This is a genomic window from Serratia sp. N21D137, from assembly GCF_047530005.1.
GTDB lineage: Bacteria > Pseudomonadota > Gammaproteobacteria > Enterobacterales > Enterobacteriaceae > Chania > Chania fonticola_B.
Window position 1 is genome coordinate 57,335 of the sequence record NZ_JBLJAJ010000013.1, and the last position, 56,833, is coordinate 114,167.

A 56,833-nucleotide genomic window follows, 5' to 3' on the forward strand; every position below is an offset into this window, starting at 1 on the left:
CTACTCGCGCCAGGACATCAAAACCCCGGTGAAGATTGCCATCATTACGCTGATCCTGACCCAGGTGATGAACCTGATATTTATTGGCCCACTGAAGCATGCCGGGCTTTCGCTGTCGATTGGTCTGGGGGCCTGTCTGAATGCTTCGCTGTTGTATTGGCAACTGCGCAAGCAGGATATTTTCCAACCGCAGCCCGGCTGGGCGATGTTCCTGTTCAAGCTGGTGGTCGCCGTGCTGGTGATGGCTGCGGTACTGCTTGGCGTGATGTGGCTGATGCCGGAATGGGATCAGGGCAATATGCTGGCTCGCTTACTGCGTCTGTTGGTCGTGGTGGCTGCGGGGATTGTTGCCTACTTCGCGGTGTTGGGGATCCTCGGGTTCCGTCCTCGAGACTTCGCTCGGCGGGTAGACTGATACCCCACCGCTAATCATCAGATAAAAAAAGGTCGCTAACGCGACCTTTTTTACGGCTATCGAATGGATTACATACGTTCGACGGTTTCGATCCCGAGCGTATCCAGGCCGGTTTTCAACGTCTTGGCGGTCAGCAGGGCCAGCTTCAGGCGGCTCTGACGGGCCTCTTCGCTTTCGGCGTTGAGGATCTGGCAATGCTCGTAGAAGCCAGAGAACAGCCCCGCCAGGTCGTACAGATAGGTACACATTACGTGCGGTGTACCTTCACGGGCGACTACGGTAAGGGTTTCTTCGAACTGTAGCAGGCGAGTTGCCAGCGCGACTTCACGCTCTTCGGTCATCACCAACGGTAGCGTCAGGTTGCTTTCATCCACGCCAGCACGCTTGAACACCGAGGCAACGCGGGTATAGGCATACTGCATATACGGCGCAGTGTTGCCCTCGAAGGTCAGCATGTTATCCCAATCGAAGATGTAGTCCGTGGTGCGGCTTTTCGACAGATCGGCATATTTCACCGCACCGATGCCGACCGCATTAGCCACGTTCTGCATTTCATCGGCAGGCATGTCCGGGTTCTTCTCGGCAATCAGTTTGCTGGCGCGTTCAACGGCTTCATCCAGCAAATCGGAAAGTTTGATGGTGCCGCCTGAACGGGTTTTGAACGGTTTGCCGTCTTTACCCAGCATCATGCCGAACATGTGGTGTTCCAGCGAGACGGAGTCTGGCACGTAACCTGCTTTGCGCACGATAGTCCAGGCTTGCATCAGATGCTGATGCTGGCGCGAGTCGATGTAATAGAGAACACGATCGGCACCCAGGGTCTCGAAACGGTATTTGGCGCAGGCGATATCGGTAGTGGTATACAGGTAACCGCCATCTTTCTTCTGGATGATGACACCCATCGGATCGCCGTCTTTATTTTTATACTCGTCCAGGAACACCACGGTAGCGCCTTCGCTTTCTACCGCCAGTCCTTTCGCCTTGAGATCGGCAACGATGCCCGGCAGCATGGCGTTGTACAGGCTTTCGCCCATCACGTCATCTTCGGTCAGGGTGACATTCAGACGGTTATAGGTCAGTTGGTTCTGCGCCATGGTGATATCCACCAGCTTGCGCCACATCTTCAGACAGTATTGGTCGCCGCCTTGCAGTTTGACCACGTAACCACGGGCGCGCAGAGCGAAATCTTCGTCTTCGTCGTAGTTTTTCTTGGCTTCGCGGTAAAATTGCTCCAGATCCGACAGCCCCATATCGCTGGCGTGCTCGTTTTGCATCTTTTCCAGGTAGGCGATCAGCATGCCGAACTGGGTACCCCAGTCGCCCACATGGTTGGCGCGTATCACTTTATGGCCCAGGAATTCCTGAGTACGGGCAGCGGCATCGCCAATAATGGTGGAGCGCAGGTGACCCACATGCATTTCTTTCGCCACGTTGGGCGCAGAATAGTCGATCACGATGGTTTGCGGCTTAACGGGGGCAATGCCCAGCTTCTCTGCGCTCAGAGTGGCATCGGCCTGGCGGGCAACCCATTCGCTGTTCAGGAAAATATTGATAAAGCCTGGGCCGGCGATTTCCACTTTGCTGCTGATGTCACCCAGGTCAAGCAGTTGGACTACTTTCTCTGCCAGTTGTCGTGGCGGTATACCAAGAGTTTTGGCAACGGACATCACGCCGTTGGCTTGGTAGTCACCAAACTGTGCTTTCGCGGACTGACGAACCTGAGCTTCGCAATCGGCAGGCGCACCTGCGGCAATCAGCGCCTGGCTGACTTTATCTGATAGAAGAGCCTGAATATTCACCGGGTTACCTTAAATGACAAACGAGGGCCGTGCAGTACGCCCTCCGGATCAAAAGGTGGTTTTACTCTATTGGTTTGCAAAACGCCTTGACGCACAACTTGCAATCCAGCAGGGACGACGCCGCATATCGCAGGCGACGCTCAACCACAAAACAGCCTGCAATTGTACCCGATTGACGGCACCGCGTCAGTAGTTGACGCGGGCTGGCATGGTGAAAGATAGGGAAAAGTGAAGACCAAAAAGGTAAGTAGGTGAATCAAATCGTCCGCTGTCATTGGTTTGATGGGAGCGGATTAATGGACGCTTTAACGCTTTTTATTGCCTCGGCCAGAACGTAACACACTATTCTGGCGAGTTTTGAAATGGCGATAAATCGCGTAGCCAGCAATGGCTATTAAAACAAGGGATATACCTAACAGGGTCATGTTTATTTATCCAAAATCAAATACTCTCCTAACCTAACTTATTAACGCCACCTAATCAATTGTAATGCCTCTGTTTAGGATTTTCTCGCATCATTATTATTTTTTTTTGAATAAAAACATAGTGTTAAATTTTACTCTGGCTGAGGTGTCAGTTTCATTGTCAGCGATTGGCCTTGTGGAAACTAAAACGATTAAACATTAGTCATTCTTAATGGTTTTGATGCGAATTAATGGAGTGCGATATAAGATGATTCTTGATTGTTTCTTTCCTCATGAAGGATAGTTCGGTCTTAAATAGGTCGTTGCGCACCAAATGCAACATTATCTTTATCCTCTAGGTTTTTATTCTCTGATCCATAGCCTCCAGGCGATTCGACGTGTAGATTATTGGCCTGCCAAAGATCCTGGAGAACCTGAGAAACTTATGACTACCTTGTCATCGATCGCCGAACTTAACGACCTGACGCTGGACTTACCTCGCTTTGAACTGGCTCTGGAGCAGTTTGCACAACGGCTTCATCTTGAGCTGGCAACATTCAGCGCAGACCATATCTCGCTGCGTTGCCATCAGAACAGCACCGCCGATCGTTGGCGGCAAGGGTTACTGCATTGCGGATCGCTACTTTCGGAAACGATGATTAACGGCAGGCCGATTTGCCTGTTTGATCTCCATGAGCCGTTGAAGGTTGGCCCTTGGCAGATTGACTGTATCGAGCTGCCATACCCCGGTGAGAAGCGCTATCCGCATGAAGGATGGGAACATGTAGAGCTGGTGTTAAGCGGCGATCCCGCTACCCTGTATGCCCGCGCCCTGGAACATCTGCCTGACGAAGCCTTGCTGCTACCTGGCATCAAACTCAAGCAGAGCTCACCTAAAGGTCAGGGCGAACGCCTGGCCAATCCGACCTTGGCGATCAGCGATGGCAATGTCACCATCAAATTCCATCCGCATCATATTCGTGACATCGTGGCCAGTGAACGGGTGAAACCGTAGCGTGTCGTTTGTTGCCGATTTCGAATGGGGTGTCAGGGAGAAAAATGATGCGTTCGCGTTATTTATCCGACTTAACGCCGCCACTGTGACTGCGATCGATCCATTAATCAAAATTGAGTGCCATAGTTAGCACCTTGTGCCATTAAGACTTTTATCAGATTGTCATCCTGTGGCCTGTAGGGCGGCGGGTAAACGTTTGCTGTAGCATTTTTGACCGTTATCTGGGGGTAACAATAATGAAGCTGGAAGTTTGTTGCTATAGCGTCGACTGTGCCATGACAGCAGAGCATGCGGGCGCTGACCGCATAGAATTGTGTGCCAGCCAGAGTGAGGGCGGGTTGACGCCGAGCTTTGGATCGTTGCGGCTGGCTCGGGAGCGGGTAACGATACCCGTTCATCCAATAGTCCGGCCGCGCGGGGGCGATTTCTGCTACAGCGCCGTCGATTTCGAGATTATGAAGAACGACGTGGCGCAAATCAGCGAGATGGGTTTTGCCGGTGTGGTCATCGGCATGTTGGACGATGAAGGGCATATCGATCTTGCGCGGATGCGCGAGGTGATGAAATTAAGCGGTAATATGGCGGTGACCTTCCATCGCGCGTTCGATATGTGTCAAAACCCGATGGTGGCGCTGGAACAACTGACGCAGCTCGGCGTGGCGCGCATTCTGACCTCTGGGCAGCAGCAGAATGCCGAGTTGGGCTTACCGCTGTTACGCGACTTGGTGCATGCCAGCAACGGTCCGGTGATCATGGCCGGTGCCGGTGTCCGTTTGAGCAATATGCATAAGTTTGTGGATATCGGTATTCAGGAGTTGCATAGCTCGGCTGGGCATACGGTGCCTTCCACCATGCGTTACCGCAAGGCGGGTGTCACCATGTGTGCCGACAATGAGTTTGACGAATTCAGCCACTACTGCGTGGACGGGGAAACGGTAGAGGCGATGAAGAACGCGTTGGCCATGCTGACTCCTGTCGAATGAGATCCTAGGGAGCCGTATGCTGAGAGCGTTTAGCAATGGTCCAACGTTGTGAGCCTGGTTTGAAGCCCCGAATATTCGGGGCTTTTTGCATTTGTGCGCAAAAAAAGCCCTGAACAGGGTAGAGGTGCTCAGGGCAAACAGGTTCATACTTCTCTGGTGTTGGCGCGATACCAACACTTTAACTCTAGTTAACGATGAGCCACTGCCTTAAGTTTAAATGTTGATAAAATGTAACCGGCTGTTGTCGCTTATCGCAGACTCTCCACCCAGTGACAAATGGCCGAGAGTATTTGCACGGTGCCGCCGATATTGAATATGACGGCAATCCCTATGCCGGTCATGATGGTCAGCAATGCCATCAACAGTCTGTCAACACCTCGCATTAATCACCCTTATGAATTTGTTGAGTTTTTCCAGTCTACTAAAAGCGTTCAGTCTTCACGCTGAGCCTCGATAAGATTTCCCCACGATTGTATTGCCAGCGCTGACACACATGACAGGAGGCGACACGTTGGTATGCAGACGATACCGTTTGATGGTGCTGTTACTAAACAAGTTCAACCGCTTTTGGTCAGGAGGATACATGAGAGTTTATGTTGTGTGGTTAATGCTGGTTTGTTGTTCATTATCGGGCTGTGTTGCGGCTTATTATCGTTAACGGAGGAGGGGGAGATGCGTTATTTACTGATTGTCGGCCTTGTCATGTCGTTAACGGCCTGCGCAACGCTGTATTACAGGTGAGTGATGAGACATTTATTTATTTTGCTGGCCTTGGCATTGAGTGGTTGCGTCTCGGTGTATGGGCCAACTAAAACCGGTAACCAGCCCGGCAGTGCGGCTGAAACTGCCGCTGGCGAGCCGACTGCTGGTGCGAAGCCCACCTTGATAGGCAACCGTAAGCCAGATGAGCTGTTAACCCGTACTGAGGAAATTTTTGCGCAGAAAGGGTTAGTGGCCACGGTTGTCGATCCGCATCTGGGGATCGTTGGTGCGACGGGCAATGACGCTGAACTGGCCAGCCTGTATCTGACTTGTTCAGACCAGCCAGGGCCATCTAATCTGAATGTTACCTACCGGATCCTGGTGCAGACTTTTAGCGCTGGAGAAGGGACTAACGTGATGGTGCAAGTCAATGGCGTTGCGGGGCTGGTGGCTGCGGATGGTAACGATAAGGTCAAGCCCTTCGAATGTTCATCCAGCGGGGTGTTTGAAAAGGATCTGCTACAGGCTTTGAGAAAATAACGGTGGCAACTAAAAGGGCGTAGCATTGCTACACCCTTACATAATGAGTTGGTTATGGCTTACGGTTTTTTGGCGATCAGCACGGCGCGGATCGGTGCCGGGTAACCTTCAATCGTTTTGGTTGGATCCTGGGGATCGAGGAACTCGGCCAGTGACTCGCTGGTCATCCAGTCGGTGCGGCGCTGCTCTTCGGTGCTGGTTGGGCAGATATCGGCAATGCTGACGTCGACAAATCCGCATTTTTCCAGCCAGCACTTCAGCGCTTCGGCAGACGGAATAAAGTAGACGTTACGCATCTGCGCGTAGCGGTCGCCCGGCACCAATACCTGATGGCGATCGCCTGGCACGACCAGCGTTTCCAACACTAGCTCGCCCTCGGAAACCAGCTGGTTCTTCAACTGATACAGGTGATCCAGCGGGGAACGGCGGTGATAGAGCACGCCCATCGAGAAAACGGTGTCGAAAGCGGCCAGCTCGGGCAGTTGTTCGATACCCAGCGGCAACACATGGGCGCGTTGATCGCCACCCAGCAGTTTTCGCACCGCTTCGAACTGGCACAGGAACAGCTGCATTGGATCGATACCGACCGCCAGATGTGCTCCAGCACCGACCATGCGCCACAGATGGTAACCGCTGCCGCAACCCACATCCAGGATGGTACGGCCAGCCAGCGGGGAAATATGCGGCAGCACGCGATCCCACTTCCAGTCGGAATGCCATTCGGTATCGATATCAATGCCGTAAAGCGAGAACGGCCCTTTACGCCACGGCATCAGCGTACGCAGCATTTTCTCAATGCCTTCGAGCTGGCCAGGTGACAGCGGTTGTTCCATCTCGGCACGTACGCCATGCAATAAATCCAACTGGGTCGGCGTCAGGGAAGGCAGGTGCTCTACCGAATTGAACCACTGCTTGAACTTGCCATGCAGCGATTCGCGCTGCCAGGCGGTGATTTGGGCCGGCAGCGTATCCAGCCAGTGGCTCAGCGGGCTTTTGGCTATACGCTGGTAGAAGTCTCCAAACTCGATCATGCGGTTTCTCCTGATTTCAGGGCGATCAATGAGCCGAAGTTGAAGCATTGGAACCAGACTTCTGCATGTTCAAAACCGGCTTGCCGAAGGCGCGCTTTATGCGCTTCGACCGAATCGGTCAGCATCACGTTTTCCAGCATGCTACGCTTTTGGCTGATTTCCAATTCGCTGTAGCCGTTGGCGCGTTTGAAATCATGGTGCATGTTGAACAACAGTTCACCGACGTCCGCATCCTCAAAGCTGAATTTCTCTGACAGCACCAAGGCACCACCCGGACGTAGCCCACGATAAACCTGTTCGAGCAGGCGCAGCCGGTCAGCCGGTTCAAGAAACTGTAGGGTGAAGTTCAACACCACCATCGAGGCATTTTCGATGGTAATGTCTAAAATGTCCGCCTCAATGACGTCGACGGGCGTATCGGCGCGAAAAGCATCAAGATGGCGGCGGCAGCGCTCTACCATCGCGGGGGAATTATCGACCGCAATAATCTGACAACCTTCGACGCTGATGTTCCTGCGCATCGATAGCGTGGCCGCGCCGAGCGAGCACCCCAGGTCATACACCCGGCTGTGCGGCTGGACAAAACGTTCGGCCAGCATGCCAATCATCGAAATGATATTGGAGTAGCCCGGAACGGAACGCTGGATCATGTCTGGGAAGACTTCAGCAACGCGCTCGTCGAAGGTCCAGTCGCCCAGTTTGGCGATCGGGGCGGAAAAAAGAGTATCGCGGTTTGGCATAGCGGCAAATCAGGTCAGAATTCGAAGGGGCGTATACTAACAGAAAAGCGGCGCAGGCAGAAGCAGGCGGCGTGGCCGCCTGAACAGAGGGGATATTAGTGTAAACTAAAGATAATGTCCCACGGCAGATAAACGATATTGGCTATCACCATCAGTATCAATGAAAGATAGGTAGCCGCCATACCCGAACGGCGCCAGCGGACTTCACGGTTACGTAAACCGTAGTAGTGAACCAGCCGGCCTGCCATCAGCAGCAAACCACACAGATGCACCATCCAGACTTCAGCACCGTTCATCTCCATGATCACCAACAGGATGGCGGCGATCGGGATGTACTCCACGGCGTTACCGTGTACGCGGATCGCGGTTTGCAGCTCGTAGAACCCACCGTCACCGTAGGCAACCCGGTACTGCATTCTCAACCTGACCACGTCAAAAGAGAGTTTGATCAACAACAATGCGCCAAGCACCACATAGAGCGCGCTTACCATTCTTAACTCCATTCGTAACCAAATCTGGCAACGAGCATCATAACTGCCATCCTCGCGGCTGTCGCGAGGAAATATCCGATAGGACCCATCAGATTAATAGGTTAAAACAAGGCTTCTTGCTCAGGCCAGTCCGGAGGCATCGCTAAATTCGGAATTATGCCGTGTAGCCCTTGCCAGATTTTCTGTGCCTGCTGAGGAGAATCGCTGTTATCTGGCGTGTGAATAAACAGATAAGGCTGATGTTGTTGCGCCCAGTCAGGCAGCCTCTGTTGCCATGAATCAAACCAGCGCTGATTGTCCGCCAGCACGTCACCGCCGATAAAGCGGATCAACGGGTTGTCAGCCGTTATCACTGCATGTACCGGCAGCTTGGGCTTTTTCTGCTGCGCATCGCGGATCGCTGGGCTGTGCGGTTTGGCATGGTGCAGCGGGCGGCTATCGAGGATGGTCCGGTTAATGCCGCGTTGGTGCAAACCCTGATTCAGTTGGCGCTCTGCGTCACCCTTGGCGAAAAATTCCAGATGACGGACCTCTACTCCGTAGGTGAACTCCGGCGGTAAGGCATCAAGAAATGCCCACAGAACACCCAGATGCTCGGGTGCAAAGGCGGCGGGCAACTGCAGCCACAGTTGTCCGATACGCCCTTCGAGGGGGCGCAGGCAGTCATAAAATGCCTTGATATCGGCCTCACAGCCACGCAGTGCTGCTTTATGGCTGATCGCTGACGGGAATTTAAAGCAAAAACGGAAATCATCGCCGGTCATATCGCGCCAGCGATGCACAATTTCCGCCTTTGGCAGGGCATAGAAGGTGGTGTTACCTTCCACGCAGTTGAAGTAGCGGCTGTAGTCTGCCAGATCGCGCAGGCCGATACGGTTCCAGGCTGGATGTTGCCATTGCGGTAGTCCGATATACATCAAACGCTCATCTTCCCTGTTTTACATTTTGGCAACAACGGTAGCGTCATCCTGCCTTGCTTTCAAGTGCCTAAAACTGCGTTCACCATCGCAACACCTGAGCTTGAGGCGGGTGGAGGTCAATGCAGGTTAGCCGACCGTTGAGCGCAGGGATGCGCGATACGAGCCTCCATGGACGGATTTACGGCGTGTCGGCGTCCTGCATGACTTCCACCTGTTACTCTTTATCAACAGCTAGATGAGATTTTACAGCGCAGCAAGGATCTCACTGGTGCTACGCACACGGGCAATACGCGGGAAGATATTATCGAAGGCGAATTGGTGCATCTCGGCGCTGTAGGTGCTGCACATGTCTTCGGCGATCACCAACTCGTAGCCATGTTCCCAGGCCGCGCGCGCGGTAGACTCCACGCCAATATTGGTGGCGATACCGCCCAATACCACCGATTTGATACCCCGACGGCGCAGTTGCAGGTCCAGGTCGGTGCCATAGAATGCTCCCCATTGACGCTTGGTGATCAGCACATCGCTGTCTTGTACCGCCAGCGCTTCGGGGAATTCCCACCAGGAGGCTGGCAGCCCACCGACCGGAGACGGTGAAGGCTTATCTACCGGTTGCTTGAGCGCTTCGGCAAAGGAATCAGACCAGCCGACGCGCACCAGAAACACGGGGGCATTCAGCGCGCGGAAACGCCCTGCCAGATGGGCGGCATGGGTGATGACTTGGTTGGCACTGTGCGGGCCAGCGGCGTAAGGTAAAATGCCGTTTTGCAGATCGATCAGGACCAGGGCGGTGGTTTGGGCTTCAAGTTTCAACATTGGGAGCGTCTCTGGGTTAAAGTGGATTTAAGGTTGTGCTACTGGCATTTGAAAGACGACGGAGACATAGGCTACGTGATAAAACTGCTGCCAGTTAATGGGAAATTTGTTAACCGATGTGTTGTTTGCTACCGCTAGGTGCGATTTAGCATTGCAACAATGCCGTGTTCGCTCTTATCTGGCGCATGAATTTCCTTTATAATGACCGCCTTTTTTCACCAATCTTTAATCCAGCGATCTATGCCGATTTATGAATATGCATGTGGCTCATGCCAACATCGATTAGAGAAACTACAAAAATTTTCCGACGCGCCGTTGACCCAATGTCCGGCGTGTGGGCAGCCCGCACTGACCAAGTTGATCTCTGCCAGCGGTTTCCAGTTAAAGGGCACCGGCTGGTATGCAACAGACTTCAAACCGGGTGATAAATAACAATTCGTCAGATAATAGCCGTGCGGAAACAGCAACTGCTGCCAACCTCCGGCCGAATCGGCTTAAGTCAAAAGGATAGCGTATGCGTACTGAATATTGCGGGCAATTGAATCTGGCCCACGTCGGCCAGGAAGTCACTTTGTGTGGTTGGGTCAACCGCCGCCGCGATCTGGGTGGCCTGATCTTTATTGATATGCGTGACCGCGAAGGCATCGTGCAGGTGTTCTTCGATCCGGATCAGAAAGTGGCCTTCGACAAAGCCTTTGAACTGCGTAACGAGTTCTGCATCCAGATCGTCGGTACCGTGCGTGCGCGCCCGGAAAGCCAGGTCAACAAGGATATGGCGACTGGCGAAGTTGAGGTGTTCGCTCATCAGCTTGAGATCATCAACCGCTCCGAACCGCTGCCGTTAGACTCGAATCAGACCAACAGCGAAGAAGCGCGTCTGAAATATCGCTACCTGGATCTGCGTCGCCCGGAAATGGCCGACCGCCTGAAAACCCGTGCCAAGATCACCAGCTTTGTGCGCCGCTTTATGGACAGCCACGGTTTCCTGGATATCGAAACCCCAATGCTGACCAAAGCCACGCCGGAAGGTGCCCGTGACTATCTGGTACCAAGCCGCGTACATAAAGGTAAATTCTACGCGTTGCCACAGTCCCCACAGTTGTTCAAACAGCTGCTGATGATGTCTGGCTTCGACCGTTACTACCAGATCGTCAAGTGTTTCCGTGACGAAGACCTGCGCGCCGATCGCCAGCCGGAATTCACCCAGATCGACGTGGAAACCTCTTTCATGAGCGCCGAGCAGGTGCGTGAAGTGATGGAGCAACTGGTGCATGAACTGTGGCTGGACGTGAAGGGCGTCGATCTGGGTAAATTCCCAATCATGACCTTTGCCGAAGCGATGCGCCGTTACGGTTCCGATAAGCCAGACCTGCGTAACCCGCTGGAACTGGTGGACGTTGCCGACCTGGTTAAAGACGTTGAGTTTAAAGTGTTTTCTGGCCCGGCGAACGATGCCAAAGGCCGCGTGGCCGCGATTTGTGTTCCGGGTGGCGCGCAGCTGACCCGTAAGCAGATCGACGAATACGGCGCTTTCGTGAATATCTACGGTGCCAAAGGTTTGGCATGGCTGAAGGTTAACGATCGTGCTGCGGGTATGGAAGGCGTGCAAAGCCCGATTGCCAAATTCCTCAGTGCCGAAGTGCTGGAAGCGATCCTGGCGCGCACCAATGCGCAAACCGGCGACATTCTGTTCTTCGGTGCCGACAGCTTTAAAATCGTTACCGACGCCATGGGCGCGCTGCGCTTGAAAATCGGCCGCGATCTGGGCCTGACCAAGCTCGACAGCTGGGCACCGCTGTGGGTGGTCGATTTCCCAATGTTCGAAGAGGACGGCGAAGGTGGCCTGGCGGCGATGCACCATCCGTTTACCGCCCCGCGCGATATGAGCCCGGAAGAGCTGCAAAAAGATCCTACCTCAGCTATCGCCAATGCCTACGATATGGTGCTGAACGGCTATGAAGTGGGTGGTGGTTCCGTGCGTATTCACCGCAGTGAAATGCAGCAAACCGTCTTCGGTATTCTTGGCATCAACGAACAAGAACAACGTGAGAAGTTTGGCTTCCTGCTGGATGCGCTGAAGTACGGTACTCCTCCGCACGCCGGTTTGGCCTTCGGTCTGGATCGTCTGGTGATGTTGGTAACCGGTACCGAGAACATCCGTGATGTTATCGCTTTCCCGAAAACTACCGCGGCAGCCTGTCTGATGACCGATGCACCAAGCTTCGCCAACCCGGCTTCGTTGCAGGAACTGGCGATCAGCGTAGTGAAGAAAGCCTCAGCCGAACAAGAGAGCGAGTGATGAATTACAAGCGGCCCGAGTCTATTCTGGTGGTGATTTATGCAAAATCCAGTGGCCGGGTGCTGATGTTACAGCGGCGTGACGATACGGAGTTCTGGCAGTCGGTCACCGGCAGCCTTGAAGACGCCGAATCGCCGCCGCATGCCGCACAGCGCGAAGTCATGGAAGAGATTGGCATCGATATCGCAGCAGAGGGTCTGCCGTTGTTCGATTGCCAGCGCTGTGTGGAATTTGAACTCTTTGTCCATTTGCGACACCGCTATGCGCCGGGAACCACGCGTAATAAAGAGCACTGGTTCTGTCTGGCGTTACCTGATGAGCGCGATCCGGTCTTGACCGAACATCATGCTTACCAATGGCTTGAGGCGTCCGAGGCGGTCAAACTGACCAAGTCTTGGAGTAATCAGCAGGCGATTGAAGAGTTTGTGATCCATTCTGTCCAGTAGTTCTTTTTGGAGATATTTTTTATGGCAGGTCATAGTAAATGGGCCAACACCAAACACCGCAAAGCTGCACAAGATTCCAAACGCGGTAAGATTTTCACTAAAATTATCCGTGAGCTGGTGACTGCCGCCAAATTGGGCGGCGGCGATCCGGGTTCGAACCCGCGTCTGCGTGCGGCTATTGATAAAGCGCTGTCCAACAACATGACGCGCGATACCCTGAACCGTGCTATCGCCCGTGGCGTAGGCGGCGATGATGATACCAATATGGAAACCATCATCTATGAAGGTTACGGCCCTGGCGGCACTGCGGTAATGATCGAATGCCTGAGTGACAACCGTAACCGTACCGTGGCAGAAGTGCGCCATGCCTTCACCAAGTGTGGTGGCAACCTGGGTACCGACGGTTCCGTGGCCTATCTGTTCACCAAAAAAGGCGTGATCACCTATGCACCGGGTCTGGATGAAGACACGGTGATGGAAGCCGCATTGGAAGCGGGTGCTGAAGATATCCAGACCTATGACGACGGTGCCATTGACGTCTTCACCGCCTGGGAAAATCTGGGTGAAGTGAAAGACGCGTTGACCGCGGCAGGCTTTGAGGCAGACTCGGCCGAGGTTTCCATGATCCCGTCCACCAAAGCGGACATGGATGCTGAAACGGCGCCTAAGTTACTGCGCTTGATCGACATGCTGGAAGACTGTGACGACGTGCAGGAGGTTTACCATAACGGTGAGATCTCCGACGAGATCGCTGCAACGCTGTAATGCAGGTGAATGATGGCGTTGCCAACCGGCAACGCCAGGCAACAATCAATGCAGGGTGGTGGTAGCAATGGCGATCATACTGGGTATCGATCCCGGCTCGCGCGTCACCGGCTATGGCCTGATCCGCCAGCAGGGCCGCCAACTGACCTATGTTGCCAGCGGTTGTATTCGTACCGTGGTGGATGATATGCCAACGCGCCTGAAGCTGATTTATGCTGGCGTGAGCGAAATCATCACCCAGTTTCAACCGGACTTCTTCGCCATCGAACAGGTGTTTATGGCCAAGAACCCGGACTCGGCGCTGAAGTTGGGGCAAGCGAGGGGCGTGGCGATCGTTGCCGCCGTCAATCAAAACCTGGAAGTGTTTGAGTATGCGGCGCGTCAGGTGAAACAGACGGTGGTCGGTACCGGTGCGGCGGAAAAGTCTCAGGTGCAGCATATGGTTCGCTCACTGCTGAAGCTGTCTGCCAATCCTCAGGCGGATGCCGCGGATGCGTTGGCTATCGCCATTACCCACTGCCATCTCAGCCAGAACGTGCTGCGTATGAGTGAAGGGCGGTTGAATCTGGCGCGTGGGCGTTTACGTTAGGGGTCTGTAACGTAGAGGCTGCATGCTGGCTCGCCGAGGCATGGCCATTTTGTTATCGTTCGGAGGCTGGATATTCATCCAGCCTTTTTTATGGTATAAGCTGTATCAATACTGCGTGGCAGTTCGCCACGTACAGGGATCCATTCAGGAGGGGTAATGATAGGTCGTCTCAGAGGAATTATTCTGGAAAAGCAGCCACCGCTGGTGTTACTTGAAACCAATGGCGTCGGGTATGAAGTGCATATGCCGATGACCTGCTTTTACGAGCTGCCGGAACTGGGGCAAGAGGCTATCGTGTTTACCCAATTCGTGGTGCGTGAAGATGCACAGCTGCTGTATGGGTTCAATGATAAACAAGAGCGTGCGCTGTTCCGTGAGCTGATTAAAGTGAACGGCGTGGGGCCAAAACTGGCACTAGCGATCCTCTCCGGCATGTCTGCCCAGCAGTTTGTCAGCGCGGTGGAACGTGAAGAGATCACTACGTTGATCAAATTGCCAGGCGTGGGTAAGAAAACCGCCGAGCGTCTGGTCGTCGAAATGAAAGACCGCTTCAAAGGCCTGAACGGCGATCTGTTCAACAACAGCAGTGAAATCCCTCTACCGGCCAGTGCGGCCAAAGCGGCGGAGATGGATATTGAAGCCGAAGCGGCCTCCGCACTGGTGGCCTTGGGCTATAAGCCGCAGGAAGCCAGCCGCATGGTCAGCAAGGTTGCCAAGCCGGGTGCGGATTGCGAGGCATTAATCCGCGAAGCATTACGTGCCGCACTGTAGGCCGGAAAGGGGTAGACCATGATTGAAGCCGACCGCCTGATCTCTGCCGAGCCGTTCAATGAAGAAGAGGTGCTGGATCGTGCGATCCGCCCTAAGCTGCTGACGGAGTACGTTGGCCAGCCGCACGTGCGTGAGCAGATGGAAATCTTTATTCAGGCTGCCAAACAGCGCGGCGATGCATTGGACCACCTGTTGATCTTCGGGCCGCCTGGGTTGGGTAAAACCACCTTGGCCAACATCGTGGCTAATGAGATGGGCGTTAACCTGCGTACCACTTCTGGTCCGGTGCTGGAAAAGGCGGGGGATCTGGCGGCTATGCTCACCAACCTGGAACCCCATGACGTGCTGTTTATCGACGAAATCCACCGTCTTTCGCCGGTAGTGGAAGAGATCCTGTATCCAGCGATGGAAGACTATCAGTTGGATATCATGATCGGTGAAGGTCCGGCGGCGCGCTCAATCAAGCTCGACCTGCCACCGTTCACCCTGGTTGGAGCCACCACGCGGGCCGGTTCCTTGACCTCTCCATTACGCGATCGCTTCGGCATCGTGCAGCGTCTGGAGTTTTATCAGGTGGCCGATCTGGAGCATATCGTTTCCCGCAGTGCCAACTGCCTGGGGTTGGATCTGTCTCCCGATGGGGCGCATGAAGTGGCACGTCGCGCCCGCGGTACGCCGCGTATTGCCAACCGTCTGCTGCGCCGCGTGCGCGACTTTGCCGAAGTCCGTGCCAACGGAGTGATCAATGGTGAAGTGGCCATGCAGGCATTGGATATGCTGAACGTCGATGCGGAAGGTTTCGACTATATGGACCGCAAGCTGTTGCTGGCGATCATCGACAAGTTTACCGGTGGCCCGGTGGGGTTGGATAACCTGGCGGCGGCAATCGGTGAAGAGCGTGAAACTATAGAAGACGTGATCGAACCCTTCCTGATCCAACAAGGGTTTATTCAGCGTACTCCGCGTGGCCGAATGGCGACCAATCATGCCTATAAGCACTTTGGTATCGAGCGAGAAGAGAAGTAGCAATCCAGGAGTTACGCCAGGGGAGACCCTGGCGTAATGAGATCAAGCCTGCTGCTTTTTCGACAGGCTCAGTACAAACAGCACCGCAGCGCTTAACACTACCGAGGGCCCAGCTGGCGTATCGTAGAATGCCGAGAAGGTTAGCCCGCCGGTGACCGCAATTATCCCTATCAATACCGCATAACCGGCCATTTGTTCAGGAGTGCGGGCAAAACGCCGTGCGGTTGCGGCTGGGATAATCAGTAGCGACGTAATAATCAGCGCACCGACAAATTTCATGGCCAGCCCGATGGTCAAGGCGGTGACCAGCGTTAAAATGGTGCGTGCGCGTGGCAGGTTAACGCCGTCGACATGAGCCATCTCCGGGCTGATGGTCATCGACAGCAGATCGCGCCATTGCCACCAGAGCACCAACAGCACAATCACCACGCCAGTACCGATCATCCAGATATCGCCGATCGTCACCGACAGCAAATCCCCAAACAGATAAGCCATCAGATCTACGCGCACGTTGGACATCAGTGCGACCACCACTAAACCCAGCGATAGCGCACTATGCGCCATAATGCCGAGCAGCGTATCGATCGACAACTGCGGGCGGCGCTCCAGCCAAACCAGCACCAGGGCTAACAGTAGCGTGACGGCAATCACGGCGTAAAACGGGTTGACGTCCAGCAATAAGCCGAAGGCAACGCCAAGCAGCGATGCATGTGCCAGCGTATCGCCAAAGTATGACATTCGGCGCCAGACCACAAAGGAACCCAACGGGCCCGCCGCCGCAGCCAGCAGCACACCGGCCAGCCAGCCGGGCAATAACAGTTCAATCATGCCTCACGGCCCCCGGTTTTTTTCAGCACAATTCTGCCTTGCAGGTCGTGACGGTGATTATGGTGATGGCGATAGATCGCCAACTGCTCAGCGCCCCGGTTACCGAACATGGCGATAAACTCCGGGTGCATTGACACCACTTCCGGTGTGCCAGAGCAGCAGATATGTTGGTTCAGGCACAGGACGTCGTCGGTTTTGGCCATCACCAGGTGCAGGTCATGGGAAACCATTAGCACCGCGCAGCCCAGCTCTTTGCGCAATTGGTCGATCAGGTCGTATAACGCCAACTGGCCGTTAACGTCCACCCCTTGCGTGGGCTCATCCAGCACCAGCAACTGCGGTTGATTCAACAGCGCTCGTGCCAGCAACACCCGCTGGTTTTCGCCGCCGGACAGCTTTTGCATGGGCTGATCCAACAGGTGCGCGGCATGCACGCGTTTGAGCGCGGGCAAGATATCGGCCTTTTTCACCCCGGGTTTGAGCCGCATAAAGCGGTTGACGGTCAGGGGCAGGGTGGCATCGAGATGCAGCTTTTGCGGCACATAGCCAATGCGCAGCCCAGGCAGACGTTCCAGCGTGCCTTCCGTTGGGGCAATTAAGCCCAGCACTACGCGAACCAGCGTTGACTTGCCGGCCCCGTTAGGCCCGAGGAGCGTCAGAATACGACCCGGTTGCAGGTTAAGAGAGATATTTGTCAGTACCCGCCGGGTACCAAAAGAAACAGAGATATTTTTTAGCGTTGCCAGTGTAGACATATCGTGATTACATTTTGCAGAACTAACCGAATGTTATAATATCACGCTTCTTTACTGAAAACGACGGGATTACTGATGATGGTACAGAAAAATAAATGGCTGCAACGCACTCTGCTGGCAACGGCTTTGGTAATGGCTGGCAATGCGACGGCCGCCGTAGTGACCTCTATCCGCCCGCTGGGCTTTATCGCATCCGCTATCGCAGATGGGGTCACGCCTACCGAGATTTTATTACCGGACGGTGCCTCGCCTCATGACTTCGCCTTGCGCCCGTCGGACATTCAGCGGCTGCGTAGCGCCGACCTGGTGCTGTGGGTAGGACCAGATATGGAGGCTTTTCTGACCAAATCTTTGACGCAGCTGCCCGCCAATAAGCAATTGGCGATCGGTGAACTGCCTGCGGTACAGCCGTTGCTGATGAAAGGCGATGACGATCATGACCATGATCATGCAGACGAAGCGCATAGTCATGCGGATGGCGACGATGGACATGACCATCATCACGGTGACTATAATATGCACGTTTGGCTGTCGCCAGAGGTGGCAAAAGTGACCGCGATCGCGATTCACGACAGATTATTGGAACTTATGCCGCAAAAGAAGGACAAATTAGACGCAAACCTGCGCCAGTTCGAGGATCAGCTAGCGCAAACTGATAAAAATCTTGTTAAGATGCTAACGCCTGTGCAAGGTAAGGGATATTTTGTTTTTCATGACGCTTATGGCTACTTTGAAAAACACTTCGGCTTGAGCCCACTGGGCCATTTTACCGTTAACCCCGAAATTCAACCTGGCGCACAGCGTTTACACCAAATTCGAACACAGTTGGTTGAGCAGAAAGCAGTCTGCGTTTTTGCTGAGCCACAATTCAGACCGGCCGTAATTAATGCCGTTGCCAAGGGGACCAATGTGCGTTCTGGAACGCTGGACCCGCTGGGCACCGGCATCGAACTGGGGAAAGACAGCTACGGGAACTTCCTGACAGCGCTGTCCAACCAGTACGTGAGCTGCCTGAAGTAAAGATTATGAGGATATTATTGAGTGCAGAAGATAGTCCGAACTATCACTCTGGCGTATAACAACCTGCCTCGGCCCCATCGCGTAATGCTAGGGTCGTTGACAGTCGTTACGTTGGCCGTCGCTGTTTGGCGGCCTTCCGTTTATCACCCAGAACATAACCCTATCGTTAAAAGCGTCGAGTTGGAAGCCAACCAGTTAAGGGCATTGCAGCCCGAAGCCAGTGAACCTATTGATGCCGACCAACCCACCCCCGATGATGACATCCCTGAGGATGAGCTGGACCAGAAGGTCGCCGGAGAGGAAGGTGTGCATGAATATGTGGTTTCTACCGGTGACACGCTCGGCAGTATTCTGACTCAGTACGGTATCGAAATGTCGGATGTTTCGCTGCTGGCTTCGCAGAACCGCGATTTGCGTAACCTGAAAATCGGCCAGCAACTCTCCTGGACGCTTACCGAAGATGGCGATCTCAAGCGCCTGACCTGGGAAGTTTCACGCCGTGAAACCCGCACCTATGATCGTGTGGGCAATTCCTTTAAAGAAACCAAGGAAACCCAAAAGGGTGAATGGCGCAACAGCGTGCTGACCGGCAAGCTGAACGGCAGCTTTGTCAGCAGCGCCTCGGCGGCTGGCCTGAGCCGTGCCGAGATCAATGCGGTAATCAAAGCCCTGCAGTGGCAGCTTGATTTTCGCAAGCTGCGCAAAGGCGATCAGTTCGCGGTGTTGATGTCGCGCGAAGAGTTTGACGGCAAGAGCGAGCAAAGCCAACTGTTGGGCGTGCGTATGCGCAGCAGCGGCAAAGACTACTTCGCCATCCGCGCCGATGACGGCAAGTTCTACGATCGTCAGGGTTCCGGGTTGGCGCGTGGCTTTATGCGTTTCCCGACCATGAAGCAGTTCCGTATTTCTTCCAACTTTAACCCACGCCGCGTAAATCCGGTGACCGGGCGCATTGCACCGCATAAAGGCGTCGACTTCGCCATGCCGGTCGGCACGCCAGTGTTGGCGGTGGGTGACGGTGAAGTGGTGATCGCCAAACGCAGTGGCGCGGCAGGTAACTATGTGGCGATCCGTCATGGCCGCCAATACACCACGCGCTATATGCACTTGAAAAAGCTGTTGGTCAAGCCAGGGCAGAAGGTGAAACGTGGCGATCGCATTGCGCTTTCCGGTAACACCGGCCGCTCTACCGGCCCACATTTGCATTATGAAATGTGGACTAACCAGCAAGCGGTTAACCCATTGACGGCTAAGTTGCCTCGCTCGGAAGGGCTGATGGGCAAAGATCGCAGTGATTACCTGGCGCAGGTGAAGGAAGTGGTGCCACAGCTGCAGCTGGATTAACCATCGCTATCCCTTATGATTTCCCATCGGCCTGATTTCGGGCCGATGTTTTTTTATTAATGCCTGCTCGAGATAACGATAGCTGCATTTTGTCAGTGAACGGTGATGGTTTTAACCTGACTCACCCGCCTGACTGCAACTAGGTATATAGTTTATATCTTCCGAGCAGGTGCGTTGAATAAAGAGCAGGTCATGCAAAACGAGAAGAAATCGAACGTAGAGTTCATCCCACAATTTGATAAAGCCTTCTATCATCCGCGCTACTGGGGCGTTTGGTTGGGAACCGGGCTGATGGCCGGTATTTCTCTGGTCCCTGCTCGAATGCGAGACCCATTACTGGGTGCGATTGGTAAACTGGCTGGCAAGGTTGCTAAAGGGGCACGACGCCGCGCCCGTATCAATCTGCTTTATTGCATGCCGGAACTGCCAGAACAGCAACGCGAGCATATTATCGATGAGATGTTTGCTACCGCGCCGCAATCGATGATCCTGATGGCGGAACTGGCCTGTACCAAACCGGAGAAAGTACTCAAGCGCGTGCGTTGGCACGGTGAAGAAGTGCTGGATAAAATCCGTGAGGAAGGCCGCAACGTGATTTTCCTGGTGCCGCACGGCTGGGCCGTTGATGTGCCAGCGATGCTGATGGCTGCGCGCGGGCAACCCATGGCAGCGATGTTCCATAACCAGAGCAACCCATTGGTCGACTATCTGTGGAATAGCGTGCGCCGCAAGTTTGGTGGCCGTATGCATGCCCGCAACGATGGTATCAAGCCTTTTATCAGTTCGGTGCGCCATGGTTATTGGGGCTATTATCTGCCTGACCAGGATCACGGTGCCGAGCACAGTGAATTCGTGGATTTCTTTGCGACCTATAAAGCCACATTGCCTGCAGTCGGCCGCTTGATGAAAGTCTGCAAAGCGGCGATCGTGCCGCTATTCCCGGTTTATGACGGTAAAACCAGCATGCTGGACATTTATATCCGTGAGCCGATGGATGATCTGGCCGAAGCCGACGATGTTCGCATTGCGCGCCGCATGAACGAAGAAGTGGAAAACCTGGTGGGCCCTAATCCAGAGCAATATACCTGGATTTTGAAGCTGCTGAAAACGCGCAAGGAAGGTGAGATTGAACCTTACTCGCGGGACGATTTATATCGTTAATGTCGCTTATCAACTCTCTACCGGGCGTTACACTCTGCTAAATAAGCGCAGTATGCGGCGCCCCTACGCGCTAACCTGTTCGTTTCCTACAATTTCAGCAGCTTTTGGCAAACTGTAACGACGGGCTATAACCTGTCCTTTTGGTTTGTAGGAGAAGGGTGCTCCTAGATCTACACGCCAACAACCAACGGGCGGGAGCAGGCCCCCGCCGTTGGGTTGCCTTACCGTTCGGATTCGTAGGCCAAAATGGCCGCAACCTCCGTGTTGCCCGATCGAATACGCAACTCACAAAGTTTGCTGCGCGTTAGCCATACCAGCAAAATAACGGTGGTACAGATAACGACCAGTTTGACGATGTTTCCTTTATTCAACATTGTGTTTCCTTCTCCTTGCCTCTCGGCAGGTAAGAAGCTAACCTAACGTTGTCTGGCGTTAGAGTTGGCCTCGGGTTGATGTTATCGACTCGGGGCTTTTCTCTTTGTATCCATCACCTTGGCTTTTGGCTCCAGATACAAAGATCCAGAGCACCCACGCGTAGTATATTCATCACACCCGTCTGGCTCGTGTCTGTTTTATTCCCAAATACCAACTCTGCGCAGCGTTACGCAATGCTCTGCAACGGCCTGAAAAACCCACTGTTCACCGTTGCAGATTTTAGTCAGGCAATTAGCAATGAACCATACAGCCCTGCTGGATTAGCGGTTCAAGCACCGCTGGATAATGGTCGAAGTCATTCCAACGCAGGTCCAGTCGCCGTAGGTTTTTCATTTGCGCCATGCTGGTCGGTAATTGACTTAATCGGTTGGCACGCAAGTCTAATGAAACCAGTGAACTCAATGCACCCAAGTCTTCAGGCAGCTGGGATAATTGGTTGAAACGCAGATTGAGCGTAGCTAACTTGGGCAATTGGCAGAATTGATCGGGTAAGTACGCAATGGCGTTGTTTTCCAAATCCATCACCTGTAACTCTGACAGTTGAGCGATCTCGCTGGGCAGGGTAGTGAGACGGTTTTTCATCAGGTGTAATTCACGCAACTGGCCCAATAAACCGATCTCCGAGGGTAATGCGGTGATGGCATTATTGTAGAGACGCAGCTCTTGTAGCGCCGTCAGGCCGCACAGTGCCGTAGGGAATTCCACTAGCTGATTATCCGTCAGATTCAGATAACACAACGCTTGCAGCTGGCGCAGCGAATCGGGTAGCTGGCTGAAACCGTTATCACTCAAATACAGATACTTTAATTCACGCAATTCCCCGATTTCGGCGGGAATTGATGTTGCCTGGTTGTGACCAAAATCGAACATTTGCAACTGGCGGAGCAAACCGATTTCCGTCGGCAGTTCGGCAATCTGGTTGCAGGAAATGTTGAGCACTTTCAGGTCACGATGGTGAAAAATCTGCTCGGGGAAGCGGGTCAGGCAATTATTGTACAGGCTGATTTTTTGCAGGGAGGTGCCGCTGAGATCTTCACTATCCAGATTGGCCAATTGCCGTCCATCAAGATCCAGCGAGCCACGAGTATATTGCTGATGATGTTGATGCAGCATGAAGAGGTTCCCCAAATAGCAATAAAAAAGCCAGTCAGCGTAAACCGACCGGCCTTAACATTAAATGCGCGGTAATCAGTCTACGCGCAGGATGCGGCTGGTATTGGTGGTACCCACGGTGCTCATAACGTCACCTTGGGTAACCAGCACCAGATCGCCAGACACCAGGTAACCTTTATCACGCAGACGGGCGATAGCGTCATTAGCGGCGGCAACGCCATCGCTGTGGCTGCCAAAGTAGACCGGGGTGACACCGCGATACAGCGCCGTCAGGTTCAGCGTGTGCTCATGGCGAGACATGGCGAAGATCGGCAAGCCGGAGCTGATACGTGACATCATCAGCGCGGTGCGGCCAGATTCGGTCATGGCGATGATGGCGGTAACCCCTTTAAGATGGTTAGCGGCATACATGGTCGACATGGCGATGGCTTCTTCGATATTGTCGAACTGCACGTCCAGACGGTGCTTGGATACGTTGATGCTTGGGATTTTTTCTGCACCCAGGCAAACACGCGCCATGGCGGCTACCGTTTCGGCTGGATACTGGCCCGCAGCGGTTTCGGCAGACAGCATGACCGCATCGGTACCATCCAGCACGGCGTTCGCCACGTCCATCACTTCGGCGCGGGTCGGCATCGGATTGGTGATCATCGATTCCATCATCTGCGTGGCGGTGATCACTGCACGGTTCAGCGTACGGGCGCGACGGATCAGTTTCTTCTGGATACCCACCAGCTCCGGGTCGCCGATTTCGACGCCCAGATCGCCACGGGCAACCATGACCACGTCGGAGGCCAGGATGATGTCATCCATCGCTTCGTCGCTGCATACGGCTTCGGCACGTTCAACTTTCGACACGATTTTGGCGTTGCAGCCAGCGTCACGTGCCAAGCGGCGAGCATAGTTCAGGTCTTCGCCGGTACGCGGGAAGGAGACGGCCAGATAGTCGACGCCAATTTTGGCGGCGATCAGGATATCGGCTTTGTCTTTCTCGGTCAGGGCTTCGGCAGAGAGGCCACCACCCAGTTTGTTGATGCCTTTATTGTTCGACAGCGGGCCACCTACGGTGACTTCGGTGAACACTTTCATGCCCTGAACTTCCAGCACTTTCAGCTGTACGCGGCCATCGTCCAGCAGCAGCACATCGCCAGGCACCACGTCCGCAGGCAGGCCTTTATAGTCGATACCGACTTTTTCTTTATCGCCTTCACCCTTGCTCAGGTTGGCATCGAGCAGGAATTTGTCGCCGATGTTAAGGAAAATTTTGCCTTCCTTAAAGGTGGAAACGCGGATTTTTGGCCCCTGAAGATCGCCCAGGATAGCGACATGACGCCCCAGCTTGGCCGCAATCTCACGCACTTTATCTGCCCGTGCCTGATGGTCTTCTGCATTGCCGTGGGAAAAATTAAGCCGAACTACGTTCGCACCAGCAGCAATAATCTTTTCCAGATTATTGTCGCGGTCGGTAGCCGGACCCAGTGTGGTAACGATTTTGGTTCTTCTGAGCCGTCTGGTCATGTATTACTCCGTTGACTTGTGACGCAAGTATTGGTGTTGCTGAACGTCAGATAACGAAACCGGATGAGGGGGCAGACGCTTTTCGCCTACCCAATTTTCATCTGGGTTATCTGTATGAACGAGCTATCAGGGTACAACTATAATCCCGCGGGTCAACTTGTGATCTGACCGGCGGTTTTTAAAACCGTTTTCAGTCGAAACTGTTGGGGACGATCCCTTTATCAAAGCGCGATTCTTTCAACGCTTCCTTGACCCGCTTCAAGTTATCTCTGAATTTAGCCCCTCGACGCAAGGTAAATCCGGTGGCCAGCACGTCAATCAGGGTTAACTGCGCAATTCGGGACACCATTGGCATATAAACATCGGTGTCTTCCGGCACGTCCAGCAGTAGGGGGAGGGTCGCAGCTTGGGCCAGTGGAGTCTCTTTCGAGGTGATGGCGATGACCGTGGCGTCATTCTCTCGTGCCAGATGCGCCATCTCGACCAGATTCTTGGTGCGCCCGGTATGGGAGATCAGTACCACGACATCCCCCTCGACGGAGTTCATGCAGCTCATGCGCTGCATGACGATATCGTCAAAATAGACCACCGGAATATTGAAGCGGAAAAATTTGTTCATGGCATCGTGCGCCACGGCGGCAGAGGCCCCGAGCCCGAAGAACGAGATTTTTTTCGCCTGGGTAAGCAGATCAACCGCACGATTGATTGCGGTAATGTCGAGATTTGCCTTTACTGTATCCAGGCTGGCCATCACCGACTCAAAGATCTTACTGGTGTAAGCGGCAACGGTGTCGTTTTCTTCGACATTGCGGTTTACATAGGGCGTACCGTTAGCCAGGCTTTGTGCCAGATGCAGTTTGAAGTCGGGGAACCCTTTGGTTTCCAGGCGGCGGCAAAAGCGATTAACGGTCGGCTCACTGACATCGGCCAGTTTGGCCAGCCGGGCGATGCTGGAGTGAATAGCGGTTTGTGGGGAGGCCAGGATCACCTCGGCGACTTTCCTTTCCGATTTGCTCAGGAGCTCCAGATGGCTCTGGATTTTTTCCAGCGTATTCATATAACGGGAGTCACTCATGGTTTATACCTGCCGGACACCGGCTTTCACGGGTGATCCATCGGGTATGTCGATTTCAATCAAAGGAGAAATCAATCCGGTTTAATGAAAATATACTACGTGCTGGTAAGCGTTGGCAGTGTCGACAAGGGATAAGCTGGCTTTTTTCACCAGAACATGACCTGTGTCTAACTTTCATAATGGTAAAAGAGTGTCAAAAAAGACAGAAAATTACAGTTTTCCCTGTTGCCAACAGCGTTCGCGCTGCACCAGGGATAACGCCGTAGTTTCTGGGGCTTTTTTTCTGCTTTTGATCCGGGTTTACTGGCCGTAGCGAAAGAGAGTACATTAGTAATGTAAGAAAATTACAAATATCCTGCATCGAGGAGATGAACATGGCGGTAACCTCTACAGCCCAGGCCTGTGACCTGGTTATTTTCGGCGCGAAAGGCGATCTGGCGCGTCGTAAACTGCTGCCTTCCCTGTACCAGTTAGAGAAAGCCGGTCACATCCACCCGGATACCCGTATCATCGGGGTAGGCCGTGCCGAGTGGGATAAAGAAGCTTATACCAAGGTGGTCAAGGAAGCCCTGGGCACCTTTATGAAAGAAAAGCTGGACGATGAGCTTTGGGCCACGCTGAGCGCACGCCTGGACTTCTGCAATCTGGACGTCAACGACAGCAAGCACTTCGCCGAATTGGGCAAGATGCTGGACCAGAAACATCGTACCACCATCAACTATTTCGCCATGCCGCCAAGCACCTTTGGCGCCATCTGCAAGGGCCTGGGCGAGGCCAAGCTGAATAAAGAGCCGGCGCGCGTGGTGATGGAAAAGCCACTTGGTACTGACCTGGCATCCTCACGGGTGATCAACGATCAGGTTGCTGAGTACTTTAACGAATCCCAGGTTTACCGTATCGACCACTATCTGGGCAAAGAAACGGTACTGAACCTGCTGGCGCTGCGCTTTGCCAACTCCCTGTTTGCTTCCAACTGGGATAACCGCACTATCGATCACGTGCAGATCACCGTGGCGGAAGAGGTGGGTATTGAAGGGCGCTGGGGTTACTTCGATCAGGCCGGGCAGATGCGCGACATGATCCAGAATCACCTGTTGCAGATCCTGACCATGATCGCCATGTCGCCACCGGCAGACCTGACCACTGACCGTATCCGTGATGAGAAAGTGAAAGTGCTGCGCTCGCTACGCCGTATCGATCAGACCAATGTCCGGGAAACCACCGTGCGCGGCCAGTACACCGCAGGCTTTGTGCAGGGTAAAAAAGTGCCGGGCTACCTGGAAGAGGAAGGGGCAAACAAGAGCAGCAACACCGAGACTTTTGTGTCCATCCGCGTCGATATCGACAACTGGCAATGGGCCGGGGTGCCGTTCTATCTGCGTACCGGTAAGCGTTTGCCGACCAAATGTTCAGAAGTGGTGGTGTACTTTAAAAACCCACCGCTGAACCTGTTCCGTGACTCCTATCAACAACTGCCACAGAACAAGCTGACCATTCGCCTGCAGCCGGACGAAGGGATCGAAATCCAGGTACTGAACAAGGTGCCGGGGCTGGATCACAAACATCGTTTGCAAACCACCAAGTTGGATCTGAGCTTCTCGGAAACCTTTAACCAGGAACACGTGGCCGATGCCTATGAGCGTCTGCTGCTGGAAACCATGCGTGGCATCCAGGCGCTGTTCGTGCGCCGTGACGAAGTGGAAGAGGCCTGGAAGTGGGTTGACTCAATCATGGATGCCTGGAAAGCGGACAACGAAGCGCCTAAGCCATACCAGTCTGGGACTTGGGGGCCGGTGGCTTCCGTCGCGATGATCACGCGCGATGGCCGTTCGTGGAACGAATTCGAATAAGCAGCAATTAACCAGTTCCCTCTCCCAAAAGGAGAGGGAACCGATCGAGCTCGCCGCTACCCAGGTGTTCTTTCTGTGGCCATAGGTAGATTGAGACCGATTTATTTTCGGAGCGGTAGGGGCTGGTAACACGTCAACATAATTAGCCTAGGTGACCGGCGTCAGCCTGTCCGCTGGCTTTAGCGGTGCGATCGGAATCTGCAGCGATGCGGAGCCCTGTGGCAGGGGCGTGCCATACACCAACCGAAAGTAATGGAGAGAATGACGATGAAAAACTGGAAAACCAGTGCAGAACAGATCCTGACGGCAGGTCCGGTAGTTCCGGTGATTGTGATTAACAAACTGGAACACGCCGTGCCGTTGGCGAAAGCACTGGTTGCGGGTGGCGTGCGCGTGCTGGAAGTGACGCTGCGTACCGCCTGTGCGATGGACGCGATTCGTGCGATCGCCAAAGAAGTTCCTGATGCCATCATTGGTGCGGGCACGGTGATCAATCCACAACAGTTGCAGGAAGTGACCGAGGCTGGCGCTCAGTTTGCCATCAGCCCTGGCTTGACCGCCGATTTGCTGAAAGCCGCCACCGCAGGCAGCATTCCGTTGATCCCGGGTATCAGCACCGTTTCCGAGCTGATGTTGGGGATGGATTATGGCCTGCGCGAGTTTAAATTCTTCCCTGCGGAAGCCAACGGCGGCGTCAAGGCGCTGCAAGCCATTGCTGGGCCGTTCTCACAGGTGCGCTTCTGCCCAACCGGAGGCATCACGCCGAACAACTACCGTGACTATCTGGCACTGAAAAGCGTGCTGTGCATCGGTGGTTCCTGGTTAGTGCCTGCGGATGCGCTGGAAAGCGGCGACTATGCACGTATCACCGAATTGGCGCGTGAAGCCGTCAAGGGTGCTACCGCCTAAACCCGCGTTCGCTCCTGCTGATGCCAATCCTCTGTGATTGGCATTTTTTTTGCCTGTAAATACCACAACTTCACATATTGCGGTGGTTGTTTTCCCTAACCCTGTATTAGGATGACTTTTGGTTAGATTGGCTACCCGCTTGCCAATTACCGTCTATTTCTTCTTTATAACTAATAATAACAACAGGTTAAAATGAAACGTAAAGATGCAGTTCGCCAGGAGCTGGAACGTCTTACCCTTACGCTTAACCGGGAAACGCTTGAACAAAGCGCTGGCGGTTTCGCCGCGGAAACCATCGCTTTTAACCTGGGATTGGCACGTAACTCTGTCAGTAAAGAACTTAACGAGCTACACGCTGAGCGATTGGTCATCAAGATTAAATCCCGTCCGGTGCTGTTTTTGCACCGGGCAGTCTGTGAGCAGTTGATTGAGCAATCGTTGCCAGATGACAGGCTGGAAGCCAAAGATTTACTGGCGCTATTACCCGCCAAAGCCTTGCCGCAGCCAGCCAGTGATGATCCTTTTCATACGGTGATTGGCTATGACCGCAGCCTGCGGTTGTCGGTAGAGAAGGGTAAGGCGGCGGTGCTTTATCCCGGTGGATTGCATGTGTTGCTTACTGGGCCTTCCGGGGTGGGGAAAACCTTCTTTGCCGAGGTGATGCACCAATTCGCCATGGTGCAACAGCCCCAGCGGCAAATCCCGTTGGTGTATTTCAACTGTGCCGAGTATGCCCATAACCCGGAGCTGCTTTCATCCCATCTGTTTGGTCACAAACAGGGCGCGTTTACCGGCGCGATTGAAAGCAAACGTGGCCTGATCGAACAGGCGGACGGTGGCTTTCTGTTACTCGATGAAGTCCACCGCTTGCCCTACGAAGGGCAGGAGAAACTGTTTTCGATCCTGGATAAAGGTGAATATCGGCCACTGGGTTCAAGCGATAAAGCCCGACCCATCAGCGTACGGCTGATCTGCGCTACCACTGAAAGCCCAGACTCAACGCTGCTACGTACTTTCCTGCGGCGTATTCAGGTATCGATTGCCATACCGGCGTTGCGGGAGCGCTCATTGGAGGAACAGGTAGAAATCATTACCGGTTTCTTACAGCTTGAGAGCCGCAAGATTGGCCGCATTATCCGTTTGGATAAGGGGTTGCTGCTCTATCTGCTGGAGAAGCCGCTGAGCGGCAATATCGGCCAACTCAAAAGTGATATCCAGTTTCTCTGTGCCCAGGCCTGGGCCAGCGGTATGGGGCACAGTAGCCCAAGGCTGTTGCTGGATAAGCGGCTGATGGATGTCCCGCACTCTGCCAGCGCCAGCAGCCGCCTGTTGGTGGACGCGATATTTGGTCAGCAGGAGTATCTGGATATCAGCTCACAGCCTCTCGAGCAGCTCAAGCAATATCTGAGCGCCTTGAGCAGCGAGCAGGATAGCGATCTGTTTTATACCTATCTGACACGCGAATATGTCAACCTGCGCAACAGCAACGTGCCGCCGCAGGAAACCCTGTCGATCCTGAAGAACAAGCTACGTACCATTTTTGAATATGGGCTTTACAGCCGCAACGGTGGGGAAAGTGAGGAACGCTATTATGGCGGCCAGGTCGAGCAACGCATTACGTTGTTGATTGGCTGCATTGAACAGGTGTTGGGTTTCCCGCTACCACAGAATATGGCCGGTCATCTGCGTAAACACCTGCTGGCGCTGCTTTCCTATGTGCAAAAAGGCCTGATCCCCAACCTGTATTCCTCCAGTCTGATCCTGGATTACTGCAAGGATGAGTACGATAACGCCAACCAGCTATGCCGCAAAATCAATGAAATCTTCCACATCCAATGTCCGTCGACGGAAATCGTCTACCTGTGCCTGTTTTTGAAGGAGTGCCGCAGTTTCCGCCAGCGCAAGGAGATTAGCCCTGACTGCGGTGCCATGTTGATCGGCCACGGCACCACCACGGCCAGCAGCATGGCGCACTATGTCAATCGGGTACTGGAATGTGAGCTGTTTACCGCCATCGATATGCCGTTCGAGCAGTCGGTGCATGACACATTGGAATTACTGATCGCCACACTACGGGAAAAGCGCTATCAGCGCCTGATCTTGATTGTGGATATCGGCTCGTTGGTGCACTTTGCCAGCACCGTCAGCAAACTGTTCCACATTGATGTGCTGCTGATCCAGAACATCACCATGGGGGCGTTGCTGGAGATTGGGCTGGATCTGACCTATGAAACCAGTGATTTCTCCCCCTTGATGCAACTGATGGCCAGCAAAGGGATTGCCCATCAGCTTTACGACCAGCGTGAAGATGAGATCGGCAAGGTGTTGGCAATCTCCTGTATTACCGGGATGGGCACGGCGGTGAAGATCAAGAAAGTGCTGGAGGAAAGCTTCGGTGAGCTGATGGCGGAAGACACCCGCATGGTATTGGTGGATTACAACGAAGTGCGCAGCCTGGAGCGATTGCGTCAGGCGATAGGCGGTAACGAACGTCTGGTGGGTATCGTGGGGACCTTCCAGCCCGGCTTGCCGGATATCCCGTTTATCGCGTTGGAAGAGCTGTTCTCCGAACAGGGGCCGGAACTGGTTCTCAGCCTGTTGAACCCGGACCTTGGCAGCGCCGAACGCCAGTTGCAGGTGGAGCGCTGTTCAATGCGCTTTATCAGCGCGCTGACGCTGGAGAGCATCATCAACCATATTTCCGTGCTCAATCCTCAACGTATCCTGCAAGAGATCGAAGCGGTGTTGCATCAGATTTGTCGCACGCTGGATTTACAGCCCTCAAGGCAAGTGACACTTCGCTTCCTGATCCACTGCTGTTGCATGGTGGAGCGTATCGTTTTAAGCCACAAACCGTTACAGATTGCCCTGGATGCCCAGCAGGATATCGACCAACAGGCGTTTTCTGTCATCAAAGACGCGTTTTCGCCGATTGAACGTGCCTATTCTATCCGCCTGTCCGATGCGGAATATTTTTATATCTACGAGCTTCTCTACCGCTAGACCCTGCCATAGCGGGCCTTCACGGCCCGCTCACCACTGACCTCCCTCCGGTGTGCCACAAAATTGGCACAGGCATTGCTATATCTCTAGGGAACGGAAATTTTCAATGACTTTCAATAGATTGCCAGGAGGCCATTTTGGCTGCATTACCACAGATTTTACTACTGACCCACGGCGGCTGGGGCCAACAACTGCGTGAAAGCGTCCGCATGGTGATTGGCGAAACCAGCGGGATATTCGATATCGCGCTGATGCCGGTCGACACGCTGGCGGAGTTCCATGAACGCGTTGAACAACAGGTGAAAACTATGCCGGAGGGTTCATTGATCCTCACCGACTTTATCGGCGGCACCACCTCTAACGTGGCGGCTCGCTTGAGCCGTGACTACGCCATCGGTGTGATTTCCGGCCTGAATGCCACCTTGCTGCTGGCTGCCATCGATTTACGTGAGCAGGGCAATTTTCTCAACCATCTCGACGAGTTGGTTGAACTGGGGCGCAACAGCTGCCTCGACGTAGTTAAACAAATTAAATCAATAACATCAGGGGAATAATCATTATGGCCAACATCGTTTTATGCCGCATTGACAGCCGTTTGATCCACGGTCAGGTCGTTACCAAGTGGGTTGGGCAGTCGCAGGCCAACCGTATCGCGGTAGTGAGTGATGAGCTGGAAGCCGATCCGTTTATGAAAAGCATCTATCTGATGGCCGCTCCGCCGAATGTGAAAGTGGATTGCTATGGCAACCAGAGTTTTGCGGCGGCTTGGCGGGAGAATCAACTGGGGGAGGGCAACGTATTGGTCTTGTTCCCGAACCTGGTTACGGTGCAACAGGCGGTGGTCGACGGGTTTGACGTCAAAAATATCCAGGTGGGTGGCCTGGGTGGTGGGCCGAACCGTAAAGCGGTATTCCAGAACATTACGCTGGATGAGGCAGATGTGGCGATCCTGCGTGACTTACAGCAACGCGGTGTGACGGTGTTCTTCCAGACCATCCCGGAAGACAAGCCGCAGGCACTGGCAGATATTTTGAAGAAGTTCTGATATTCGGCATCTGATCGATTAGGAGCAATACCATGGATAACTTGACCGTTGCCATTTGTATGGGGCTGTATTACTGGTTTGCCCGCCTGCGCTTGGGCTACACCCTCTCGGGGATGTTGGTGCAACCCATCGCCATCGCGGTATTCGTCGGCTTCCTGCTGGGGGATATGAAAACGGCGATGATTATCGGCGCCGGGATGCAGTTGGTGTATCTGGGCGTCACCTCTACGCCGGGTGGGAACGTCCCTTCAGATCCGGCACTGGCGGCCTGTATCGCGCTGCCGATCGCCGTGAAAGCGGGGATGGATCCTAACCTGGCGATCGCGTTGGCAATCCCGTTTGGGGTGATTGGCGTGTTCGTTGACCAGTTACGCCGTACCGTGAACGCCGTTTGGGTACATATGGCCGATAAGCACGCGGAAGAGGCCAATATCAGCGGGATCATGCGCTGTGCCTTCCTGTATCCGGCACTGCTTGGCCTGGTGATCCGCTTCCCGGTGGTGTTTGCCGCCAACTATTTCGGCCAGGGCGTGGTCGAGAAGTTCCTGGCGTTGATGCCACATTGGCTGACCCACTCGTTCGAAATCATGGGCGGCATCCTGCCTGCGCTGGGCTTTGCGATCACCATCATGGTTATCGGCAAGAAAAGCCTGCTGCCTTACTTCATTGCCGGGTTCTTCGCGGTGTTGTATCTCAAGGTTGACATCATGGCGATGGCCATCTTCGGTACCTGCGCGGCATTCCTGGTTAAAAACATGGCCAAAGGTGAGGGAGCCTGATCATGAGCAGCGACATCATGCAACACGAGCTGGTGGAAAGAGCACGCCAAACCAACGTGCTGACCAAGCGGGACATTACCAAAGCCTGGTTTATTTACTGGCTGGGAGCCGAGGTCTCCAACTCTTATGAACGTTTACAGAGCCTGATTTTCTGCGCCTCAATGACGCCGATTATTAAAAAGCTCTATCCGAAGAAAGAAGAGCAGGTTGAGGCGCTGAAACGCCACCTGAACTTCTTCAACAGTGAACAGACCTTTGGTGCGGTGATCCAGGGCGTTGCCATCGCCATGGAAGAACAGAAGACCCGTGGCGAGCCGATTTCCGATTCGTCCATCACCGGGATTAAAACCGGCCTGATGGGGCCGCTGGCCGGAATTGGTGACTCGGTGGTCTGGGCGGCGATCATGCCGCTGTTGATCGCCATCTTCATACCCTTCGCGGCCAACGGCAGCGCCATGGGTGGCATCATGCCGGTGGTGTTGTATACCGTTATCACCATGGCGATCAGCTACGGCTTGGCCCACAAAGGCTATACGCTAGGGCGGGAATCGATCATCGGGCTGCTGCAAGGGGGCAAGATAAAAGAGCTGATCTACGGGGCCAACGTGCTCGGGCTGATCATGATGGGAGCGCTGTCTGCCAGCTACGTCAAGATCACCTCGCCGCTGAAAATCAGCGCGTTGGAAGGTTCCGAGGTGGTAGTGCAACAGATCCTGGACTCCATCGCCCCCGGCCTGTTGCCGCTGGCTGCGGTGTTCTCGATCTACTTCTATCTGGTCAAAAAAGGGCCGCGTTATACCACCATTCTGCTTTCGGTAGTGGTACTGAGCGTGGTGTGTTCCCTGTTAGGCATTTTGTAATGGAGCAGCGATGAATATTTATCAACGGCTCGGGCTGAAACGGGTGATCAACGCCAGCGGCAAGATGACCCTCCTTGGTGTTTCTTCGGTGCCGAAAGAAGTGATGGCGGCCACGGCCGAGGCGGCGTCGGCCTTTGTGGAAATTGATGCGCTGGTGGATCGCGTTGGCGAACTGATCTCTCAGCATACCGGTGCGCAAGACAGCTATGTGACCTCCTGCGCCTCCGCCGGGGTGGCTATTGCGGTCGCGGCAGCCATTACCCGGGGGGAGCCGGAGCGGGTGGCACTGATGCCATGTAGTGAAGGTTTGGCGAATGAAATCGTCATGCTACGTGGCCACAATATTGACTACGGTGCGCCGATCACCACCGCTATCCGGCTGGGCGGCGGTAAGGTGGTTGAGGTGGGGCAAAGCAATCTGGCGGCCCGCTGGCAACTGGCAAAGGCCATCACGGCGCAGACGGCGGCGCTGTTTTACGTCAAGTCGCATCACTGTGTGCAAAAGGGCATGGTTGCGCTGAGCGATTTTGTCTCCGTGGCCCGTGATGCCGGGCTGCCGCTGATTGTGGATGCGGCCGCAGAGGAAGATTTGCGGGCCTATGTTGCAGCCGGGGCCAACATGGTGGTGTATAGCGGGGCCAAAGCGCTGGACGCACCGACCTCCGGTTTTGTCACTGGCGATCGGCAATGGGTCGCCTGTTGCAAGGCCCAGCATAACGGCATTGCGCGTGCGATGAAGATCGGCAAGGAGAACATGGTGGGGCTGGTGATGGCGCTGGATCATTATCAGCAACATCAACCGGACTGGAGCCGCCAATTACCGGCATTGCGCGAATTGGCACAGCAGATTTCCGCGCTGCCGGGCCTACAGGCGGAGATCGAACAGGATGAAGCCGGGCGAGCGATTTATCGAGTGCGGGTAAGCGTAGACGCCTCCAGGCTAGGATTAACCGCCTATCAGGTGGAAGAGCAACTGCGCACTGGCGAGGTGGCGATTTACACCCGCCATTACTGGCTGAATCAGGGCGTCTTCAGCTTCGATCCACGGGCGCTGCGCGACGACGACTTTGCGTTGATTGTGGAGAGGTTGACGGAAATTGTGCAACAGGCCAGGGGGCAACATGCAACAGCTTGATTTTTACCAGGGGCGAGTGGCTATCAACGTGCTGGCCAAAGATATCCCTAACGCATTACAGGTACACCATGCCGCTGAAGGACATGCTGCTATTGGCGTGATCTCGGCGCAGTTCACCAACGTCGAACAGGGTGTGGCCGAGGTGAAGCGCTGGATGGAGCACATCCCGGCTATTTCCGTTGGCTTGGGGGCAGGGTCGGCAGCACAGTTTTATAAGGCGGCAATGATTGCGGCGGCCACCGCGCCTGCACACGTCAACCAAACCTTCACAGGCTGTGGTTTTGCCGCGGGTGCATTGGCGGCCCGTGGCATCAGCAATACCTGCATCAATGCCTTGATCTCGCCAACCGGCACGCCAGGGAAGGTGATCATTTCCACCGGAGTTCACAGCAGCCAGGGCGAGCCTGCCGTGGTGAGCTGTGACAGCGCGGTGCGTATGATCCTCGATCTGGGTGGTCATGCGGCCAAATTCTTCCCGATGGGGGGGTTATCGTCGCTGGCAGAACTGCGCGCATTGGCGGAAAGTTGCGTGCGCAATGGCATGACCATGATCGAACCCACCGGCGGGATCGATACGCGAAACTTCCTGCCAATACTGGAAACCTGCCTTGACGCAGGAGTCGCAAAGGTGATGCCACACGTTTACAGTTCCATCATCGATCCACACAGCGGAGAGACCCGTGCCGAAGAGGTCGCGTTGCTGCTGGAAGGCATCAAACAGATCCTGCGCTAAGGCGCGTGGCGCCTGAATTTGCCGCACTTACCGGCTAGCGAAATTCTCACAAGGCTCAGGAATAAATCCGAGCCTTTTTTTAATTTTTAAAAACATTAAGGCTCTTATTTATAACTCATTTTTTTTCGCTAAATGTGAAAACGGCGGTTTGCTTTCTGATTTTTGCTATGGTAAAACTAATGCAGTTGAAAATTTTACATTCATGAGGATATTGGGCAAATCGCACGGTGTGCGGCTGAAGATAGAGAATAATTATGATGAAACTTAATGGAACGCCTCTCAGAACATCTTGTTGCCAACTTTTCCTTTCTGCCATTCTTGCCAGTGAGCATCACTGGTGCAGCGAGCTATAGCGTCTTTCTCCCTTTACCGGTGCTGATGACTGGGTTCACTTCCCGTCTTTTGGCGTTGCCGGGCAAACTTCTTTAATACGTTTGGGTAGGTTTATCCCCAGAGATTTCTATATCTCAAGCGCCGCCGTGCGCCTGTTTGATGAGATAGATTGGGATAAATACGCCTTAGCGTGCTTGATTCGCCGTTTGGGAGAAAAATTATGATTTATTGGATCTTTTTAGGCTTTGCCATTACCGCCGAAATTATCGGCACCCTGTCCATGAAATACGCTAGCGTCAGCGGCGGTATGACCGGACACATCGTCATGTACGTGATGATCACCCTGTCTTACATCATGCTGTCATTAGCGGTAAAATGCGTGGCCCTGGGCGTTGCTTACGCCCTATGGGAAGGGATCGGCATCCTGTTTATTACCCTGTTTAGCGTGATGCTGTTTGATGAGCCAATCTCGGCGCTGAAAGTGCTGGGTCTGGTGGCGTTGATTGCCGGGATCCTGCTGGTGAAATCCGGCACCCGCAAGCCACGAAAACAGGTCAGCCCGCGAGGTAACAACCATGCAACAGCTTGAGTTGTACCACATTGGGTTTCTGGCCTTGGCCATCGTACTGGAGATCGTGGCCAACATCTTTCTGAAGATGTCTAATGGTTTTAGCAGGGTTTGGCTGGGGCTGTTGTCTCTGGTGTCGGTATTAGGTGCGTTCAGCGCGCTGGCGCAGGCGGTGAAGGGGATCGATCTTTCGGTCGCTTATGCGTTGTGGGGCGGTTTCGGTATTGCCGCCACTATCGCTGCCGGTTGGATCCTGTTCGGTCAACGGCTCAATGCCAAAGGCTGGATGGGGCTGGCCCTGTTATTGACGGGCATGGTCATCATCAAACTGGCTTAACGGCCAAATAAAAACCGCAGGTATCTACTCTTGGGTTAAGGGTATGACCTGCGGTTTTTTGTTTTACAGCGCCGCGATGATCTTGATTTCAACTTTGTATTTAGGATTCATCAGACGTGCTTCTACGGTACAACGTACCGGCGCGCTGCCTGCAACAACCCAGGCATCCCAGGCGGCATTCATGGCGGCAAAATCATCGCCGTTGGCCAGGAAAATGGTGGCGTCTAAAATCCGGCTCTTGTCCGAACCCACTCGCTCCAACAGCACATCGATAGCGGCCAAGGCGTTGGCGGTTTGCGCCGTAGCGTCATCGTCCAGATTTTCCGGGACGCTGGTGTAATAAACGGTGTCATTGTGGATCACCGCTTCTGACCAGCGCTGTGCCGGATCAATTCGTTCGATATTCATGCAATTATCTCCTTATCATCAACGTCATAAGCGTATCACAGCCAGCAATGGATGTGTGTGTGGATAAAGTCGGTGGTAGCGGCGTGGCAGGCTTGGCATAATCACCGCTGAATGATACCGGCAGAGAGATAGCGTGGCAGACGATTTCGCACCAGAAGGCGCATTGGCGCAGGCAATTAAAGGGTTCAAACCCCGTGAACCGCAAAGATTGATGGCAGAGGCGGTAACGGAAGCCATCAATTTCAAACAGGAACTGGTCGTCGAGGCAGGAACCGGCACCGGTAAAACCTACGCCTATCTGGCACCGGCGCTGCGTTCAAAGCGCAAGGTGATTATTTCCACCGGCTCCAAAGCCTTGCAGGATCAGCTTTACGCCCGAGATCTGCCCACCGTGGCCAATGCATTAAAATACAAAGGCAAGCTGGCGCTGCTCAAGGGGCGTTCCAACTATCTGTGCCTGGAACGTCTGGAGCAGCAATCCATGGCTGGTGGCGATCTGGCTGGCCAGACGCTGATCGATTTGGTGCGGCTGCGCAGCTGGTCAACCCTGACGGAAGAAGGGGATATCAGCTCCTGTAGCGATGTGGCGGAAGACAGCTTTGTCTGGCCGCTGGTGACCAGCACCAACGATAACTGTCTGGGCAGTGATTGCCCGCTGTATAAAGAGTGCTTCGTCGTCAAGGCTCGACGCCGGGCAATGGATGCCGACGTGGTGGTGGTTAACCATCATCTGTTTCTGGCGGATATGGTGGTCAAGGAGGGCGGTTTTGCCGAACTGATCCCGGAAGCGGACGTGATGATCTTCGACGAAGCGCATCAGATCCCGGATATCGCCAGCCAATACTTCGGCAAGCAGCTCACCAGCCGTCAACTGATGGATCTGGCTAAAGACATCACCATTGCTTACCGTACCGAGGTGCGCGATAGCGCACAGTTGCAAAAGAGCGCCGATCGCCTCAGCCAGAGCACGCAGGATTTCCGTTTGGCGCTGGGAGAACCAGGTTTTCGCGGTAACCTTCGTGAGGTGCTCACTCAACCTAACGTCCAGCGTGCCTTGCTGCTGCTCGATGATGCGTTGGAGCTGTGTTACGACGTGGTCAAGCTTTCCCTTGGCCGTTCGGCGTTGCTGGATGCCGCCTTCGAGCGTGCGACGCAGTTCCGCGCCCGCCTTAAGCGGCTCAAAGAGGTCAACGAACCCGGCTTCAGCTATTGGTATGAATGTAACTCACGCAGTTTTGTGTTGGCGCTCACGCCATTGACGGTATCAGACCGCTTCCGCGAGATGCTGGACGAAAAGCCGGGCAGCTGGATTTTCACCTCGGCAACGCTGTCGGTGAATGAGCAAATGGGCCATTTTACCGATCGTTTGGGGCTGAATAAGGCCAAAACCCTGCTGCTACCCAGCCCGTTTGACTATGCCAATCAGGCGTTGCTCTGTGTGCCACGTTTCTTGCCCTCGCCGAATCAACCCGGTGGCGCACGTCAGTTGGCCCGAATGCTGCGGCCAATGATTGAGGCTAACCAGGGCCGCTGTTTCTTCCTGTGCACTTCGCATCAGATGATGCGTGAGCTGGCCGAAGAGTTCCGCGCCACCTTGACGCTGCCGGTGCTGTTGCAAGGGGAAACCAGCAAGGGTCAACTGTTGGCGCAGTTTGTCGAAGCGGGCAATGCGTTACTGGTGGCAACCAGCAGCTTCTGGGAAGGGGTCGACGTGCGCGGTGATGCGCTCTCTTGCGTGATTATCGATAAGCTGCCGTTTACCTCGCCGGACGATCCGTTGCTGAAGGCGCGCATTGAAGATTGCCGTTTACGCGGCGGTGACCCGTTCAATGATGTGCAACTGCCCGATGCTGTGATTACGCTCAAGCAGGGAGTTGGCCGTCTGATCCGCGATACCGACGATCGGGGCGTGCTGGTGATTTGTGATAACCGCCTGGTGATGCGTCCTTATGGTGAAGTGTTTCTCAACAGCCTGCCACCAACGCCACGTACCCGCGATCTGGCACAGGCTATTGCCTTCCTCAAGGGTGAATAGGCGCGACTTCTGGGGTGTGCTACAATGCGCGCCCTGTATGAAACCACTGATATTTCCCGCCTGAGGTTTGGCATGTCCACGCGAATTTTAGCGATCGATACGGCGACGGAAGCATGTTCTGTCGCTATCTGGAATCAAGGCGAAGTTCACGCCCTGTTTGAACTGTGCCCACGCGAGCATACCCAGCGCATTTTGCCGCTGGTGCAGCAGGTGCTGGCCGAAACCGGATTATCCCTTTCACAACTCGATGCCTTGGCCTTTGGTCGTGGCCCTGGGAGCTTTACCGGCGTGCGTATCGGCATTGGTATTGCCCAAGGGTTGGCGCTCGGCGCCGAACTGCCGATGCTCGGGATTTCTACCTTGCAAACCATGGCGCAAGGTGCCTGGCGCATGACTGGCGCGCAACGAGTGTTGGCGGCGATCGATGCCCGTATGGGCGAAGTCTATTGGGGCCAGTTTGAACGCCAGCCTGATGGCCAGTGGCTGGAAAGCGCGGGGGAAGCGGTGCTGTCTCCACAGCAGGCTCTGGAGCGAGCGCAACATTTGCAAGGCGATTGGGCCCATGTGGGGACCGGTTGGCAAACCTACCCAGATTTGGTTGCAGGTTCCTCGCTGCACGTTACCGACGGGCAAATGCTGTTGCCGCAGGCCGAAGATATGCTGCCTCTGGCGCTACAGGCTTGGCAACAAGGCCTGGCGGTTAGCGTGGAGAATGCCGAACCGACCTATTTGCGTAACGAAGTCACCTGGAAGAAGCTACCGGGACGCGAATAGTTTCCTATAGTTAATCTAAAGTTGCCGCCGATAGAAAACAGCTCCGCTTGCAACTTGCACTGATGAACGTTGTCGAAGTTACAGCTAATTCAGGAGATTGCGATGATCTTAACCCGTACTGTGAGTAAAAAGCTGTTAACGCTGGCAATCGCAAGCAGCGTGTTGGCGCTCTCTGGCTGTGTGACCATTCCGGATGCCATCCAAGGCACCAGCCCTACGCCGGTCGATCGACTGTCAGTGGTGCAAAACGCACCGAAACAGTTTACCGGCGCGGAGGCACGCTTCGGCGGTACCGTGGTTGCGGTGGCTAATGAACGTGGGCGTACCATCCTGGAGATTGCGGCGGTGCCGCTGGATTCTGGCGCTCGCCCGATATTGGGGGAACCTTCGCAAGGCCGTTTGCTGGCTTCGGTTAACGGCTTCCTCGACCCGGTCGACTTCAGAGGGCAACTGGTCACCGTGGTTGGGCCGATCACCGGCCTACGGGACGGTAAGATTGGCATGACGCCTTACCGCTTTGTCACCATGGATGCGACCGGTTTCAAGCGTTGGCGCATCGCTCAGCAGATTGTGATGCCGCCACAGCCAATGGGGCCGTGGGGCTGGCATAATGGCCCATGGGGCCCAGGTTGGGGCGGGGGTTATGGCTGGTATAATCCAGGTCCGGCGCAGGTGCAAACTTTCGTTACGGAGTAAGGACGCAGATCTGAGGCTTCGGCAAGTAGGATAGTTTTTATACTTTAGGGCGGCTTAATGGCCGCCTTAACTTTTTTTGTTGTGCGGTTGCGTCGGCAATTAGTGACGCACATCGCAACCTGAATATTGTTTAAAACCCAAACTGGTACGCTGAGTTAAAATATTGTTAAAGTTTGGCTGCAATTTTGGGGGCTACGATGATAATTAGTAATGATTTCAGGAGTAATAGCTTGGAAAAGGTCTGGTTAAAACGTTACCCGGCGGATGTTCCGGCAGAAATCGATGCCGATCAATACTCATCCCTGATCGAAATGTTTGAGAATGCGGTTGCCCGTTACGCGGATCAACCCGCCTTTATCAACATGGGTGAGGTGATGACCTTCCGCAAGCTGGAAGAGCGCAGCCGAGCATTTGCCGCCTACCTGCAAAACGAGTTGGGGCTGAAGAAGGGCGACCGTGTGGCGCTGATGATGCCCAACCTGTTGCAATACCCGATCGCTCTGTTCGGTATTTTGCGGGCGGGAATGGTGGTGGTTAACGTCAACCCGCTGTATACCCCTCGTGAGTTGGAACATCAACTGAACGACAGCGGTGCCAGCGCGATTGTCATCGTTTCCAATTTCGCCCACACCTTGGAAAAGGTGGTGTTCAAAACCCAGGTTAAACATGTCATTCTGACCCGCATGGGCGACCAGCTTTCTGCAGCCAAAGGCACGTTGGTCAACTTTGTGGTGAAGTACATCAAGCGGCTGGTGCCCAAATACGACCTGCCGGATGCCATCTCGTTTCGCAGCGCGTTGCAGCGTGGCCGCCGCCTGCAATACGTGAAGCCAGATATTATCAATACCGATCTGGCCTTCCTGCAGTATACCGGCGGCACTACCGGCGTGGCGAAAGGGGCGATGCTGACCCACCGCAACATGCAGGCCAATCTGGTACAGGCCAAAGCGGCTTATGTGCCGTTACTGCGTGAAGGGCAGGAGTTGGTGGTTACCGCCTTGCCGCTGTATCATATCTTTGCGTTGACGGTGAACTGCCTACTGTTTATCGAGTTGGGCGGCCGTAGCCTGCTGATCACCAACCCACGTGATATTCCGGGGCTGGTGAAGGAGCTGGCAAAATACCCGTTTAGCGCCATGACCGGGGTAAATACCCTGTTTAATGCGTTATTGAACAATGAAGATTTCCAGAAGCTGGACTTCTCCACGCTGCGGCTTTCCGTTGGCGGAGGGATGTCGGTGCAGAAATCGGTGGCGGAAAAGTGGGAAAAGCTGACCGGCCATCATTTGCTGGAAGGCTATGGGCTGACGGAGTGCTCTCCACTGGTCTCTGGCAACCCGCATGATTTGAAGCACTACAGCGGCAGCATTGGCCTGCCGGTGCCATCTACCGATATCCGTCTGGTGGATGATGAAGGTAAAGATGTGCCGGTCGGTCAACCCGGTGAACTTTGGGTTAAAGGGCCGCAAGTTATGTTAGGCTATTGGCAACGCCCTGACGCGACGGACGAAGTGTTGCGCGATGGCTGGCTGGCGACCGGGGATGTCGTTACCGTGGATGATGAGGGCTTTATCCGCATCGTTGACCGTAAGAAAGATATGATCCTGGTTTCTGGTTTTAACGTCTACCCGAACGAGATCGAAGAGATCGTTAGCCAGCACCCTAAAGTGCTGGAATGTGCGGCCATTGGGGTACCCAGCGATGCTTCCGGTGAAGCGGTGAAGATTTGTGTGGTGAAGAAAGATCAGACACTCACCAAAGAAGAGTTGCTAACCCATTGCCGTCGGCACCTGACAGGGTATAAAGTGCCAAAAATTGTTGAGTTCCGTGACGAGTTGCCGAAGTCGAACGTCGGCAAAATCTTACGACGGGAACTGCGTGACGAACAGAAAAAGCCCAAGGCTGACGATGCCGCCTAGGCCAATCGTTGCTCCCCTTTTCAACAGCGCCGGTGAATAAGCCGGCGTTGTTGTGTTTGAATCCTAAAAATGACCAAGAGAATGATGTTTTGAATTATCAGTTGATCACTACCGACGCCGGATTGCAGCAGGTCTGCGAGCAGGCAAGAAACTACGCCCAGGTGGCGCTGGATACCGAGTTCGTCCGCACGCGTACCTATTATCCGCAGTTAGGCCTGATCCAGTTATATGATGGTGAACAACTTTCCCTGATCGATCCTCTCCCCATCAAGCAGTGGCAACCCTTTATCGACCTGCTGGCCGATACCGCCGTCGTGAAATTCCTACACGCTGGTAGTGAAGATCTTGAGGTGTTTCTGAACGCCTTCAAGACGCTGCCGACACCGATGGTCGATACCCAAATCCTGGCGGCCTTCAGCGGCCATACGCTGTCCTGTGGCTTTGCCAAGCTGGTGACGGAGTACATGAAGGTCGATCTCGATAAGAGTGAATCGCGTACCGACTGGCTGGCGCGGCCGTTGACCGAGCGCCAGTGCGTTTATGCCGCAGCTGATGTGTTCTACCTGTTGCCGATGGCCAAGCAACTGGTGCAGGAGACCGAGGAGGCGGGTTGGACCGCTGCAGCCGATAACGAGTGCCGTTTGCTCTGCCAACGGCGCAGTGAAGCGCTGGCGCCGGAATTGGCCTATCGCGAAATCACCAATGCCTGGCAGTTACGTCCGCGTCAGTTGGCTTGCCTGCAAAAACTGGCCGAGTGGCGTTTACGTCAGGCGCGTGAACGCGATCTGGCGGTGAACTTTGTCGTGCGTGAAGAGAACCTATGGGCCGTGGCGCGCTATATGCCGGGTTCGCTGGGTGAACTGGAGGCGCTGGGGCTGAGTGGCCCGGAGATCCGCTATCATGGTAAAACCCTGGTGGCGCTGGTGGCGGAGGCTAACGCTCTCGAAGAATCAGCCTTGCCGGCACCGTTGAGTAATCTGGTCGATCATCCTGGCTATAAGAAAGTGTTCAAGGAGATTAAGGCTGCCATTACATTGGTAAGTGAGCAGAGTGGCCTTAGCGTCGAACTGCTGGCTTCGCGGCGGCAGATTAACCAGTTGCTGAATTGGCACTGGAAATTGAAAGAGAGCGAGTCACGGCCTGAGTTAATCAGTGGTTGGCGTGGTGAGCTATTGGCCGCGCCGTTGCAGGCGATCCTACAGGATTATTAATCGTTAAACATCGGGCGGGGCAGTTTAAATCAAACTGTTCCGTTTTATCTCGCTAAAAATAAGGCGAAGAAAATATTAATCGCCAGCCTTCACCATAAAGAAAGTGGTGTCAAAAAGAACTGAGAGTCGTCTCAATAGTGCGGAGTTTTTATTTTTGCACGCGCGTTTATAACTGGACGAATATACAGTTGCCCCCTGTATAAAAATATACAGGGGGCACTCATTGCATCGCAATCATTTAGGTGTTTCTTCCGATTCCGGTAGCGTCACGTTAAGTTCAAGTACCGAAATATCGTCCCCTTTCTGCTCGAATTGCACGTGCAGCATCTCGGGGTCGATCTGAATGTATTTACAAATTACCGCTAGAATATCGCGCTTTAAATCAGGCAGATAGTGGGGTTCGCTGTCCCCACGACGACGTTCTGCGACGATAATCTGTAGCCGTTCCTTGGCTACACTGGCTGTCGATTTTTTGCGGGACAGAAAGAAGTCTAACAGAGCCATGGTTTATCCCCCAAAAAGGCGTTTCAGGAAGCCCTTTTTCTCTTCTTCGATGAAGCGGAACGGGCGTTCTTCCCCTAACAGGCGGTGAACGGTATCGTCATAGGCCTTACCGGCATCGGACTCACTATCAAGAATAACAGGTTCACCCTGGTTAGAGGCACGTAATACCGACTGATCTTCCGGGATCACGCCAAGCAGCGGGATACGCAGGATTTCCAGCACGTCTTCCATGCTCAACATGTCGCCACGGCTGACGCGGCCTGGGTTGTAACGGGTTAGCAGCAGATGTTCCTTGATCGGGGATTCCCCTCTCTCGGCACGGCGCGATTTGGAAGCCAGAATGCCCAGGATACGGTCGGAGTCACGTACTGAAGACACTTCCGGGTTGGTGGTGATGATGGCTTCATCGGCAAAGTACAGCGCCATCAAGGCACCGGATTCGATCCCTGCAGGTGAGTCGCAAACCACAAATTCGAAGGCCATCTCGTCGAGATCGCTGAGTATTTTTTCCACGCCTTCACGGGTCAGGGCGTCTTTGTCACGGGTTTGCGAAGCGGGCAGAATGTAGAGGTTGTCGGTGCGCTTGTCTTTGATTAACGCCTGGTTCAGCGTGGCGTCACCTTGGATAACGTTCACGAAATCGTAAACGACCCGGCGTTCACACCCCATGATGAGGTCAAGATTACGCAGACCGATATCAAAGTCGATCACCACGGTTTTCTTGCCTTTCTGGGCCAAGCCGGTCGCAATGGCCGCACTTGATGTGGTCTTGCCAACGCCCCCTTTACCCGATGTAACAACAATAATGCGTGCCATGAAATGGATTCCTTGTCAAAAGGGCTTAATTTAAAGGTTGTATGGTTAAAGCATTATCCAACAGGCTGAGCCTTGCTGCCTGCCCGAGGTACTCGGACGGGATCTGATCGCTCAACCAGTACTGCCCTGCGATAGAGACTAGCTCAGCACCCAGGTGCGTGCAAAAAATCTGACACTGGGTATCGCCAGAGGCGCCAGCCAGTGCGCGGCCACGCATGCTACCGTAAATATGAATATTGCCGTCGGCAATCAGTTCTGCACCGGCGCTGACGCTGCTGGTGACGATCAAATCGCTGTTACGGGCGTAAATCTGTTGGCCTGAACGGACTGGAGTACTGATGATGCGCGTTTTGGCTGGGGCATTATCAGGGACCGGCGCAATCACCGGAGCCTGCGGGGCCGCCTTCTGGCCTTTGCCTTCATTGAGCAGTGGCAAACCGGCGCGGGCGATGGACCGCTTCTGCCGCTCATCTTTGCAACCGCTGATGCCGACCACGCGCAGCCCAGCCGCAGTGACCGCCCGTTGAATTTCTTTCCAGTCTGCGTCGCCGTTAAGCGTAGCAACATTAATAACAACAGGGGCATTTTTGAGAAAAGCGGGCGCTTGTTCCACCTTTTCTTGCAGTGCCTGGCGTATTACCTCGGGTTCGCAATTATGTAAATGAACCACCGATAGGGTAAAACTGCTGCCTTTTAGCTCAATTGGCGATTGTGACATCTATCCTGACTCAGTCTCAGCAACTTAAATCCCCGGAATACCACTCGGGGTGCGATATTCCGAAGTACTATAAGCATGTTATAGTCAGAGTTATATCCAGGCAAGACGCTGCCTCAATTAAATAGAGTTTTAAAAATGTTTTGTGTCATCTATAGAAGCGCCAAGCGCGATCAGACTTATCTTTATGTCGAAAAAAAAGACGATTTCTCTCGGGTGCCGGAAGATCTGATGAAAAGTTTTGGCACGCCGCAGTATGCCATGATGCTGTCGCTTGACGGGCGTAAGAAATTGGCCTCAGCGGATATCGAGAAGGTGAAAGAAGCCCTAAAGCAGGAAGGGTTTTATCTGCAGTTCCCACCGCCGGTGGAAAACCTATTAAACCTTCATTTGTCTGACGCCAACAAATAACCGGGCGTCGATTTTCAACCCTGTGTTAACGCCAGCTTTTAAGCATCATCTGCATCTGGCGGCAGGTCGTCACAGGTAGGGAAAATCATGAAGAAGATGTCGATGATGCTAACGCTGGCCCTTTTAGCTGGCTGCGTTAAACCGGTGGGGGCGGCTCCTGTGGCAGCGCCTGTTGCACAGCCTGCCGGGAGTACGCTGGCCGAAACCGGGCGTGATCCCGCGGAGTTCCCGGCCTATGTGGAACAACTGAAGCGGCGGGCCATCAAGCAGGGTATCCCAGCGGCTACCGTTGAGAACGCGTTTGCCAACGCGCATTTTGTCGATCGGGTGATTAATGCCGATCGTAATCAGTTGGAAAAGAAAATTACGCTGGATGATTACCTCAGCCGAGTGTTGCCCACGTGGAAGATCCAGCGGGGCCGCGAGATGCGCCAGCAATATCAGCCACGGTTGGCGCGAGTGACTGCGCGCTATGGCGTCCCGGAGCAATATATTGTCGCGCTATGGGGTATGGAAAGCGCCTTTGGCAAGATACAGGGTAAGGAAGACGTTGTTTCTGCCCTGGCGACGCTGGCGTTTGAAGGCCGGCGCGAAGCGTTCTTTACCAAACAGCTGATGGCGGCCTTAAAGATTATTGACCAGGGCCACGTTGATGCGGGCAACCTGAAGGGATCCTGGGCGGGAGCGATGGGGCAGAGCCAGTTTATGCCAACCTCGTTTTTGACCTATGCCGCAGATGGGGATGGCGACGGTAAAATCGATATCTGGAATAATCTCGATGATGTGTTTGCCTCTACCGCCAACTACCTGGCTACCGAAGGCTGGCAACCTGGGGTTGGTTGGGGCCGTGAAGTCAAACTGCCCGCGCAATTCAACGCTGAACAACTAGGGTTGAAAGACTCTCAGGGGCATCGCGAAGAGCAGTGGGCGGCCAAAGGGGTGGTGTTAGCAGAGGGTTCACCCTTGCCAGTCTCTGGCCTGCGTAGTTGGGTGATCGCTCCAGATGATATGCAAGGACGCGCATTCTTGGTTTATGATAACTTCCGTACTCTCATGCATTGGAATCGTTCGTATTATTTCGCGATCAGCGTGGGAATGATGGCCGATGGTATCGGTCAATAGGTCGGTAACTACCCGGTGCCTGGAATGGCACCCCGTATGTATCATGGGCTGAGGTTATCTGGCCCCTACACTGTGGTTGGAGAGGCGGTATGTATCAACATAGAGACTGGCAAGGAGCGTTGCTTGATTTCCCGGTAAGCAAAGTGGTTTGCGTGGGCAGCAACTACAGCGATCATATCAAGGAGATGGGGAGTGCAACTCCGCCTGAGCCGGTGTTGTTTATCAAACCTGAAACGGCATTGTGTGATATTCGTCAACCGGTAGCAATCCCCAAGGGGCTGGGGTCGATTCATCATGAAGTCGAGTTGGCGGTGTTGATTGGTACCCCGTTGAAGCAGGCTAATGAAGATCGCGTGGCCCGTGCCATTGCGGGCTATGGCGTGGCGCTGGACTTGACCTTGCGCGATCTGCAGGCCGGGTTCAAGAAGGCGGGTCAACCTTGGGAAAAAGCCAAGGCATTTGATGGCTCCTGCCCGATCTCCGGTTTTATTCCGGTGGCTGAATTTGGCGATCCGCAAAATGCCGAGTTGTCTTTGTCGATCAATGACGAACTGCGTCAGCAGGGCAATACCCGCGATATGATCAATCCCATTTTGCCGCTGATCGCCTATATGAGCCGTTTCTTCACGCTGCGTGCGGGCGACATCATTCTGACCGGGACTCCTCAAGGGGTCGGGCCAATGGTTTCTGGCGATATGCTGAAAATCTTGCTTAACGGTAAGACCCTCAGCACCCGAGTGATTTAATCCCGCTTTATTTTTCTGCCTGCCGGGCCTTCCGGGTGTTGCAGGCAGAAACCTCTTTGGTCACTTACACTGTTATTATCCACGTTGGATGCCATTGCGGCAGGCAGGGGCAACTGGGGAAACGTTTCCTTTTGCGCTCAGTGTCTATATAGTGTGCCCCCTTGAACCTGCTTGCAGGTGGTTTGTTCATTTACCTATTTTCGGAAGTCGATATGTCACAACTCCCTTTTTGGCAACAGAAGACGCTGGACGAAATGTCTGAGGCAGAGTGGGAATCGCTGTGCGACGGATGTGGGCAATGCTGTCTGAACAAGCTGATCGATGAAGATACCGATGAGATTTACTTCACCAACGTGGCCTGCGATCAGCTCAATATCAAATCCTGCCAGTGCCGCAACTACGAGCGCCGCTTTGAGCTGGAAGAAGACTGCATCAAGCTGACGCGCGAAAACCTCACCACGTTCGACTGGCTACCGCCAACCTGCGCCTATCGCCTGATCGGCGAGGGCAAACCCTTGTTCGACTGGCACCCGTTGGTCAGCGGATCAAAAGCGGCAATGCACGGTGAGCGTATTACCGTACGTCATATCGCGGTGCGTGAAAGCGAAGTCGTGGATTGGCAGGACCATATCCTCAACAAACCTAGCTGGGCCAGGTAAGTGGCTGCTATAACCAGAAACTGTGGCCAAATAATTACGCTTGTCACCGCAACACCGTAAGCTAAGTCAGGAGGGAGCCATGCAGGTTAGCCGACCGTTGAGCGCATGGACGCGCGATACGAGCCTCCAGGGATGGATTCACGGCGTGTCGGCGTTCTGCATGGCTCCCTCCTGTAGCACTATTACGTACAGCTACGTATTACTAGCGCTTTTTAGAACGTAGTCTGCGGCCTTATCGCACCACCAGGACCGAGGTTTTGGCATACCTGACGACCGATGATGCCGTTGTGCCAAGCAAGAAGGTGGTGATACTTGGTCTACGCGAACCGACAACGATCAAATCGGCGTTGATCTCATCGGCAAAATTCAAAATCCGATCCCGTGGCGCGCCGATCTCTACCGAACAGTGCACTCGGCCTTCCGGAATATCAAACGCCGTAACGGCTTTCTTTAACTCCGCCAGTGCAATCTGTATCCGCTCATCATCGCTGGGCAGCAACCGCTCGGGGTGCGATAGCCCATATTCATAATAAGAGAGCATAGGGGAGAGGACGGCGAAAAAATGGATATGCGGGTAGTCGATGTTTGCCAGTGAATTAATCGTGGGAATGACTTTCTGTGTTAACTCGATTTCAGCCAAATCAATGGGCGCTAAGATAGTCTTGTACATACAACCTCCATAATGAGTAGGTGATGTGCATACTACTGCGTGATTAATATACCAAATTTGCTGCCCAAATGGGGTGACACAGATCGAAGTTATGGCCGATCCAGCGAATAACCCGCGGATCGGCTGAAAAGTCAGGCTTTCTATATCAATGGCTTGTGTAACAAGGCTTGCAAGACGTTCAGCGGCGCATGCTGCGGGGTTTTCATGGCGCTCACCGGTAAAATAAAGGTCTGTTCCAGCATATACTGCCCGGCCATGGCGGCATGGGGAGTTTGATCGGAAAAACAGATCCAGCTGCTTCCTGGGGGGAATTCAACCGCCTGCTGGGGGCCGCTTTCCTGATAGTCTTTATCTGCCTTCATCGCATCGTGCATTTGCAGCATCAGATGATCGTAGTGACTACGGCGCGTTTTGGTAATACCCACTTTATCCTGCAACCAACTGGCAAAGGGCGAATAACGCTTCAGGCGTGGCAGAAAACGTTGCGCCAGCTCAGGGAACGGCTCCCCGACGCGCCACTGGCGGCTTTCACCATGAGGGTTGATATTGGTGAAGATGCGTAAAATACGGTTGCCATAATTGGGGCGAGAAGGGAACGCATCGACATGCAGGCGGCGGTCGTCCTTGCGCCATGAAGTCGAGGCTGTCCATGCAGAGATCGGGTGCAGACGCAGGCTATTGGTGGGCATTTGCACTGCGTGCCGATATTCGGGCAGGACGGAATTGATCAAATGCTGGCAGGCTTGATAGTGCCGAGCCATTAATTTATGTACCGCTTCGCGTTTGGCCTCAAGGGCAACCCCTGTCAGCTTTTGCTGTTCAGGCTGATAGCTAATATTCTTGCGTTTGGGATCGACCAACTCTGGAGTGAGTAAGGTTTTTTCCGCGTCGGTCAGATTAAAGGCCAGATGAGGGAAATAGAGTACCTTGCCGCTTTCCAACTCGGCTACGGCATCCAAAGTAGCAGAATAGGTGGCATTCCAGTCTAAATAGGGCAGCGTCGTGATGGCCGATTGCGGATTGATTTTATTTTCTAACATAGTGATCCCTTGCTCAAAATACTCTGTCTATCTTTTTGGCTGCGACTGTTCAGTGTTTGAGCGCCTGCTGCCCTGGTAGACGTAGGCGTTTTATCATGCAGAGCATAGCCGAAATCGTGTGCTAACCGGGCGGTCAGGTTAAACAAAAGTTAAACGAGAGAGGAAATAAATCAGGGTGGATGAGGGGAGTGGCTTATATATGTCATCATTTTATTAGTACCCGCCCTAAAGTATTAATACGGTGAATGAAAAACGGCCAATCAGTGATTAAGTGTAGCCAATATATCTGTGCTTGAAAGGGATGAATTACCAAAGATTGAACGCTATATCGGCGGGGAATCGCAACAAAACTTAATGTTATGTAAATTACGACGTAATCGCCTGGTGTACGCTTCTTTTTAAACAAAATCTTAGGTAGCTTGTCGGCACCTCCGCCTATGATGAGAATGTGATGATGAAGATGGTACGCCTGTTTGCCGTGGCCGGAGTACTGATCGTGCTCGTGTATTACTTTACCCATACTTGATGTTGCTTACCCACCACACACGATGCCATTGATTTTCCAAACGGCCGCAGCATGCAGCGGCCCTACTCGGTAAGCCTGGTGATAGGGTGTCAGTAGCAACAAAAAACGGCGCCCTTAGGCGCCGTTTTTGCGATGTTCTAGCGTTAGCGGCCAAACAGATCGCGTTTACGTTGGCGGACAAATTGGCTGAGCAGAACCACAATCCCGATCAGCAAATAGGCAGCAAAAATCCCCACCAGCCATTGTGGCATTTCCAACGACAGGAACTGCCACTGACGCACCGAGCAGTCACCGGACGCGTGGAACACCGCTGGCGCCCATTTGTCTAGTGGCAGCCAGGAAGGGAAGCTGACAAAGAAATCACAGGTATTAAACGGCGATGGATGCAGTTGGATCATAGTGTGTTTCCAGGCTAACTGCAGGCCTTCCCAGGCGCTGTATATCCACAACAGGATCGCCACATAGCGTAGCGGCGACTTCGGTGCCAATGCACCAAGCAGCGACGCTCCCAAAATCCCGAATAGCGCGACGCGTTCGTAGATACACATTACGCAAGGCTGTAACAGCATCACGTGCTGAAAATAGAGGGCGGCCAACTCCAGTACCAATGCAGTCAGAGCCAACAACAGCCAAGCACCGCGCCCCTGCGAGCAGCGGTTAAAGAATTGCAACATATCTATATTCTTCCATGCAGTAAGCAATTGAACCGGCAGTGTAAACCAATTCATCCCCGCTGCCAGCTATCTAACGACGATTCAGTGAAAAATATCGTCGTTTGCGGGGACGGTTATGGCGGCTAATGTGCAGCGATTGGGGCCGTTGCGTCAAGCGGTAGCGGCATTAGCCACTGCCATTGGGTAAACAGGTCCGTTACCGGTGCCAGAGTATGCTGCACACACAGCAGGCCAACCAGGGTCAGCACCACCGTGTAAGGCAATGCCATCCAGACCATGCGGCCATAAGACAGACGTACCAACGGTGCCAGAGCAGAGGTCAGCAGGAACAGGAAAGCAGCCTGCCCGTTGGGTGTAGCTACCGAAGGCAGATTGGTGCCGGTATTAATCGCTACCGCCAACAGTTCGAACTGTTGCAGAGAAATTGCTCCTTCCGCCAATGCTGCCCGAGCTTCGTTAATGTAAACCGTACCGACAAAAACGTTATCAGAAACGGAAGAGAGCAGACCGTTGAACAGATAAAACAGGGAAAGCTGTGAGCTCGGCGGTGCCTGTAGCACATAGTGGATCACCGGAGTAAACAGCTGCTGTTCAATGATCACTGCCACAACGGTGAAGAACACCGTCAGCAGCGCGGTAAAGGGCAGGGCTTCCTGGAAAGCCTTGCCGATCGCATGCTCATCGGTTACGCCGCACAGTGAGGTCGCCAAAATGATCACCGAGAGGCCAATCAGGCCCACTTCCGCCAGGTGGAAGGCCAAGGCAATCACCAACCAGAGGCCGATTAACGCCTGTACCACCAACTTCATCTTTTCCTGGCGGCTACGCTTGGCCGTTGCCTGGCGATCGAACTCTTTCAGTACGCTACGCACCTGATCCGGCAGTTTGGTGCCGTAGCCAAAAACTGCAAAACGTTCAACCAGCAGGCAAACCAACAGACCGCAAATAAACACCGGCAGCGTGACGGGGGTCATACGCAGGAAAAATTCGCCAAAGCCCCACCCGGCGCTTTTGGCGATGATCAGGTTCTGCGGCTCGCCTACCATGGTCATCACGCCCCCGAGAGCGGTGCCCACGCCGGCATGCATCAGCAGGCTGCGCAGAAAGCCACGGAACTGTTCCAGCGTCTGTTTATGGTCGGCATCTTCCAGGCGGCTATCGTCACTAATATCGGTCTTCTGATTGGAGGCGACGTTATGGTAGATAGAATAAAAACCTGTGCCGACGCTAATCACCACCGCTACCACGGTCAGGGCATCCAGGAAGGCAGAAAGCAGTGCCGCGGCAACGCAGAAGGACAGCGATAGCAGCATCTTTGAGCGGATGTTCAGGAGCAGTTTGGTAAATACAAACAGCAGCAACTGCTTCATAAAGTAGATGCCTGCCACCATAAACACCAGCAGCAATAACACCTCAAGATTACTGGCAATTTCCGCGCTGACGTGTGCGGGGCTGGTCATGCCGATCAACACTGCCTCAATGGCCAGTAGTCCACCGGGCTGTAACGGGTAGCATTTCAGCGCCATAGCCAGCGTAAAGATGAACTCGATAACCAGTAACCAGCCCGCCACGAAAGGGCTGACCAGGAAAAACACCAAGGGATTGATCACCAGAAAACTGATGATAGCCAGTTTGTACCAATCGGGGGACGCCCCGAGAAAGTTCTTTACCAATGCCGAGCGTATTGTCATATCCATGCTTGTTTTTGCGAAACCTCAAAGTGAGTTGGCTCGTCATACCCTAACAACGGCAGTGGGCCTGATGCAAATAAGGAAGTCCTAATAGACTGAAATTTCGGCGAAGTGGTTTTTTTCATCTTTTTGCCAGCTTATGCACACTTTCGTTTAATGTTTTTGGCTCGCGCTATGTGATGCCCCGGCGATCTGGTATGATCTGCCGATTACAATTACTGATTATCGTCGTTACGGAACATCAAACACATGGTTATAAAGGCGCAGAGTCCTGCCGGTTTCGCGGAAGAGTATATTATTGAAAGTATTTGGAATAACCGCTTCCCTCCCGGCTCTATTTTGCCCGCGGAACGTGAGCTTTCAGAACTGATTGGCGTCACGCGCACCACATTACGTGAGGTTCTGCAGCGACTGGCCCGTGATGGCTGGCTGACTATTCAGCACGGCAAACCGACCAAAGTGAACAATTTTTGGGAAACTTCCGGCCTTAATATTCTGGAAACCCTGGCCCGGCTCGATCACAACAGCGTACCGCAGCTGATCGATAATCTGCTGTCGGTGCGGACCAATATTGCCTCGATCTTTATCCGTGCGGCGGTGCGTAACCACCCGGAGCAGGCGCAGGAAGTGTTGGCGAAAGCGGCGCTGGTTGACGATCAGGCGGATGCTTTCAACCAGCTCGACTATGAAATTTTCCGTGGCTTGGCCTTTGCCTCGGGAAACCCGATTTACGGCCTGATCCTCAATGGGTTGAAAGGGCTGTATACCCGCGTTGGCCGTTATTACTTCTCCAACCCGGAAGCGCGCAAACTCGCACTGACCTTCTACAACAAGTTGTCGAGCCTGTGTCATGAGAAGATGTACGATCAGGTGATGGATTGCGTGCGTAATTACGGTAAAGAGAGCGGGGCTATTTGGCAGAGTATGCAGGGCACTATGCCAAGCGATCTGACCGAAGCGCGTCGTTAATTCGCGTCATATCCGTAATCAGTTAGTTGAAGGGGCGCTGCATGCGCCCCTTTGTCATATTGCAGCCTTATAACGCGTTGGGTCTTGGTGGGCAGCGGTCCAGCAACTCAACGCTGCCATCTTCGTTTTGCTGCTCCAGAATAATGTCGAATCCCCACAGACGATGCAGATGCTTCATCACCTCACGGCGGCTTTTATCCAATGGCGCCCGGTCCTGCGGAATATAGCGCAGCGTTAATGAACGGTCGCCACGCAGGTCCACATTCCAGACCTGAATATTGGGCTCGTGGTTACTCAGGTTGTACTGAGCCGACAGCTCCTGGCGTATCGCGCGGTAGCCCGCTTCGTTATGGATCGCTGAAATCTCCAGGTAATTATTGCGATCGTCATCCAGCACGGTAAACAAGCGGAAATCACGCATCACCTTCGGTGACAGGAACTGGCTGATAAAGCTCTCATCCTTGAAGTCACGCATGGCGAAGTGCAGGGTATCCAACCAGTCTTTGCCGGCGAAATCCGGGAACCAGTAGCGATCTTCCTCGGTCGGCGACTGGCAGATCCGTTTGATGTCCTGGAACATGGCAAAGCCAAGCGCGTACGGGTTGATGCCGCTGTAGTATTGGCTGTTGTAAGGTGGCTGGTAGACCACATTGGTATGGCTGTGCAAGAACTCGAGCATAAAGCGATCCGTCACGCGCCCTTCGTCGTACAGGTGGTTAAGGATGCTGTAGTGCCAGAAGGTGGCCCAGCCCTCGTTCATCACCTGCGTCTGTTTTTGCGGGTAGAAATACTGGCTTACCTTACGCACGATGCGCAGCACTTCACGCTGCCAGGATTCCAGCAACGGGGCGTTTTTCTCCATAAAGTAGAGAATGTTTTCCTGCGGCTCCCGCGGAAAACGCACGGCCTGTTCCGGCAGGGCTTCGCGATCGACTCGCGGCAAGGTTTTCCACAGCGAGTTGACCTGGCTTTGCAGATACTCCTCACGGCTCTTTTGGCGGGCTTTTTCTTCCACCAGCGAGATTTTTTGTGGCCGTTTGTAGCGATCGACCCCGTAATTCATCAGCGCATGGCAGGAGTCCAACAGCTTTTCTACCTCTTCCACGCCATAGCGTTCCTCACACTCGCTGATGTAATGGCGGGCAAACAGCAGATAATCGACAATCGAACTGGCGTCGGTCCAACTGCGGAATAGATAGTTATTTTTGAAAAACGAGTTGTGCCCATAGCAGGCATGAGCCATAACCAGTGCCTGCATGGTGATGGTGTTTTCTTCCATCAGATAGGCAATACACGGGTTGGAGTTGATCACGATCTCATAGGCCAACCCCTGCTGGCCATGCTTATAGCGCTGCTCGGTTTCGATGAACTTTTTACCGAATGACCAGTGGGTATAGTTGATCGGCATCCCGACGCTGGAATAGGCATCCATCATCTGCTCGGAGGTAATGACCTCGATCTGATGCGGATAGGTGTCGAGCCGGTAATGTTTGGCAACCCGGTCGATCTGTTCCAGATACACCTGCAACAGGTCGAATGTCCAGTCCGGTCCATCGCTCAGACGTTTATCTTCCTTAACCTTTTTCTGTGTCGAAGTAGTCATCAGCGCACCCTCGTTATGAACGGCGTCGGCTCTTTTGGCAGACCCTTTAACAATGATAGTCCAAGTCGTAATAAATCGTTTGAAATCATCCGTGCTGAGTACTGATAACCACTTGCGGTTGCTACGCGTAAACCAGCTTTGCGGCCTGTGGTGGCACTCAACCAGGCATTCGAACCGCGAGGCAGAGGAAACTGATGCCCAATGGGGATGGTTGGAATTATTAACCTGCAATATTTAATTAAACAGATTTATGTTCCAAATTGGGTGGGTTGTCATTCCCGGTGCCACTGGCGATTTTCGCTGATGTGTTTGGGGGCCGAATAGCCTGTTTTATCGGCAAAATGCGCTTTAACAGTATCTTATCGTTATTTTATGTCCGCTATTGCCAAAGACGGACGCATCAACGATAAAATAATTGTGAATATTGTCACGATTAATAAACGATTTGTTGAGTAGTTTTTTCCACTGAGTTAATTTCCTGTTATTGGTAGATTGTGCTTTATCGATCCTTGAGCTGGAGTCAGCGATGAGAGTGGTTATTTTAGGTAGCGGAGTGGTAGGGGTTGCCAGTGCCTGGTACTTGGCAAAAGCGGGCCATGAGGTGACGGTGATCGATCGTCAACCCGGGCCAGCCTTGGAAACCAGTGCGGCCAATGCCGGGCAAATATCTCCGGGTTACGCCGCACCTTGGGCAGCTCCTGGGGTACCGTTGAAGGCGATTAAATGGATGTTCCAGCGTCACGCGCCGTTGGCAGTCCGCCTCGACGGCAGCAGTTTCCAACTGCGCTGGATGTGGCAGATGCTGAAAAACTGCGATACTGCCCACTATATGACTAACAAAGGCCGTATGGTGCGTCTGGCGGAATACAGCCGTGACTGCATTAAAGCCCTGCGCCAGGAAACCGGCATCCAGTACGAAGGCCGTCAAGGCGGCACGCTGCAACTGTTCCGCACCCAGCAGCAGTTTGACAGCGCTGCCAAGGACATTGCCGTGCTGGAGGATGCCGGGGTGCCTTACAAACTGCTGGAGGCCAGCCAGTTGGCGACGGTCGAACCGGCGTTGTCGCAGGTTGCTCACAAGCTTACCGGCG

58 protein-coding genes (2 of these 58 cut by a window edge) are annotated in these 56,833 nt (G+C 53.8%); 36 read left to right on the top strand and 22 right to left on the bottom strand.

Annotated features, from left to right (window positions below):
• Window positions 1–415, top strand: partial view of a murein biosynthesis integral membrane protein MurJ gene (gene murJ, locus ACMV5H_RS12450; RefSeq protein ID WP_414821922.1) — the 3' end only. Its footprint begins 1,121 nt before the window's first position; only the last 415 of its 1,536 coding nucleotides appear in the window; its start codon lies off the left edge, out of view; the stop codon is at window positions 413–415.
• A 68-nt stretch (window positions 416–483) separates the two neighbouring features.
• On the opposite strand, the gene argS is transcribed toward murJ, so the two are convergent.
• The gene (gene argS / locus ACMV5H_RS12455) at window positions 484–2,214 is read right to left on the bottom strand and encodes an arginine--tRNA ligase (protein ID WP_414821923.1); all 1,731 of its coding nucleotides are present in this window, start codon (window positions 2,212–2,214) and stop codon (window positions 484–486) included.
• Window positions 2,215–3,063: 849 nt separating this feature from the next.
• Here argS and ACMV5H_RS12460 point away from each other — a divergent pair.
• Window positions 3,064–3,633, top strand: coding sequence for a VOC family protein (locus ACMV5H_RS12460; protein WP_115158972.1), 570 nt, complete (start codon window positions 3,064–3,066; stop codon window positions 3,631–3,633).
• Between the two features lie 233 nt (window positions 3,634–3,866).
• Window positions 3,867–4,616, top strand: coding sequence for a copper homeostasis protein CutC (gene cutC, locus ACMV5H_RS12465; RefSeq protein WP_115158825.1), 750 nt, complete (start codon window positions 3,867–3,869; stop codon window positions 4,614–4,616).
• Between the two features lie 248 nt (window positions 4,617–4,864).
• On the opposite strand, the gene ACMV5H_RS12470 is transcribed toward cutC, so the two are convergent.
• Window positions 4,865–4,999: a hypothetical protein gene (locus ACMV5H_RS12470; RefSeq protein ID WP_414821924.1), complete on the bottom strand. Its 135-nt coding sequence runs from the start codon at window positions 4,997–4,999 to the stop codon at window positions 4,865–4,867.
• A gap of 361 nt (window positions 5,000–5,360) precedes the next feature.
• Between ACMV5H_RS12470 and ACMV5H_RS12475 the strand changes: the two genes are divergently transcribed.
• A complete protein-coding gene (locus ACMV5H_RS12475) occupies window positions 5,361–5,858 on the top strand; it encodes a hypothetical protein (RefSeq protein WP_223499908.1) in 498 nt (165 codons plus the stop codon).
• A gap of 59 nt (window positions 5,859–5,917) precedes the next feature.
• On the opposite strand, the gene cmoB is transcribed toward ACMV5H_RS12475, so the two are convergent.
• The 5 genes from cmoB to ACMV5H_RS12500 all read right to left on the bottom strand — a co-directional run bounded on the left by cmoB (window position 5,918) and on the right by ACMV5H_RS12500 (window position 9,856).
• Window positions 5,918–6,889, bottom strand: a complete 972-nt coding sequence (cmoB, locus tag ACMV5H_RS12480; protein WP_021181137.1) for a tRNA 5-methoxyuridine(34)/uridine 5-oxyacetic acid(34) synthase CmoB — start codon at window positions 6,887–6,889, stop codon at window positions 5,918–5,920.
• Window positions 6,886–7,629 carry a carboxy-S-adenosyl-L-methionine synthase CmoA gene (gene cmoA, locus ACMV5H_RS12485; RefSeq protein WP_021806664.1) on the bottom strand — a complete coding sequence of 248 codons (744 nt, stop codon included), beginning with the start codon at window positions 7,627–7,629 and terminating at the stop codon, window positions 6,886–6,888. Before cmoA ends, cmoB begins: the two co-directional genes overlap by 4 nt.
• A gap of 95 nt (window positions 7,630–7,724) precedes the next feature.
• On the bottom strand, window positions 7,725–8,120 hold the full coding sequence (locus ACMV5H_RS12490; RefSeq protein WP_021806663.1) for an MAPEG family protein: 396 nt from the start codon (window positions 8,118–8,120) through the stop codon (window positions 7,725–7,727).
• A 101-nt stretch (window positions 8,121–8,221) separates the two neighbouring features.
• A complete protein-coding gene (locus ACMV5H_RS12495; RefSeq protein ID WP_021806662.1) occupies window positions 8,222–9,037 on the bottom strand; it encodes a DUF72 domain-containing protein in 816 nt (271 codons plus the stop codon).
• 246 nt (window positions 9,038–9,283) lie between these two features.
• Window positions 9,284–9,856, bottom strand: coding sequence for a hydrolase (locus ACMV5H_RS12500; protein WP_414821925.1), 573 nt, complete (start codon window positions 9,854–9,856; stop codon window positions 9,284–9,286).
• A gap of 240 nt (window positions 9,857–10,096) precedes the next feature.
• On the opposite strand from ACMV5H_RS12500, the gene ACMV5H_RS12505 reads away from it, so the two are divergent.
• The 7 genes from ACMV5H_RS12505 (at window position 10,097) to ruvB (ending at window position 15,752) form a co-directional block, all read left to right on the top strand.
• On the top strand, window positions 10,097–10,288 hold the full coding sequence (locus tag ACMV5H_RS12505) for an FmdB family zinc ribbon protein (RefSeq protein WP_071683691.1): 192 nt from the start codon (window positions 10,097–10,099) through the stop codon (window positions 10,286–10,288).
• 82 nt (window positions 10,289–10,370) lie between these two features.
• Entirely contained in the window at window positions 10,371–12,155 is a 1,785-nt protein-coding gene (aspS, locus tag ACMV5H_RS12510; protein ID WP_021181143.1) for an aspartate--tRNA ligase, read from the top strand.
• Window positions 12,155–12,601 carry a dihydroneopterin triphosphate diphosphatase gene (gene nudB, locus ACMV5H_RS12515; RefSeq protein ID WP_021181144.1) on the top strand — a complete coding sequence of 149 codons (447 nt, stop codon included), beginning with the start codon at window positions 12,155–12,157 and terminating at the stop codon, window positions 12,599–12,601. Before aspS ends, nudB begins: the two co-directional genes overlap by 1 nt.
• Window positions 12,602–12,622: 21 nt before the next feature.
• Entirely contained in the window at window positions 12,623–13,366 is a 744-nt protein-coding gene (locus ACMV5H_RS12520; protein ID WP_021181145.1) for a YebC/PmpR family DNA-binding transcriptional regulator, read from the top strand.
• Between the two features lie 67 nt (window positions 13,367–13,433).
• The gene (gene ruvC / locus ACMV5H_RS12525) at window positions 13,434–13,955 is read left to right on the top strand and encodes a crossover junction endodeoxyribonuclease RuvC (RefSeq protein WP_021181146.1); all 522 of its coding nucleotides are present in this window, start codon (window positions 13,434–13,436) and stop codon (window positions 13,953–13,955) included.
• 156 nt (window positions 13,956–14,111) lie between these two features.
• Window positions 14,112–14,726 carry a Holliday junction branch migration protein RuvA gene (ruvA, locus tag ACMV5H_RS12530; protein ID WP_021806658.1) on the top strand — a complete coding sequence of 205 codons (615 nt, stop codon included), beginning with the start codon at window positions 14,112–14,114 and terminating at the stop codon, window positions 14,724–14,726.
• 18 nt (window positions 14,727–14,744) lie between these two features.
• The gene (gene ruvB, locus ACMV5H_RS12535) at window positions 14,745–15,752 is read left to right on the top strand and encodes a Holliday junction branch migration DNA helicase RuvB (RefSeq protein ID WP_021806657.1); all 1,008 of its coding nucleotides are present in this window, start codon (window positions 14,745–14,747) and stop codon (window positions 15,750–15,752) included.
• Window positions 15,753–15,794: 42 nt separating this feature from the next.
• On the opposite strand, the gene znuB is transcribed toward ruvB, so the two are convergent.
• Both znuB and znuC read right to left on the bottom strand, forming a co-directional pair.
• On the bottom strand, window positions 15,795–16,580 hold the full coding sequence (gene znuB, locus ACMV5H_RS12540; protein WP_414821926.1) for a zinc ABC transporter permease subunit ZnuB: 786 nt from the start codon (window positions 16,578–16,580) through the stop codon (window positions 15,795–15,797).
• Window positions 16,577–17,335, bottom strand: a complete 759-nt coding sequence (znuC, locus tag ACMV5H_RS12545) for a zinc ABC transporter ATP-binding protein ZnuC (RefSeq protein WP_021181151.1) — start codon at window positions 17,333–17,335, stop codon at window positions 16,577–16,579. Before znuC ends, znuB begins: the two co-directional genes overlap by 4 nt.
• 78 nt (window positions 17,336–17,413) lie before the next feature.
• Between znuC and znuA the strand changes: the two genes are divergently transcribed.
• The 3 genes from znuA (at window position 17,414) to lpxM (ending at window position 20,860) form a co-directional block, all read left to right on the top strand.
• Window positions 17,414–18,355 carry a zinc ABC transporter substrate-binding protein ZnuA gene (znuA, locus tag ACMV5H_RS12550; RefSeq protein ID WP_218520382.1) on the top strand — a complete coding sequence of 314 codons (942 nt, stop codon included), beginning with the start codon at window positions 17,414–17,416 and terminating at the stop codon, window positions 18,353–18,355.
• Window positions 18,356–18,376: 21 nt separating this feature from the next.
• Window positions 18,377–19,699 (top strand): murein DD-endopeptidase MepM, encoded by a 1,323-nt coding sequence (gene mepM, locus ACMV5H_RS12555; protein WP_037376005.1) that lies wholly within the window; start codon window positions 18,377–18,379, stop codon window positions 19,697–19,699.
• A gap of 192 nt (window positions 19,700–19,891) precedes the next feature.
• Complete coding sequence (gene lpxM, locus ACMV5H_RS12560) at window positions 19,892–20,860, top strand: lauroyl-Kdo(2)-lipid IV(A) myristoyltransferase (RefSeq protein ID WP_037376004.1); 969 nt, start codon at window positions 19,892–19,894, stop codon at window positions 20,858–20,860.
• A 221-nt stretch (window positions 20,861–21,081) separates the two neighbouring features.
• Here lpxM and ACMV5H_RS12565 read toward each other — a convergent pair whose 3' ends face one another.
• The 4 genes from ACMV5H_RS12565 to ACMV5H_RS12580 form a co-directional block, all read right to left on the bottom strand.
• Window positions 21,082–21,234, bottom strand: coding sequence for a Hok/Gef family protein (locus ACMV5H_RS12565; protein ID WP_021181155.1), 153 nt, complete (start codon window positions 21,232–21,234; stop codon window positions 21,082–21,084).
• Window positions 21,235–21,526: 292 nt separating this feature from the next.
• Window positions 21,527–22,408 carry a leucine-rich repeat domain-containing protein gene (locus tag ACMV5H_RS12570; RefSeq protein ID WP_115158828.1) on the bottom strand — a complete coding sequence of 294 codons (882 nt, stop codon included), beginning with the start codon at window positions 22,406–22,408 and terminating at the stop codon, window positions 21,527–21,529.
• Between the two features lie 75 nt (window positions 22,409–22,483).
• Window positions 22,484–23,926, bottom strand: coding sequence for a pyruvate kinase (gene pyk / locus ACMV5H_RS12575; RefSeq protein ID WP_414821927.1), 1,443 nt, complete (start codon window positions 23,924–23,926; stop codon window positions 22,484–22,486).
• A 190-nt stretch (window positions 23,927–24,116) separates the two neighbouring features.
• Window positions 24,117–24,983: a MurR/RpiR family transcriptional regulator gene (locus ACMV5H_RS12580; protein WP_179253857.1), complete on the bottom strand. Its 867-nt coding sequence runs from the start codon at window positions 24,981–24,983 to the stop codon at window positions 24,117–24,119.
• A gap of 392 nt (window positions 24,984–25,375) precedes the next feature.
• Between ACMV5H_RS12580 and zwf the strand changes: the two genes are divergently transcribed.
• The 11 genes from zwf to mdtI all read left to right on the top strand — a co-directional run bounded on the left by zwf (window position 25,376) and on the right by mdtI (window position 36,553).
• On the top strand, window positions 25,376–26,851 hold the full coding sequence (gene zwf, locus ACMV5H_RS12585; protein WP_021181158.1) for a glucose-6-phosphate dehydrogenase: 1,476 nt from the start codon (window positions 25,376–25,378) through the stop codon (window positions 26,849–26,851).
• Between the two features lie 267 nt (window positions 26,852–27,118).
• Window positions 27,119–27,760, top strand: a complete 642-nt coding sequence (locus tag ACMV5H_RS12590) for a bifunctional 4-hydroxy-2-oxoglutarate aldolase/2-dehydro-3-deoxy-phosphogluconate aldolase (protein WP_021181159.1) — start codon at window positions 27,119–27,121, stop codon at window positions 27,758–27,760.
• A gap of 192 nt (window positions 27,761–27,952) precedes the next feature.
• Window positions 27,953–30,763: a transcriptional regulator DagR gene (dagR, locus tag ACMV5H_RS12595; RefSeq protein ID WP_414821928.1), complete on the top strand. Its 2,811-nt coding sequence runs from the start codon at window positions 27,953–27,955 to the stop codon at window positions 30,761–30,763.
• Window positions 30,764–30,897: 134 nt separating this feature from the next.
• Entirely contained in the window at window positions 30,898–31,317 is a 420-nt protein-coding gene (locus ACMV5H_RS12600) for a PTS sugar transporter subunit IIA (protein WP_037376003.1), read from the top strand.
• Window positions 31,318–31,322: 5 nt separating this feature from the next.
• Window positions 31,323–31,808 carry a PTS system mannose/fructose/N-acetylgalactosamine-transporter subunit IIB gene (locus ACMV5H_RS12605; protein ID WP_021806650.1) on the top strand — a complete coding sequence of 162 codons (486 nt, stop codon included), beginning with the start codon at window positions 31,323–31,325 and terminating at the stop codon, window positions 31,806–31,808.
• 32 nt (window positions 31,809–31,840) lie between these two features.
• Window positions 31,841–32,587: a PTS mannose/fructose/sorbose/N-acetylgalactosamine transporter subunit IIC gene (locus ACMV5H_RS12610; protein WP_021806649.1), complete on the top strand. Its 747-nt coding sequence runs from the start codon at window positions 31,841–31,843 to the stop codon at window positions 32,585–32,587.
• A complete protein-coding gene (locus ACMV5H_RS12615) occupies window positions 32,587–33,447 on the top strand; it encodes a PTS system mannose/fructose/sorbose family transporter subunit IID (RefSeq protein WP_181817523.1) in 861 nt (286 codons plus the stop codon). The genes ACMV5H_RS12610 and ACMV5H_RS12615 overlap by 1 nt, the downstream gene beginning before the upstream one ends.
• Before the next feature lie 10 nt (window positions 33,448–33,457).
• Window positions 33,458–34,582 (top strand): D-glucosaminate-6-phosphate ammonia lyase, encoded by a 1,125-nt coding sequence (gene dgaE, locus ACMV5H_RS12620; protein ID WP_115158833.1) that lies wholly within the window; start codon window positions 33,458–33,460, stop codon window positions 34,580–34,582.
• The gene (gene dagF, locus ACMV5H_RS12625; RefSeq protein ID WP_021806646.1) at window positions 34,569–35,315 is read left to right on the top strand and encodes a 2-dehydro-3-deoxy-phosphogluconate aldolase; all 747 of its coding nucleotides are present in this window, start codon (window positions 34,569–34,571) and stop codon (window positions 35,313–35,315) included. The genes dgaE and dagF overlap by 14 nt, the downstream gene beginning before the upstream one ends.
• 553 nt (window positions 35,316–35,868) lie before the next feature.
• Complete coding sequence (gene mdtJ, locus ACMV5H_RS12630) at window positions 35,869–36,237, top strand: multidrug/spermidine efflux SMR transporter subunit MdtJ (RefSeq protein WP_414821929.1); 369 nt, start codon at window positions 35,869–35,871, stop codon at window positions 36,235–36,237.
• Window positions 36,224–36,553 carry a multidrug/spermidine efflux SMR transporter subunit MdtI gene (mdtI, locus tag ACMV5H_RS12635; RefSeq protein WP_021181166.1) on the top strand — a complete coding sequence of 110 codons (330 nt, stop codon included), beginning with the start codon at window positions 36,224–36,226 and terminating at the stop codon, window positions 36,551–36,553. The genes mdtJ and mdtI overlap by 14 nt, the downstream gene beginning before the upstream one ends.
• 63 nt (window positions 36,554–36,616) lie before the next feature.
• On the opposite strand, the gene ACMV5H_RS12640 is transcribed toward mdtI, so the two are convergent.
• Entirely contained in the window at window positions 36,617–36,961 is a 345-nt protein-coding gene (locus ACMV5H_RS12640) for a RidA family protein (RefSeq protein ID WP_021806645.1), read from the bottom strand.
• A 133-nt stretch (window positions 36,962–37,094) separates the two neighbouring features.
• Here ACMV5H_RS12640 and ACMV5H_RS12645 point away from each other — a divergent pair, with 133 nt between their 5' ends.
• The 5 genes from ACMV5H_RS12645 to rnd all read left to right on the top strand — a co-directional run bounded on the left by ACMV5H_RS12645 (window position 37,095) and on the right by rnd (window position 43,596).
• Entirely contained in the window at window positions 37,095–38,996 is a 1,902-nt protein-coding gene (locus ACMV5H_RS12645) for an ATP-dependent DNA helicase (RefSeq protein ID WP_115158835.1), read from the top strand.
• Window positions 38,997–39,068: 72 nt separating this feature from the next.
• On the top strand, window positions 39,069–39,770 hold the full coding sequence (gene tsaB / locus ACMV5H_RS12650) for a tRNA (adenosine(37)-N6)-threonylcarbamoyltransferase complex dimerization subunit type 1 TsaB (RefSeq protein WP_037376119.1): 702 nt from the start codon (window positions 39,069–39,071) through the stop codon (window positions 39,768–39,770).
• A gap of 105 nt (window positions 39,771–39,875) precedes the next feature.
• Window positions 39,876–40,466: a Slp family lipoprotein gene (locus tag ACMV5H_RS12655; protein ID WP_046808505.1), complete on the top strand. Its 591-nt coding sequence runs from the start codon at window positions 39,876–39,878 to the stop codon at window positions 40,464–40,466.
• A gap of 230 nt (window positions 40,467–40,696) precedes the next feature.
• Complete coding sequence (gene fadD, locus ACMV5H_RS12660) at window positions 40,697–42,385, top strand: long-chain-fatty-acid--CoA ligase FadD (RefSeq protein WP_021806642.1); 1,689 nt, start codon at window positions 40,697–40,699, stop codon at window positions 42,383–42,385.
• 89 nt (window positions 42,386–42,474) lie between these two features.
• The gene (gene rnd, locus ACMV5H_RS12665; RefSeq protein WP_179253995.1) at window positions 42,475–43,596 is read left to right on the top strand and encodes a ribonuclease D; all 1,122 of its coding nucleotides are present in this window, start codon (window positions 42,475–42,477) and stop codon (window positions 43,594–43,596) included.
• A gap of 234 nt (window positions 43,597–43,830) precedes the next feature.
• Here rnd and minE read toward each other — a convergent pair whose 3' ends face one another.
• The 3 genes from minE to minC are packed head-to-tail and all read right to left on the bottom strand — an operon-like array spanning window position 43,831 to window position 45,634.
• Window positions 43,831–44,100, bottom strand: a complete 270-nt coding sequence (gene minE, locus ACMV5H_RS12670) for a cell division topological specificity factor MinE (RefSeq protein WP_021181173.1) — start codon at window positions 44,098–44,100, stop codon at window positions 43,831–43,833.
• A gap of 3 nt (window positions 44,101–44,103) precedes the next feature.
• Window positions 44,104–44,916 (bottom strand): septum site-determining protein MinD, encoded by an 813-nt coding sequence (minD, locus tag ACMV5H_RS12675; protein WP_021806640.1) that lies wholly within the window; start codon window positions 44,914–44,916, stop codon window positions 44,104–44,106.
• Window positions 44,917–44,941: 25 nt separating this feature from the next.
• The gene (gene minC / locus ACMV5H_RS12680) at window positions 44,942–45,634 is read right to left on the bottom strand and encodes a septum site-determining protein MinC (protein ID WP_021806639.1); all 693 of its coding nucleotides are present in this window, start codon (window positions 45,632–45,634) and stop codon (window positions 44,942–44,944) included.
• 135 nt (window positions 45,635–45,769) lie between these two features.
• Here minC and ACMV5H_RS12685 point away from each other — a divergent pair, with 135 nt between their 5' ends.
• The 4 genes from ACMV5H_RS12685 (at window position 45,770) to ACMV5H_RS12700 (ending at window position 48,569) form a co-directional block, all read left to right on the top strand.
• Window positions 45,770–46,042 carry a YcgL domain-containing protein gene (locus ACMV5H_RS12685; RefSeq protein WP_021806638.1) on the top strand — a complete coding sequence of 91 codons (273 nt, stop codon included), beginning with the start codon at window positions 45,770–45,772 and terminating at the stop codon, window positions 46,040–46,042.
• An 87-nt stretch (window positions 46,043–46,129) separates the two neighbouring features.
• Window positions 46,130–47,164: a lytic transglycosylase domain-containing protein gene (locus ACMV5H_RS12690; protein WP_179253996.1), complete on the top strand. Its 1,035-nt coding sequence runs from the start codon at window positions 46,130–46,132 to the stop codon at window positions 47,162–47,164.
• A gap of 89 nt (window positions 47,165–47,253) precedes the next feature.
• Complete coding sequence (locus ACMV5H_RS12695) at window positions 47,254–47,910, top strand: fumarylacetoacetate hydrolase family protein (protein WP_414821930.1); 657 nt, start codon at window positions 47,254–47,256, stop codon at window positions 47,908–47,910.
• 212 nt (window positions 47,911–48,122) lie between these two features.
• A complete protein-coding gene (locus tag ACMV5H_RS12700; RefSeq protein WP_021181179.1) occupies window positions 48,123–48,569 on the top strand; it encodes a YcgN family cysteine cluster protein in 447 nt (148 codons plus the stop codon).
• A 232-nt stretch (window positions 48,570–48,801) separates the two neighbouring features.
• Here the strand turns inward: ACMV5H_RS12700 and ACMV5H_RS12705 are convergent, their stop codons facing one another.
• From ACMV5H_RS12705 to nhaB, 4 genes are all read right to left on the bottom strand, one after another.
• A complete protein-coding gene (locus ACMV5H_RS12705) occupies window positions 48,802–49,239 on the bottom strand; it encodes a universal stress protein (protein WP_094981347.1) in 438 nt (145 codons plus the stop codon).
• A gap of 140 nt (window positions 49,240–49,379) precedes the next feature.
• Complete coding sequence (locus ACMV5H_RS12710) at window positions 49,380–50,279, bottom strand: Kdo hydroxylase family protein (protein WP_021806635.1); 900 nt, start codon at window positions 50,277–50,279, stop codon at window positions 49,380–49,382.
• A 669-nt stretch (window positions 50,280–50,948) separates the two neighbouring features.
• Window positions 50,949–51,479, bottom strand: a complete 531-nt coding sequence (dsbB, locus tag ACMV5H_RS12715; RefSeq protein ID WP_021181182.1) for a disulfide bond formation protein DsbB — start codon at window positions 51,477–51,479, stop codon at window positions 50,949–50,951.
• Window positions 51,480–51,601: 122 nt separating this feature from the next.
• Window positions 51,602–53,176: a sodium/proton antiporter NhaB gene (nhaB, locus tag ACMV5H_RS12720; RefSeq protein ID WP_021806634.1), complete on the bottom strand. Its 1,575-nt coding sequence runs from the start codon at window positions 53,174–53,176 to the stop codon at window positions 51,602–51,604.
• Between the two features lie 243 nt (window positions 53,177–53,419).
• Between nhaB and fadR the strand changes: the two genes are divergently transcribed.
• Entirely contained in the window at window positions 53,420–54,139 is a 720-nt protein-coding gene (gene fadR / locus ACMV5H_RS12725; protein WP_021181184.1) for a fatty acid metabolism transcriptional regulator FadR, read from the top strand.
• Between the two features lie 67 nt (window positions 54,140–54,206).
• Here fadR and ACMV5H_RS12730 read toward each other — a convergent pair whose 3' ends face one another.
• Window positions 54,207–55,742: a SpoVR family protein gene (locus ACMV5H_RS12730; RefSeq protein WP_021806633.1), complete on the bottom strand. Its 1,536-nt coding sequence runs from the start codon at window positions 55,740–55,742 to the stop codon at window positions 54,207–54,209.
• 526 nt (window positions 55,743–56,268) lie between these two features.
• Here ACMV5H_RS12730 and ACMV5H_RS12735 point away from each other — a divergent pair.
• Window positions 56,269–56,833, top strand: partial view of a D-amino acid dehydrogenase gene (locus ACMV5H_RS12735; protein ID WP_021806631.1) — the beginning only. 740 nt of this gene lie beyond the right edge of the window; the window shows 565 of its 1,305 coding nt (coding positions 1–565); its start codon is at window positions 56,269–56,271; its stop codon lies beyond the right edge, outside the window.

Coding starts and splice junctions, on each gene's coding strand:
- ACMV5H_RS12460 (WP_115158972.1), top strand. CDS start 3,064: ATGACTACCTTGTCATCGATCGCCGAACTTAACGACCTGACGCTGGAC.
- ACMV5H_RS12470 (WP_414821924.1), bottom strand. CDS start 4,999: ATGCGAGGTGTTGACAGACTGTTGATGGCATTGCTGACCATCATGACC.
- ACMV5H_RS12475 (WP_223499908.1), top strand. CDS start 5,361: ATGAGACATTTATTTATTTTGCTGGCCTTGGCATTGAGTGGTTGCGTC.
- cmoB (WP_021181137.1), bottom strand. CDS start 6,889: ATGATCGAGTTTGGAGACTTCTACCAGCGTATAGCCAAAAGCCCGCTG.
- cmoA (WP_021806664.1), bottom strand. CDS start 7,629: ATGCCAAACCGCGATACTCTTTTTTCCGCCCCGATCGCCAAACTGGGC.
- ACMV5H_RS12490 (WP_021806663.1), bottom strand. CDS start 8,120: ATGGTAAGCGCGCTCTATGTGGTGCTTGGCGCATTGTTGTTGATCAAA.
- ACMV5H_RS12495 (WP_021806662.1), bottom strand. CDS start 9,037: ATGTATATCGGACTACCGCAATGGCAACATCCAGCCTGGAACCGTATC.
- ACMV5H_RS12500 (WP_414821925.1), bottom strand. CDS start 9,856: ATGTTGAAACTTGAAGCCCAAACCACCGCCCTGGTCCTGATCGATCTG.
- ACMV5H_RS12505 (WP_071683691.1), top strand. CDS start 10,097: ATGCCGATTTATGAATATGCATGTGGCTCATGCCAACATCGATTAGAG.
- aspS (WP_021181143.1), top strand. CDS start 10,371: ATGCGTACTGAATATTGCGGGCAATTGAATCTGGCCCACGTCGGCCAG.
- nudB (WP_021181144.1), top strand. CDS start 12,155: ATGAATTACAAGCGGCCCGAGTCTATTCTGGTGGTGATTTATGCAAAA.
- ACMV5H_RS12520 (WP_021181145.1), top strand. CDS start 12,623: ATGGCAGGTCATAGTAAATGGGCCAACACCAAACACCGCAAAGCTGCA.
- ruvC (WP_021181146.1), top strand. CDS start 13,434: ATGGCGATCATACTGGGTATCGATCCCGGCTCGCGCGTCACCGGCTAT.
- ruvA (WP_021806658.1), top strand. CDS start 14,112: ATGATAGGTCGTCTCAGAGGAATTATTCTGGAAAAGCAGCCACCGCTG.
- ruvB (WP_021806657.1), top strand. CDS start 14,745: ATGATTGAAGCCGACCGCCTGATCTCTGCCGAGCCGTTCAATGAAGAA.
- znuB (WP_414821926.1), bottom strand. CDS start 16,580: ATGATTGAACTGTTATTGCCCGGCTGGCTGGCCGGTGTGCTGCTGGCT.
- znuC (WP_021181151.1), bottom strand. CDS start 17,335: ATGTCTACACTGGCAACGCTAAAAAATATCTCTGTTTCTTTTGGTACC.
- znuA (WP_218520382.1), top strand. CDS start 17,414: ATGGTACAGAAAAATAAATGGCTGCAACGCACTCTGCTGGCAACGGCT.
- lpxM (WP_037376004.1), top strand. CDS start 19,892: ATGCAAAACGAGAAGAAATCGAACGTAGAGTTCATCCCACAATTTGAT.
- ACMV5H_RS12565 (WP_021181155.1), bottom strand. CDS start 21,234: ATGTTGAATAAAGGAAACATCGTCAAACTGGTCGTTATCTGTACCACC.
- ACMV5H_RS12570 (WP_115158828.1), bottom strand. CDS start 22,408: ATGCTGCATCAACATCATCAGCAATATACTCGTGGCTCGCTGGATCTT.
- pyk (WP_414821927.1), bottom strand. CDS start 23,926: ATGACCAGACGGCTCAGAAGAACCAAAATCGTTACCACACTGGGTCCG.
- ACMV5H_RS12580 (WP_179253857.1), bottom strand. CDS start 24,983: ATGAATACGCTGGAAAAAATCCAGAGCCATCTGGAGCTCCTGAGCAAA.
- zwf (WP_021181158.1), top strand. CDS start 25,376: ATGGCGGTAACCTCTACAGCCCAGGCCTGTGACCTGGTTATTTTCGGC.
- ACMV5H_RS12590 (WP_021181159.1), top strand. CDS start 27,119: ATGAAAAACTGGAAAACCAGTGCAGAACAGATCCTGACGGCAGGTCCG.
- dagR (WP_414821928.1), top strand. CDS start 27,953: ATGAAACGTAAAGATGCAGTTCGCCAGGAGCTGGAACGTCTTACCCTT.
- ACMV5H_RS12605 (WP_021806650.1), top strand. CDS start 31,323: ATGGCCAACATCGTTTTATGCCGCATTGACAGCCGTTTGATCCACGGT.
- ACMV5H_RS12610 (WP_021806649.1), top strand. CDS start 31,841: ATGGATAACTTGACCGTTGCCATTTGTATGGGGCTGTATTACTGGTTT.
- dgaE (WP_115158833.1), top strand. CDS start 33,458: ATGAATATTTATCAACGGCTCGGGCTGAAACGGGTGATCAACGCCAGC.
- dagF (WP_021806646.1), top strand. CDS start 34,569: ATGCAACAGCTTGATTTTTACCAGGGGCGAGTGGCTATCAACGTGCTG.
- mdtJ (WP_414821929.1), top strand. CDS start 35,869: ATGATTTATTGGATCTTTTTAGGCTTTGCCATTACCGCCGAAATTATC.
- mdtI (WP_021181166.1), top strand. CDS start 36,224: ATGCAACAGCTTGAGTTGTACCACATTGGGTTTCTGGCCTTGGCCATC.
- ACMV5H_RS12640 (WP_021806645.1), bottom strand. CDS start 36,961: ATGAATATCGAACGAATTGATCCGGCACAGCGCTGGTCAGAAGCGGTG.
- tsaB (WP_037376119.1), top strand. CDS start 39,069: ATGTCCACGCGAATTTTAGCGATCGATACGGCGACGGAAGCATGTTCT.
- minE (WP_021181173.1), bottom strand. CDS start 44,100: ATGGCTCTGTTAGACTTCTTTCTGTCCCGCAAAAAATCGACAGCCAGT.
- minD (WP_021806640.1), bottom strand. CDS start 44,916: ATGGCACGCATTATTGTTGTTACATCGGGTAAAGGGGGCGTTGGCAAG.
- minC (WP_021806639.1), bottom strand. CDS start 45,634: ATGTCACAATCGCCAATTGAGCTAAAAGGCAGCAGTTTTACCCTATCG.
- ACMV5H_RS12685 (WP_021806638.1), top strand. CDS start 45,770: ATGTTTTGTGTCATCTATAGAAGCGCCAAGCGCGATCAGACTTATCTT.
- ACMV5H_RS12690 (WP_179253996.1), top strand. CDS start 46,130: ATGAAGAAGATGTCGATGATGCTAACGCTGGCCCTTTTAGCTGGCTGC.
- ACMV5H_RS12695 (WP_414821930.1), top strand. CDS start 47,254: ATGTATCAACATAGAGACTGGCAAGGAGCGTTGCTTGATTTCCCGGTA.
- ACMV5H_RS12700 (WP_021181179.1), top strand. CDS start 48,123: ATGTCACAACTCCCTTTTTGGCAACAGAAGACGCTGGACGAAATGTCT.
- ACMV5H_RS12705 (WP_094981347.1), bottom strand. CDS start 49,239: ATGTACAAGACTATCTTAGCGCCCATTGATTTGGCTGAAATCGAGTTA.
- ACMV5H_RS12710 (WP_021806635.1), bottom strand. CDS start 50,279: ATGTTAGAAAATAAAATCAATCCGCAATCGGCCATCACGACGCTGCCC.
- dsbB (WP_021181182.1), bottom strand. CDS start 51,479: ATGTTGCAATTCTTTAACCGCTGCTCGCAGGGGCGCGGTGCTTGGCTG.
- nhaB (WP_021806634.1), bottom strand. CDS start 53,176: ATGGATATGACAATACGCTCGGCATTGGTAAAGAACTTTCTCGGGGCG.
- fadR (WP_021181184.1), top strand. CDS start 53,420: ATGGTTATAAAGGCGCAGAGTCCTGCCGGTTTCGCGGAAGAGTATATT.
- ACMV5H_RS12730 (WP_021806633.1), bottom strand. CDS start 55,742: ATGACTACTTCGACACAGAAAAAGGTTAAGGAAGATAAACGTCTGAGC.